The sequence below is a fragment of the Flavobacterium frigidum genome (genome assembly GCF_048286735.1).
Classification (GTDB): Bacteria; Bacteroidota; Bacteroidia; order Flavobacteriales; family Flavobacteriaceae; genus Flavobacterium.
The window spans coordinates 1-57,671 of record NZ_JBLVPU010000021.1 but is presented as its reverse complement, the minus strand read 5'-3'; the positions used below and the strand labels follow the sequence as shown (position 1 = coordinate 57,671).

51 protein-coding genes, 1 tRNA gene and 2 pseudogenes are annotated in these 57,671 nt (G+C 33.6%); 24 read left to right on the top strand and 30 right to left on the bottom strand.

Annotated features, from left to right (window positions below):
• Positions 1 to 200: 200 nt before the first annotated feature.
• Positions 201 to 653, top strand: a complete 453-nt coding sequence (locus ACNQGO_RS12575) for a DUF4442 domain-containing protein (protein WP_417985458.1) — start codon at positions 201 to 203, stop codon at positions 651 to 653.
• A gap of 126 nt (positions 654 to 779) precedes the next feature.
• On the opposite strand, the gene ACNQGO_RS12570 is transcribed toward ACNQGO_RS12575, so the two are convergent.
• Both ACNQGO_RS12570 and ACNQGO_RS12565 read right to left on the bottom strand, forming a co-directional pair.
• The gene (locus ACNQGO_RS12570; RefSeq protein ID WP_417948024.1) at positions 780 to 1,013 is read right to left on the bottom strand and encodes a hypothetical protein; all 234 of its coding nucleotides are present in this window, start codon (positions 1,011 to 1,013) and stop codon (positions 780 to 782) included.
• Positions 1,014 to 1,259: 246 nt separating this feature from the next.
• Positions 1,260 to 1,820, bottom strand: coding sequence for a DUF6642 family protein (locus tag ACNQGO_RS12565; RefSeq protein ID WP_417985457.1), 561 nt, complete (start codon positions 1,818 to 1,820; stop codon positions 1,260 to 1,262).
• A 739-nt stretch (positions 1,821 to 2,559) separates the two neighbouring features.
• On the opposite strand from ACNQGO_RS12565, the gene ACNQGO_RS12560 reads away from it, so the two are divergent.
• Positions 2,560 to 4,578: a M13 family metallopeptidase gene (locus ACNQGO_RS12560; RefSeq protein WP_417985456.1), complete on the top strand. Its 2,019-nt coding sequence runs from the start codon at positions 2,560 to 2,562 to the stop codon at positions 4,576 to 4,578.
• 708 nt (positions 4,579 to 5,286) lie between these two features.
• Here ACNQGO_RS12560 and ACNQGO_RS12555 read toward each other — a convergent pair.
• A tRNA-Met gene (locus ACNQGO_RS12555) sits at positions 5,287 to 5,360 on the bottom strand.
• Positions 5,361 to 5,515: 155 nt separating this feature from the next.
• Here ACNQGO_RS12555 and ACNQGO_RS12550 point away from each other — a divergent pair.
• Together ACNQGO_RS12550 and ACNQGO_RS12545 are read left to right on the top strand one after the other, a co-directional pair.
• Entirely contained in the window at positions 5,516 to 5,908 is a 393-nt protein-coding gene (locus ACNQGO_RS12550) for an START-like domain-containing protein (protein ID WP_417985455.1), read from the top strand.
• Between the two features lie 55 nt (positions 5,909 to 5,963).
• A complete protein-coding gene (locus tag ACNQGO_RS12545; RefSeq protein WP_417985454.1) occupies positions 5,964 to 6,803 on the top strand; it encodes an aminotransferase class IV in 840 nt (279 codons plus the stop codon).
• Here ACNQGO_RS12545 and ACNQGO_RS12540 read toward each other — a convergent pair.
• The 5 genes from ACNQGO_RS12540 to ACNQGO_RS12520 all read right to left on the bottom strand — a co-directional run bounded on the left by ACNQGO_RS12540 (position 6,800) and on the right by ACNQGO_RS12520 (position 11,370).
• A complete protein-coding gene (locus tag ACNQGO_RS12540; RefSeq protein ID WP_309760679.1) occupies positions 6,800 to 7,360 on the bottom strand; it encodes a YqgE/AlgH family protein in 561 nt (186 codons plus the stop codon). The two genes, ACNQGO_RS12545 and ACNQGO_RS12540, sit on opposite strands and share 4 nt — an antisense overlap.
• 117 nt (positions 7,361 to 7,477) lie before the next feature.
• Positions 7,478 to 7,750, bottom strand: a complete 273-nt coding sequence (locus tag ACNQGO_RS12535) for an HU family DNA-binding protein (protein ID WP_026706853.1) — start codon at positions 7,748 to 7,750, stop codon at positions 7,478 to 7,480.
• 179 nt (positions 7,751 to 7,929) lie between these two features.
• Positions 7,930 to 8,877, bottom strand: coding sequence for a methionyl-tRNA formyltransferase (gene fmt / locus ACNQGO_RS12530; RefSeq protein ID WP_417985453.1), 948 nt, complete (start codon positions 8,875 to 8,877; stop codon positions 7,930 to 7,932).
• Complete coding sequence (locus ACNQGO_RS12525) at positions 8,877 to 10,772, bottom strand: RecQ family ATP-dependent DNA helicase (protein WP_417985452.1); 1,896 nt, start codon at positions 10,770 to 10,772, stop codon at positions 8,877 to 8,879. Before ACNQGO_RS12525 ends, fmt begins: the two co-directional genes overlap by 1 nt.
• Before the next feature lie 58 nt (positions 10,773 to 10,830).
• Entirely contained in the window at positions 10,831 to 11,370 is a 540-nt protein-coding gene (locus ACNQGO_RS12520; protein ID WP_417985451.1) for an AAA family ATPase, read from the bottom strand.
• Between the two features lie 147 nt (positions 11,371 to 11,517).
• On the opposite strand from ACNQGO_RS12520, the gene ACNQGO_RS12515 reads away from it, so the two are divergent.
• The 4 genes from ACNQGO_RS12515 to ACNQGO_RS12500 all read left to right on the top strand — a co-directional run bounded on the left by ACNQGO_RS12515 (position 11,518) and on the right by ACNQGO_RS12500 (position 15,012).
• Positions 11,518 to 11,802 carry a DUF493 family protein gene (locus tag ACNQGO_RS12515; RefSeq protein ID WP_417971089.1) on the top strand — a complete coding sequence of 95 codons (285 nt, stop codon included), beginning with the start codon at positions 11,518 to 11,520 and terminating at the stop codon, positions 11,800 to 11,802.
• Positions 11,803 to 11,891: 89 nt separating this feature from the next.
• Complete coding sequence (locus ACNQGO_RS12510) at positions 11,892 to 12,617, top strand: DUF4290 domain-containing protein (protein ID WP_417944105.1); 726 nt, start codon at positions 11,892 to 11,894, stop codon at positions 12,615 to 12,617.
• 104 nt (positions 12,618 to 12,721) lie between these two features.
• Positions 12,722 to 14,032: a UDP-N-acetylglucosamine 1-carboxyvinyltransferase gene (gene murA, locus ACNQGO_RS12505; protein WP_417985450.1), complete on the top strand. Its 1,311-nt coding sequence runs from the start codon at positions 12,722 to 12,724 to the stop codon at positions 14,030 to 14,032.
• Positions 14,033 to 14,145: 113 nt separating this feature from the next.
• A complete protein-coding gene (locus tag ACNQGO_RS12500; protein WP_309760181.1) occupies positions 14,146 to 15,012 on the top strand; it encodes a cation diffusion facilitator family transporter in 867 nt (288 codons plus the stop codon).
• A 95-nt stretch (positions 15,013 to 15,107) separates the two neighbouring features.
• Here ACNQGO_RS12500 and ACNQGO_RS12495 read toward each other — a convergent pair whose 3' ends face one another.
• The 3 genes from ACNQGO_RS12495 to ACNQGO_RS12485 form a co-directional block, all read right to left on the bottom strand.
• Positions 15,108 to 17,594 carry a DUF5686 and carboxypeptidase regulatory-like domain-containing protein gene (locus tag ACNQGO_RS12495; protein WP_417985449.1) on the bottom strand — a complete coding sequence of 829 codons (2,487 nt, stop codon included), beginning with the start codon at positions 17,592 to 17,594 and terminating at the stop codon, positions 15,108 to 15,110.
• 90 nt (positions 17,595 to 17,684) lie between these two features.
• A complete protein-coding gene (gene aroQ / locus ACNQGO_RS12490; protein ID WP_417985448.1) occupies positions 17,685 to 18,098 on the bottom strand; it encodes a type II 3-dehydroquinate dehydratase in 414 nt (137 codons plus the stop codon).
• A gap of 72 nt (positions 18,099 to 18,170) precedes the next feature.
• Complete coding sequence (locus ACNQGO_RS12485) at positions 18,171 to 18,734, bottom strand: porin family protein (protein ID WP_417985447.1); 564 nt, start codon at positions 18,732 to 18,734, stop codon at positions 18,171 to 18,173.
• A 665-nt stretch (positions 18,735 to 19,399) separates the two neighbouring features.
• Here ACNQGO_RS12485 and ACNQGO_RS12480 point away from each other — a divergent pair.
• The 4 genes from ACNQGO_RS12480 to xerD all read left to right on the top strand — a co-directional run bounded on the left by ACNQGO_RS12480 (position 19,400) and on the right by xerD (position 22,504).
• Positions 19,400 to 19,972 carry a porin family protein gene (locus ACNQGO_RS12480; protein WP_417985446.1) on the top strand — a complete coding sequence of 191 codons (573 nt, stop codon included), beginning with the start codon at positions 19,400 to 19,402 and terminating at the stop codon, positions 19,970 to 19,972.
• 151 nt (positions 19,973 to 20,123) lie between these two features.
• Complete coding sequence (locus tag ACNQGO_RS12475; RefSeq protein ID WP_417985445.1) at positions 20,124 to 20,741, top strand: porin family protein; 618 nt, start codon at positions 20,124 to 20,126, stop codon at positions 20,739 to 20,741.
• A 188-nt stretch (positions 20,742 to 20,929) separates the two neighbouring features.
• Entirely contained in the window at positions 20,930 to 21,523 is a 594-nt protein-coding gene (locus ACNQGO_RS12470) for a hypothetical protein (RefSeq protein ID WP_417985444.1), read from the top strand.
• A 75-nt stretch (positions 21,524 to 21,598) separates the two neighbouring features.
• Entirely contained in the window at positions 21,599 to 22,504 is a 906-nt protein-coding gene (gene xerD, locus ACNQGO_RS12465; RefSeq protein WP_417985466.1) for a site-specific tyrosine recombinase XerD, read from the top strand.
• 79 nt (positions 22,505 to 22,583) lie between these two features.
• On the opposite strand, the gene rny is transcribed toward xerD, so the two are convergent.
• The 3 genes from rny to ACNQGO_RS12445 all read right to left on the bottom strand — a co-directional run bounded on the left by rny (position 22,584) and on the right by ACNQGO_RS12445 (position 24,948).
• Positions 22,584 to 24,149 (bottom strand): ribonuclease Y, encoded by a 1,566-nt coding sequence (gene rny / locus ACNQGO_RS12460; RefSeq protein ID WP_417985443.1) that lies wholly within the window; start codon positions 24,147 to 24,149, stop codon positions 22,584 to 22,586.
• 206 nt (positions 24,150 to 24,355) lie between these two features.
• Positions 24,356 to 24,649, bottom strand: a complete 294-nt coding sequence (locus ACNQGO_RS12450) for a cell division protein ZapA (RefSeq protein WP_309760337.1) — start codon at positions 24,647 to 24,649, stop codon at positions 24,356 to 24,358.
• An 8-nt stretch (positions 24,650 to 24,657) separates the two neighbouring features.
• Positions 24,658 to 24,948, bottom strand: coding sequence for a hypothetical protein (locus tag ACNQGO_RS12445; RefSeq protein WP_417971099.1), 291 nt, complete (start codon positions 24,946 to 24,948; stop codon positions 24,658 to 24,660).
• A gap of 174 nt (positions 24,949 to 25,122) precedes the next feature.
• On the opposite strand from ACNQGO_RS12445, the gene ACNQGO_RS12440 reads away from it, so the two are divergent.
• The 3 genes from ACNQGO_RS12440 (at position 25,123) to ACNQGO_RS12430 (ending at position 30,135) form a co-directional block, all read left to right on the top strand.
• Complete coding sequence (locus ACNQGO_RS12440; protein WP_417985442.1) at positions 25,123 to 26,817, top strand: M23 family metallopeptidase; 1,695 nt, start codon at positions 25,123 to 25,125, stop codon at positions 26,815 to 26,817.
• A 14-nt stretch (positions 26,818 to 26,831) separates the two neighbouring features.
• Positions 26,832 to 29,303 carry a TonB-dependent receptor gene (locus ACNQGO_RS12435; RefSeq protein ID WP_417985441.1) on the top strand — a complete coding sequence of 824 codons (2,472 nt, stop codon included), beginning with the start codon at positions 26,832 to 26,834 and terminating at the stop codon, positions 29,301 to 29,303.
• Positions 29,304 to 29,412: 109 nt separating this feature from the next.
• Positions 29,413 to 30,135 (top strand): hypothetical protein, encoded by a 723-nt coding sequence (locus ACNQGO_RS12430; protein WP_417944117.1) that lies wholly within the window; start codon positions 29,413 to 29,415, stop codon positions 30,133 to 30,135.
• A gap of 132 nt (positions 30,136 to 30,267) precedes the next feature.
• On the opposite strand, the gene ACNQGO_RS12425 is transcribed toward ACNQGO_RS12430, so the two are convergent.
• From ACNQGO_RS12425 to ACNQGO_RS12395, 7 genes are all read right to left on the bottom strand, one after another.
• The gene (locus ACNQGO_RS12425) at positions 30,268 to 31,029 is read right to left on the bottom strand and encodes a DUF3667 domain-containing protein (RefSeq protein ID WP_417985440.1); all 762 of its coding nucleotides are present in this window, start codon (positions 31,027 to 31,029) and stop codon (positions 30,268 to 30,270) included.
• Positions 31,030 to 31,630: 601 nt separating this feature from the next.
• Entirely contained in the window at positions 31,631 to 32,461 is an 831-nt protein-coding gene (locus ACNQGO_RS12420) for a helix-turn-helix domain-containing protein (RefSeq protein WP_417947916.1), read from the bottom strand.
• 56 nt (positions 32,462 to 32,517) lie between these two features.
• On the bottom strand, positions 32,518 to 33,219 hold the full coding sequence (locus tag ACNQGO_RS12415) for a hypothetical protein (protein ID WP_417944121.1): 702 nt from the start codon (positions 33,217 to 33,219) through the stop codon (positions 32,518 to 32,520).
• Between the two features lie 46 nt (positions 33,220 to 33,265).
• Positions 33,266 to 35,095: an ABC transporter ATP-binding protein gene (locus tag ACNQGO_RS12410; protein ID WP_417985439.1), complete on the bottom strand. Its 1,830-nt coding sequence runs from the start codon at positions 35,093 to 35,095 to the stop codon at positions 33,266 to 33,268.
• Positions 35,095 to 36,822, bottom strand: a complete 1,728-nt coding sequence (locus ACNQGO_RS12405; RefSeq protein WP_417985438.1) for a phospho-sugar mutase — start codon at positions 36,820 to 36,822, stop codon at positions 35,095 to 35,097. Before ACNQGO_RS12405 ends, ACNQGO_RS12410 begins: the two co-directional genes overlap by 1 nt.
• 163 nt (positions 36,823 to 36,985) lie before the next feature.
• Positions 36,986 to 37,945 (bottom strand): glycosyltransferase family 2 protein, encoded by a 960-nt coding sequence (locus tag ACNQGO_RS12400; RefSeq protein WP_417985437.1) that lies wholly within the window; start codon positions 37,943 to 37,945, stop codon positions 36,986 to 36,988.
• 6 nt (positions 37,946 to 37,951) lie between these two features.
• On the bottom strand, positions 37,952 to 38,482 hold the full coding sequence (locus tag ACNQGO_RS12395; protein ID WP_417944128.1) for a DUF4199 domain-containing protein: 531 nt from the start codon (positions 38,480 to 38,482) through the stop codon (positions 37,952 to 37,954).
• A 240-nt stretch (positions 38,483 to 38,722) separates the two neighbouring features.
• On the opposite strand from ACNQGO_RS12395, the gene ACNQGO_RS12390 reads away from it, so the two are divergent.
• From ACNQGO_RS12390 to ACNQGO_RS12375, 4 genes are all read left to right on the top strand, one after another.
• Positions 38,723 to 38,974 carry a type B 50S ribosomal protein L31 gene (locus ACNQGO_RS12390; RefSeq protein WP_066077760.1) on the top strand — a complete coding sequence of 84 codons (252 nt, stop codon included), beginning with the start codon at positions 38,723 to 38,725 and terminating at the stop codon, positions 38,972 to 38,974.
• A 270-nt stretch (positions 38,975 to 39,244) separates the two neighbouring features.
• Positions 39,245 to 40,420 (top strand): GlmU family protein, encoded by a 1,176-nt coding sequence (locus ACNQGO_RS12385; protein ID WP_417985436.1) that lies wholly within the window; start codon positions 39,245 to 39,247, stop codon positions 40,418 to 40,420.
• A 271-nt stretch (positions 40,421 to 40,691) separates the two neighbouring features.
• A complete protein-coding gene (locus ACNQGO_RS12380) occupies positions 40,692 to 41,501 on the top strand; it encodes an alpha/beta hydrolase (RefSeq protein WP_417985435.1) in 810 nt (269 codons plus the stop codon).
• 357 nt (positions 41,502 to 41,858) lie between these two features.
• Complete coding sequence (locus ACNQGO_RS12375) at positions 41,859 to 43,493, top strand: ABC-F family ATP-binding cassette domain-containing protein (protein WP_417985434.1); 1,635 nt, start codon at positions 41,859 to 41,861, stop codon at positions 43,491 to 43,493.
• 57 nt (positions 43,494 to 43,550) lie between these two features.
• Here the strand turns inward: ACNQGO_RS12375 and ACNQGO_RS12370 are convergent, their stop codons facing one another.
• Both ACNQGO_RS12370 and ACNQGO_RS12365 read right to left on the bottom strand, forming a co-directional pair.
• Positions 43,551 to 43,835, bottom strand: a complete 285-nt coding sequence (locus tag ACNQGO_RS12370; RefSeq protein WP_417985433.1) for a GNAT family N-acetyltransferase — start codon at positions 43,833 to 43,835, stop codon at positions 43,551 to 43,553.
• 16 nt (positions 43,836 to 43,851) lie between these two features.
• Positions 43,852 to 44,568 (bottom strand): pirin family protein, encoded by a 717-nt coding sequence (locus ACNQGO_RS12365; RefSeq protein ID WP_417985432.1) that lies wholly within the window; start codon positions 44,566 to 44,568, stop codon positions 43,852 to 43,854.
• 118 nt (positions 44,569 to 44,686) lie between these two features.
• On the opposite strand from ACNQGO_RS12365, the gene ACNQGO_RS12360 reads away from it, so the two are divergent.
• Positions 44,687 to 45,352, top strand: a complete 666-nt coding sequence (locus ACNQGO_RS12360) for an alpha/beta hydrolase (protein ID WP_417985431.1) — start codon at positions 44,687 to 44,689, stop codon at positions 45,350 to 45,352.
• Between the two features lie 177 nt (positions 45,353 to 45,529).
• Here the strand turns inward: ACNQGO_RS12360 and ACNQGO_RS12355 are convergent, their stop codons facing one another.
• Together ACNQGO_RS12355 and ACNQGO_RS12350 are read right to left on the bottom strand one after the other, a co-directional pair.
• Positions 45,530 to 46,213: a TlpA family protein disulfide reductase gene (locus tag ACNQGO_RS12355; protein ID WP_417971123.1), complete on the bottom strand. Its 684-nt coding sequence runs from the start codon at positions 46,211 to 46,213 to the stop codon at positions 45,530 to 45,532.
• Positions 46,214 to 46,362: 149 nt separating this feature from the next.
• Entirely contained in the window at positions 46,363 to 46,878 is a 516-nt protein-coding gene (locus tag ACNQGO_RS12350; RefSeq protein WP_417944136.1) for a DUF2892 domain-containing protein, read from the bottom strand.
• 164 nt (positions 46,879 to 47,042) lie between these two features.
• Here ACNQGO_RS12350 and rpmH point away from each other — a divergent pair, with 164 nt between their 5' ends.
• Complete coding sequence (rpmH, locus tag ACNQGO_RS12345) at positions 47,043 to 47,204, top strand: 50S ribosomal protein L34 (RefSeq protein WP_007136275.1); 162 nt, start codon at positions 47,043 to 47,045, stop codon at positions 47,202 to 47,204.
• 152 nt (positions 47,205 to 47,356) lie between these two features.
• Positions 47,357 to 50,209, top strand: a complete 2,853-nt coding sequence (gene carB, locus ACNQGO_RS12340) for a carbamoyl-phosphate synthase large subunit (RefSeq protein ID WP_417985430.1) — start codon at positions 47,357 to 47,359, stop codon at positions 50,207 to 50,209.
• 131 nt (positions 50,210 to 50,340) lie between these two features.
• Here carB and ACNQGO_RS12335 read toward each other — a convergent pair whose 3' ends face one another.
• The 3 genes from ACNQGO_RS12335 to ACNQGO_RS12325 form a co-directional block, all read right to left on the bottom strand.
• Positions 50,341 to 52,770, bottom strand: coding sequence for a zinc-dependent metalloprotease (locus ACNQGO_RS12335; RefSeq protein WP_417985429.1), 2,430 nt, complete (start codon positions 52,768 to 52,770; stop codon positions 50,341 to 50,343).
• Positions 52,771 to 52,998: 228 nt separating this feature from the next.
• Positions 52,999 to 53,412: a type II toxin-antitoxin system VapC family toxin gene (locus ACNQGO_RS12330; RefSeq protein ID WP_417985428.1), complete on the bottom strand. Its 414-nt coding sequence runs from the start codon at positions 53,410 to 53,412 to the stop codon at positions 52,999 to 53,001.
• Positions 53,409 to 53,657 (bottom strand): DUF6364 family protein, encoded by a 249-nt coding sequence (locus ACNQGO_RS12325; protein ID WP_417985427.1) that lies wholly within the window; start codon positions 53,655 to 53,657, stop codon positions 53,409 to 53,411. Before ACNQGO_RS12325 ends, ACNQGO_RS12330 begins: the two co-directional genes overlap by 4 nt.
• A 179-nt stretch (positions 53,658 to 53,836) precedes the next feature.
• Here ACNQGO_RS12325 and ACNQGO_RS12320 point away from each other — a divergent pair.
• Positions 53,837 to 54,296, top strand: a pseudogene (locus ACNQGO_RS12320) (transposase); the annotation flags it as partial.
• A 311-nt stretch (positions 54,297 to 54,607) separates the two neighbouring features.
• Here ACNQGO_RS12320 and fic read toward each other — a convergent pair.
• The gene (gene fic / locus ACNQGO_RS12315; protein WP_417947467.1) at positions 54,608 to 55,159 is read right to left on the bottom strand and encodes a protein adenylyltransferase Fic; all 552 of its coding nucleotides are present in this window, start codon (positions 55,157 to 55,159) and stop codon (positions 54,608 to 54,610) included.
• 224 nt (positions 55,160 to 55,383) lie between these two features.
• On the opposite strand from fic, the pseudogene ACNQGO_RS12310 reads away from it, so the two are divergent.
• Positions 55,384 to 55,909, top strand: a pseudogene (locus tag ACNQGO_RS12310) (transposase); the annotation flags it as partial.
• 228 nt (positions 55,910 to 56,137) lie between these two features.
• On the opposite strand, the gene ACNQGO_RS12305 reads toward ACNQGO_RS12310, so the two are convergent.
• Positions 56,138 to 57,508 carry a S41 family peptidase gene (locus ACNQGO_RS12305; RefSeq protein ID WP_417985426.1) on the bottom strand — a complete coding sequence of 457 codons (1,371 nt, stop codon included), beginning with the start codon at positions 57,506 to 57,508 and terminating at the stop codon, positions 56,138 to 56,140.
• Positions 57,509 to 57,671: the final 163 nt, after the last annotated feature.

Genomic DNA, 57,671 nt, shown 5'->3' with positions numbered 1-57,671 from the left:
ATCTAAAAGACAGTATCTTGTTTCGCATAGTACCTAATATTAACAAAAAATTAACAAAATAATGTATTAGGCGTGCATAGTATTTTTTTGTACATTAGCAAAAATCCTTGTGATTATGGAGTACGCCAAGATGCAAACTCTCAAAAAGCAGGTATGAATGGCGTCACCTTATTTTTATCAAAAACTTATATTTACTACCTATGAAACTAACAGCATCAAAACTCAATAAATTTCTCTTTTTTAAATTGCCGTCAGCGTTTATCTGTGGTGTGCGCGTCACGACTATTAATGAAAAAAAATGTGTGGTATCCGTAAAACACCGATGGATCAATCAAAACCCATTCAATTCTATGTATTTTGCTGTTCAAGCAATGGCGGCAGAACTGGCTACAGGTGCTTTAGTAATGTTTCAGATTCAAAAAAGTGGTAGAAAAATATCGATGCTTGTTGCTAACAACAAAGGGAATTTTTCAAAAAAAGCAACCGGAAGAATTACTTTTACTTGCAATGATGGGCATTTAATCGAGAAAGCTATTCAAGAAACTTTAGCTACCGGTGAAGGGCAAACCTTCTGGATGAAGTCTATTGGTACTGATGAAAAAGGGATTCAAGTATCAGAGATGGATTTTGAATGGAGCGTTCGCGCTAAATAGAGCCCAGCATAGATTAGTACAATCTAGCTTTACAAGACATTATTACAAATGCATATTGCTAAATATCGAAAAACACCGCTAAAATCTGCGGTGTTTTTTTTTGGATATAATTAAAATATTTGATTTTTAACATTTTTTAGAAGAAGCCTTTGTCATGGCAGCATCACATTTTTTCCCTTCAGCTTTGCATTTCACTTGGCACTTTTCTAACATTTCAGCACTCATCGCTTTAGATTTGGAATCTTTTTTTGAACAACAGGATTCCTTTTTAGTTCTTTCTTGTGGATTTGCCTTGTTTTCTTGAGCACTTCCAACTATTGTTATAAAGGCAATGGCTAATACAGTTACTATTTTTTTCATTTTCATTTTTTTTAGATATTGTTAGCTTATGATTGTGTCTATTTTATTATTTCAAATATAATTAAAAATAGTACATTTTAATATTAAGTTCAGTAGTCCCAAAATAATTTTATTATCAGAGCTCAAAATACTTTTTGACATATATTAATTAATGAATCAGCATTTAGTTCAGTATTAATAAACTAGATACTTTACAAGCTACACCTGAACGTGATTATAATGGGCTCGTAGAGTTTAAGAATAAATTTAGTGATATAATCTAAAATCAAGCAGTTTGCAGCGTTCGTATTGCTTTTCAAATAATTCATTAACTATTGCTACTGGATCATCTAGTTCTTCAAATAAACTAAAAAATAGCGTATCCAAGTAGCTGCTTGTTAATGTTGTAAAGGCTGTACCGTATCCAGAAATAGCCCGTGCTCCGGTAACATCCAGGAAATATTGAGCCTCATCGTTGCTCAAGTTTAAATCCTTTGAATTTGCAAAATGTAAAATTTTCCCTTTCATTTTTCCTTCAAAAATTTCTGCTATTTCTTCCAAATTATAATAATATCCATTGAGGCAAATAGTATTTGCTTCGCCTTGCATTACAAAGTAGATTATTTCATAATTTTTGAAATTATGATCGTCGTAAAGCAATGTATTTAAACTTTCCTCTAAACTCTCAATAGTATCGCATGTCTTATAAATGCTAGTGATTCCCTGCTTAAAAGCTAATTGTTCTAAGTTTTTTACAACTTCGCTAGTTGTTTCAGTTTCAATATCAGCAACGGCCTCAAGGCAAAAAATAAAAGTATCTGAATCCATGGAGTATAATTTATGAAGATGAACAATGATCTGTAAAGTGGAACACATTTAATTTGAACTTAATAAATCTGAGCATTCCAAATTAGCATTAGTATTCTAGTAATTGTTTTTTATTCTATGATCATTTAATGTCCATCGTTTAACTTTTCAATTTACAAAAATACTTCAGAAACGAATTCGCAGGTAGTTTTTATTCTAATTAATTGTTAACTATTAGATTTCGATAATCTAATTTTAAAGTTGCGTTAGTCAATTATTAATTTAGATAATTACTTTAATAATTTCACAGTTAGGATTATCAAATCAAACTGGAGAGTCATGTGTTGAGAAATAACTTTAATGCTCAATCCATTCGAAATAATTTAATTAGTAAATTCTGTAAAAGGATTTAATCCCGAATTATAGGTATAACTGGCAACTAATTAATAGAAAATCAACCCATAGAAGAATTTACTTTTCCTTATTGATTAAACGTGGTTGCTAAAAACCGAAATAAAATTTTGCTTTTATAATATACAGTATTGTATCAGGTAATTTTTTTCTTTAGAGTAGCAAAAGATTCAAATGGATAAAATTTTTAATACCTTAGTTAAGAACATAATTTCAAATAAATATAATCTCTCATTAAATTCTATAAAAAGACAATTGGTATTTTATTAGTGTAACAAATTACTAAAAAAGGAACTAATCACTCAGAAAGTTAAGAAAATATAAAAAATCAACTACTAAACCTTAAACAATGAAAAACCTAAAAATTTCTGTTGTTGCTGCAGTCGTCCTTTTGGCTTCGTGCAATAAAAAAGAAGAATTAATTTCAGGAGTTACCAAAAAAAACATGGATACGCTTGTAAATCCTGGTGACAACTTTGATGCCTATGTAAACGGAACTTGGGTTAAAAACAATAAAATTCCAGCTGATAAAACTTCCTACGGTGCTTTTGATGTCTTGTATGATCAATCTCAAAAAGATGTAAAAGCGATTATCGAAGAAGCATCAAAAGGTACTTTTTCCGAAGGTTCAGACGAACAGAAAATTGGCGATTACTACAGCTCTTTCATGAATAGAAAAGATCGCGATGCCAAAGGAATTGCGCCAATTCAACCAGAATTGAAAAATATTGATGCTATTGCAAATTATTCGGATTTGGCAGCTTATTTTGGAAAATCAAACAGATCAGGTGTTTCAATGCCTTTCTCTGTTGTCGTTACCGAAGATTTTAAAAACCCAAAACAGTACACTTTAATGACTTGGCAAGGCGGATTAGGTCTTCCTGAAAGAGAATACTATTTGCAAGCCGATGCCAAAATGGTAGAAACGCGTGCGAAATATGTAGCACATATAGAAAAAATGTTGCAGTTGATTGGACTTCCAAATGCAGCTGAAAGTGCTACTAAAATTATGGCTTTGGAAACCGTATTGGCAACCAACCACATGAAAAAAGAGGAAACCAGAAACACGGCAAAACTGTATAACAAATACAATGTAGCCGATTTAAAAAAGTTAATGGCCGATTTCGATTGGAATGCAATGCTTAAAAATGCAGGTATCGATAAAGAAAAAACAATCGTAATTTCTCAGGTGGAATATACCAAAAGCTTAAATAATATTATCAAAAATACACCAATAGATACTTGGAAAACCTACCTAAAATGGAGTTTGATAAACAACACTGCTAATTATTTAACTACGGCTTTAGACAAACAAAATTTTGACTTTTATGGAAAAACACTTTACGGTACAGAAGCTCAGGAAGAAGATTGGAAAAGAGGCGTAAATTCTGTAAACGGTGGCTTGGGAGAAATAGTAGGTAAAGTATATGTAAAAAAGCATTTCTCGCCAGAAGCGAAAGAACGCATGACCGGAATGGTGAAAAATCTATTGAAAGCTTATGCTGAAAGTATCAAGAAGCTAGATTGGATGAGTGAAAACACCAAGAAAGAAGCACTTGCCAAAGTAGATAAATTCATGATTAAAATTGGTTATCCAGACAAATGGAGAGATTATTCAGCTTTAAAAGTGGCCAAAAATGACTTGTTTGGAAATACAGAAAGAGCTAGAGAATTTGAATACAACAGAATGCTAAACAAGTTAGGGAAATCTGTTGATAGGGCAGAGTGGGGAATGACACCTCAAACGGTAAACGCCTATTACAATCCTACCTTAAACGAAATTGTATTTCCAGCAGCTATTTTGCAACCACCTTTCTTTAATTTAAAAGCAGAAGATGCAGTGAATTATGGCGGAATTGGAGCGGTAATTGGTCATGAAATTGGCCATGGTTTTGACGATCAAGGAAGTACTTTTGATGGTGAAGGTGTTATGAGAAACTGGTGGACACCACAAGATTTAACATCTTTTAAAGCCAAAACAAAATCTTTAGTAGATCAATACAGCGCTTTCAAGGTTTTTCCCGATTTAAATCTTAACGGAGAGTTTACCCTTGGCGAAAACATTGGAGATTTGGGAGGATTGAGTATTGCAATTAAAGCCTACAAATTAAGCCTTAACGGCAAAGAGGCACCAGTAATGGATGGTTACACTGGAATTCAGAGAGTGTTTTTAGGTTGGGGACAAGTATGGCTAGACAAAAGCCGTGAAAAAGCAATACGCAATCAAATTGCTTCCGATCCACATTCGCCAGCTAAATTCAGAATTAATGCTGTAGTACGCAACGTCCCAGAATTTTATGAAGCATTTAAAATTAAACCAACAGATTCACTTTATTTAGCAACTGATAAACGTGTTAAAATTTGGTAGACGATTTCATATCAAACGAAAGCTCAGCAGTAATGTTGGGCTTTTTTGTTTTAAAATACATTCTGGCAAGTTTTATTTTAATTGTAATTAAATTAGAACTAAACTCATAATTCATTGTTTATTTCTTAATTAAAATAGTAAGGTTCCGTCTTCTTGATCCAACAGAAATAGCTTTATGGTTAGTTCGAGTGTGATACTCTCACCAGCGTCTAAGACCTATTGTTCGCACTAGTATTTAGATTTATTTTTGAATAATCATTGAATTTAAATAAACATTCAAACTAACAACGAAAACCATTAGCGCCGTTGAAATAATAGTTATCTATTCTTAGAAGAGCGAAAATCAAAACTATTTTCGTAGCATAAGAGATAAAACTATTCCTAAAAACTCGTTGTAGTTAAAATTTGCAAAACAGAAAACTACTTCGAAATGATATTAGAATGACGAGTCAGCTTTCCTTTTTTAGGGTTTAAAAAAAATATTAAACATACCATTCTTTAAATGGTGAATCTTCTTGCTGTGTTTCGGATAGCTTACACCAAGCTTTTACATCTACATTTTCTATGTGAATATAAAGTCGTGACTAGTTAGATTTCGTAGGTAAATCTTGTAAGTAATCGTGTATGTTGTGTAAAGTTACTAAAAGTTTAGACATAAAAAAACGGATTAGTTTGCACTAATCCGTGATTTACTGGACATTAAGTCTGTAGCGAGACCGAGATTTGAACTCGGGACCTCAGGGTTATGAATCCTGCGCTCTAACCGACTGAGCTATCTCGCCATTATTCAAGGCCATTTACTATCCCTGAATGCGGGTGCAAATATAAAAATAATATTAATGCTTGCAAGCATATTTTTAATAAAAAAAAATATTTTTGAAAACGTTTTTTTTTCGGAGTTATATTCTATATATTTCGAAAAAATTAAATGTAGCTCATGGAACAAAAAGTACGTTACGAAATCGAGTTTCCCATAAATTCTTCTCCTCAATTATTATATCAATACATATCAACTCCATCGGGTTTATCTGAGTGGTTTGCTGATAATGTGAATTCTCGAGGTGAATTTTTTACTTTTATTTGGAATGACTCTCAAGAAAAAGCAAGACTTTCCTCAAAGAAAACCGGAGAAAAAGTAAAATTTAAATGGGTTGATGAGCAAAGCAAAGACACAGAATACTTTTTTGAATTGCATATTTTGGTAGATGAGCTTACCAAAGATGTATCGTTGATGGTAGTAGATTTTGCAGATAAAGATGAAGTTGATGAAGCAACATTGTTGTGGGAAAATCAAATTTCCGATCTTAAACATCTAATAGGTTCCGTATAGTAAAATCGTATTTTATACCTTATATTTGCCCTAAATAAAATTTAGGGCTTTTTTTATGATTAATTTTAATGGAACTATTATATCCGAAGATGCTACTGTATTAACAAAGAACCGAGCTTTTCTATACGGTGATGCTGTTTTTGAAACAGTTAAAATCATTAACAACAAGATACTTTTTCTAGAAGATCATTATTTTAGGCTAATGTCTGCCATGCGAGTAGTACGAATGGAAATCCCAATGAATTTTACAATGGAATTTCTTGAAGAGCAAATACTTTCTATAGCTGAAAATAATCAAGTAATTGATTCTGCTCGTGCCCGAATTACTGTCTATAGAAATGACGGTGGGTATTATTTGCCTCAAAATAACTCAGTTTCGTATCTTATTCATGCAGTTGATTTAGAAAATAAAGCATACACAATTGAAAACAAAAGGTATGAAGTAGATTTGTATAAAGATTTTTATATCACAAAGCAACTGCTCTCCTCTGTCAAAACAACCAATAAAATAATAAACATAACGGGAAGCATTTATGCCAATGAAAATGGATTGGATAATTGTTTGTTACTAAACGATAGTAAAAATGTTGTTGAAGCCTTACAAGGAAATATCTTTATGCTACAAGGCAATAAACTTATAACACCACCAATTTCCGAGGGATGTTTGAATGGTGTAATGAGACGACAAATCCTAGGTTTAGCAAAAAAAATCGAGAATATAGAGGTTGTAGAAGGCGTTATTTCTCCTTTTGATCTTCAAAAAGCAGATGAATTGTTCATTACAAATGTTATAAAAGGAATTCAGCCCATAACACAATACCGAAAAAAAGAATTCAGTACATATATGGCTGTGAAATTAGTAGACAAACTAAACGAAATGATAGGTGTTTCTTAGTTTAAATACGGATTTTCTGGAGCGTTAGACCAAATAAGGTATTCTCCACCCAATTCTAAAATTTGCTCTTTCCAAAAATGTGTTGCGGATTTTCCAATAATTTTATTTTCGTAACTGTTTGAGGTTATAATCCAAGAGTTGCTTTCCATTTCATTCTCTAACTGGTTTTCATCCCAGCCAGTATATCCAAGAAAGAATCTTATGTTATCATTGCTAATAGCACCTTTGTTAATTAATTCCTTGGTAGACTCAAAATCACCTCCCCAGTAGATACCATTAGAGATTTCAATACTGTTAGGAATCAATTCGGGAATATTATGAATAAAATATAGATTATCCTGCTCTACCGGGCCGCCATTGTATATTTTAAATCGCGCCGCTATATCTGGGATTAAGTCGTGAATAGTATACTTTAAGGGTTTGTTAATTATAAAACCAACAGAACCTTCAGTATTATAATCAGCTAATAAAATTACCGATCTGTTGAATGATAGATCCCCAATTATAGTAGGCTCTGCAATAAGCAAATTTCCTTTCTTTAGTTTATCTGTAATCATCGGAATGTATTTTTTACTAAATTTATGTTTTTTATTATAATATAGCAAAATAAAATCGTTTAAAAGCATAAAAAAACCTTCCAGATGGAAGGTTTTGATTATACTAGTGTAACTAAATTAGTTTACTGCGCCTTCTAATTCTGCACCTGCTTTAAATTTCACTACATTTTTTGCTGCAATTTGTATAGTTTTTCCTGTTTGAGGATTTCTTCCGTCTCTTGCAGCTCTAGCTGAAACTGACCATGATCCAAAACCTACTAGAGATACTCTACCACCTTTTTTCAAAGTTTCGCCTACATTACCTAAAAACGATTCCAAAGCTAATTTTGCAGCAGCTTTAGTTATTCCTGCATCAGCAGCGATAGCATCGATTAATTCTGATTTGTTCATAATAATTAGTTATTAATTGTTGGTTAAAAATATTGTTAATACACAAATTTAATGGGAAATACGTTCCTTGCAAGACTTTTGCTCATTTTTAGCCTGTTTTGTTGATAACTTATTTTTTTTGTTAACAAGCTAGTCTGTATGTCGTGTTAAAATCGACAAACTACCCGTTTTTATTGATGTTAGTGAGCTTTTGCTTCCTCTGAAAATACAATCCCATTAAGCAGTTCTGATGCGTTCATCTTTTTTTTGCCTGGAAATTGCAAGCTTACTATTTGAATAAATCCGTTTTCTACCGCAATCTTCATCTCCTTTTTGGTGCAAATTAGACTTCCTATCTTGAAATCATGATCTTCTAAAACAATTATAGCCTCGTATATCTTAACATTCCATTCTTCGTTTTTATCTTGAATAAAACACCAAGCAGCAGGATACGGACTCAAACCTCGAATCAAATTATTTATTTCTAGAGCTGGTTTGGTCCAGTCTATTTTACAATTCTCTTTGTTTAACTTGTATGCCGTTTTAATATGGGCCGTATCTGTTTGAATAATTGTTGAAACGGTTCCTTTTTCAATCATTTCCAAGGAAGCAATGACAGTTTTACTTCCCAGATCCATCAATCGGTCGTGCAGTTGTCCTGCATTTTCGGTTTCTTCAATCGGAGTTTCAGAACTTAAGATCATGGCACCAGTATCAATTTTATCATCAATAAAAAAAGTAGTAACACCGGTTTTAGTTTCACCATTTATGATTGCCCAATTGATAGGTGCAGCTCCACGATAATTGGGTAGGAGTGAAGCGTGAAGGTTGAAAGTTCCTAATGATGGCATTTCCCATACTACTTTTGGTAACATTCTAAATGCAACTATGACTTGTAAATTAGCATTCAACGATTTTAATTCCGATAAAAAAGTCTCGTCTTTAAGGTTTACTGGCTGTAATAAAGTAATATTATTTTCCAGCGCATACTCTTTTACAGCTGAATATTTTAATTTCTGTCCACGACCTGCAGGTTTGTCTGCGGCGGTAATTACGCCTACAACTTCGTGGTTGTTTTTTAGTATTGTATCTAATATCCCCACGGCAAATTCGGGTGTTCCCATAAAAACAATTCGTAATTTTTCCATTATAATTTTAAAGTGTATTTGTTATTTGGTTTAACCAAAATTGTGTTGTTTTCTAATAAATATTGAAGGGCTGCAATAACTTCTTCAGAGTTGTTTTTAGTCCTGTTTTGTATGTCTCTCGAATTTAAATTTTCTGATTGTAATAAAGTAACGATTGCTGATGCAAGCGATGTATTGTCTTTTTGCTTGTTTTTTTTGGTAATGCAATAGGAACAAATTCCACAATCGACATCTGTTTTTTCACCAAAATAATGCAAGATAAGCTTGTTTTTGCATGCCTTTTTATCTGAAACATAATTCAAAACAGATTGAAGTTGTTCCTTTTTTAATTGATTTTGATTTTCTAAATATTTTGAAACCCGACTAATCGTTCTCTCATCTTCTCGAACTTCATTAAAAATTAATGTAGAATCATTATTTTTTGATTGGTAATTGATAATCTCTTTTGTTTTTAATTTCTGCAAGACTGTTTGTATTTCTGTTTCATTATGATTTGATTTTTTTGCAATTAATGGCAAGTTGAATGCGGTTTGCATTTCATAAATTCCAGGATACGTGCGCAATATTGCCAAAATAATTTCTTCATCATTCGGATTCAAACTCATGTACCGAATCACTTCTTTGGAAGGAATAAGAAATTGCATTGAGATTTTTTCAGAAAATTCTTGGGACAAATTAATAATTCCTTGTCTGTCCAGAAACTGCATGGCATTGTAGGTTTTTAAAGTTGGAAACCCATATTTTAAACAAAAATGATGCAAATTGAAGGTGAACTGCTCGTTGATGCCTTCTCCGTATGCAATTTGAAAGTAGTTGCAAAGCTTGACATACATGAGGTTCAAAAACTTTTTGTCAGGAAGAATATTTATAAATTGGTTTTCAGCTTGAATAATATCTGAAGGACTTGTTAATAAAACAGCAAATGCTTTTTCGCCATTTCGCCCTGCTCGACCAGCTTCTTGGTAATAATTTTCTAAATTTTCTGGCAGTTGAATGTGAATTACAGTCTTTACATTGGCTTTGTCAATTCCCATTCCGAAAGCATTGGTTGCTACAATAACTGTTGCGGCTTCATTCATCCACAATTGCATGTTCTTATCTTTTTCTTTAGATGAAAGTCCACCATGATAATAGGTCGCTTTAATTCCTAACGAATTTAATTGCCCCGAAATATCCAGACAGGATTTTCTGTTGCGAACATAAATGATAGAAGATTCTGGGTTTTTCTTTAAAATTTGTTCGATTCTAAAAAGTTTATCTTCTACTTCAAAAACCATGTAGGCGATGTTTTCTCTTGCAAATGATTTCTCAAAAACGTTCACATCCTGCAATCCCAGTTCAGCGATGATATCTTCTTTAACTTTTGGAGTTGCGGTGGCTGTTAATGCAAGGAAAGGTATTTTTGGGAAATGTTTTTTTAGTATTGAAATCTTCAAATAAGCGGGTCGAAAATCGTGTCCCCATTGCGATACACAATGCGCCTCGTCAATAGTGATTAAGTTGATTGGAAGATTTTTGATGCGGTCTAAAATCCAGTCTGATTGTAAACGTTCTGGTGATAAATAAAGAAATTTATAATTTCCGAATTGGCAATTGTCCAATAAATCAATCATTTCTTCAGATCGGATACCGCCCGTTAAGGCAATGGCTTTTATGTTCCGCTTTTGCAAATTAGCCACTTGGTCTTTCATTAATGCAACTAAGGGCGAAATTACCAGACAAATACCATCATTCATCAAGGCTGGAATCTGGAAACATATAGATTTCCCACCTCCTGTTGGCATCAAAGCAAAGGTGTCTTGACCACTTAAAACGGAATCAATAATTTCCTTTTGCAGCGACCTGAATTTGTCGTGTTTCCAATATTTTTGAAGAATAGCTAACGCTTCTTGCATAGATTACAGATTTCAATTCGTAGAAAACATCCCAAATTGTAAATTCTAAACTTGAAAATTATTTAGAAATTTCATCTAAGATAAAAAGAATTCTGTTATCTAGGGTATCTCTAGGAACTTCTATAAGTTCGTAACCATAACCTTGATAGGTTTCTATAAGGTGATTGTAGATTAGTTTGGCTTGTTCGAAATTTTCATACCGTTCGTGATCGCTAATGTATATTTCTTCCCAAGGTGGTAAAATGAAAATTTTTGAGTAGGTGTGTTCGCGACAAGCACGATCAAAAGACGCTGGATAGCTATCGCCAATGTAGTGCATGTAAGCCAAAACATCTGGAATTCCACGGTCAATAAATACAACTTCATGTGGCTCTTTATATGCGTTTTGAAACTGTTTTTTTCGGCCTTCTAGAAGTAACTCGCTGAAAAGAAGCGGTTTTTCAAGAAACAATTGATCGATTCCTTGCTTTTTTGCCTCTGCAGTTACTTCCCGAGAAATTTCGGGATAACAACAATGTCCTTTGGCTATCAATCCATCAATGATAGTTGTTTTACCTGTTCCTGGACCGCCAATGATAACTATGATTTCTTTCTGCACTTTTAAAAAATAAGCGGCAAAATTACTTAAACTTATTGGGATTTGAAAAAATGATTGCGTTTAAAATAGTATTAGATAAAAAATCATAATTCATAATTCATAATTCACGTATGAAACAGTATATTTGCCTTTATTTTTAAACTGAAAATGGACAAGAATACTCAAGAATTTTATGATAGATTAAAAGTAGAGTTAGATCTGAGCAATACATGGCCTGCTACGTACTTATTCAAATTTATCGTACCTAGCGAAAATGATAATATTGATCGTGTTCAATTGGCTTTTGACTGTATGGGAGCGGTAATCAAAACAACAAAATCCAAAACGGGTAAATTTACCAGTATTTCTATAGATGTAACTATGAAAGATGCACAAGAAATAGTTGATAAATACCAAGAAGTAGCTACCATTAAGGGAATTATCTCACTTTAGTTTCAAAACTACATTTTGATGTTTGTACAAACGAATGATATTATATCTTCGAAATGGTGCTCATTAAGATCAAAAATATACATTCGAATATGAATTCAAAATATATCAAAGAAAACTCGAACGATGTTGTGCATCATTTGGAGTATAATGCAGAACGGTCTCATTTAATTATTCCAGAATATGGACGTCATTTGCAAAAACTAATTGATCAAGCAACCAAAATTGAAGATGATTTAGAACGCAACAAAGCGGCAAAATACATTATTCAAGTTATGGGTAGTTTGAACCCACATTTGCGTGATGTTCCAGATTTTCAGCACAAATTATGGGATCAGATATTTATAATGTCTGATTTTAAATTAGTAGCTGATTCTCCTTATCCAATTCCATCTCGTGAAGTGTTGCAATTGAAACCGGATGTATTAAGTTATCCTCAAAATTTTCCAAAATACCGGTATTATGGGAACAACATTAAATATATGATTGATGTTGCCAATAAGTGGGACGAGGGTGAAATGAAAAGCGCATTGGTAAAAGTGATTGCCAATCACATGAAGAAATCCTATTTAAGCTGGAATAAAGATACCGTGAAAGATGATGTTATTTTCGAACATTTATATGAATTGTCAGGCGGGAAGTTGAATTTACTTCAAAGTACCGAAGAGCTTTTAAATACTACTGACTTATTACGAACAAACAAACGAGTTTCTAATAAAATAGCACCTGCAGGTCCTCCAAAAATTCAAAGTAATAAGAATACCAAAATGGGGAAACCAAATCCGATTCACAAAAACCAAAATAGAAAACCGCTTTAGGTTTGTTATGAATTAGGAGTTTTTAGTTTTGAATTTTCAACCTAACTTTTAACTCGTATTTTATAACGCTCAATCAATAATTTATAACTCATAACTGTAAAAAAATGGGAATTTTTAAAATAGAAGGCGGCATAAGTCTTAGGGGAGAAATCACGCCACAAGGAGCTAAAAATGAAGCATTACAAATTTTATGTGCTGTTCTTTTAACTCCAGAAAAAGTGATTATCAATAACATTCCTGATATTATTGATATCAATAAACTAATAACACTTTTAGGAAATTTAGGCGTTAAAATCCAAAAAACGGGACCTGGCTCTTATACTTTCCAAGCTGATGAAGTCAACATACAGTATTTAGAAACCGAAGCTTTCAAGAAAGAAGGCGGTTCTCTTCGAGGATCCATAATGATTGTTGGACCACTTTTGGCACGATTTGGTAAAGGTTACATTCCGAAACCAGGTGGTGATAAAATTGGCCGTAGAAGATTAGATACTCACTTTGAAGGATTTATCAATCTAGGTGCAAAATTTCGTTACAACAGAGAAGATCATTTTTACGGTGTAGAAGCACCTAAAGGTTTGAAAGGTGCCGATATGTTGCTCGATGAAGCATCAGTGACAGGAACTGCTAATATCGTTATGGCCGCAGTTTTAGCCAAAGGAAGAACAACAGTTTATAATGCTGCTTGCGAACCTTATTTGCAACAACTCTGTAAAATGCTAAACTCCATGGGAGCAAACATAACAGGCGTTGGATCTAATCTATTAACTATTGAAGGTGTTGAAAGTTTAGGTGGTTGCGAGCATAGAATTCTTCCAGATATGATCGAAATTGGAAGTTGGATAGGTCTTGCTGCAATGACTAAATCAGAAATTACAATAAAAGATGTGAGTTGGGATAATTTAGGAGTTATACCTAGTACTTTTAGAAAACTGGGAATTACTTTGGAACGTCGTGGTGATGATATTTACATTCCTGCTCACCTAGATGGGTATGAGGTAAAAACAGATATAGACGGTTCTATACTTACTATTGCAGATGCTCCTTGGCCTGGATTTACACCAGATTTATTGAGTATTGTTCTCGTTGTAGCTACGCAAGCAAAAGGCGACGTGCTGATTCACCAAAAAATGTTTGAAAGCAGATTATTTTTTGTAGATAAATTAATTGATATGGGTGCCAAAATTATGTTGTGTGATCCACATCGTGCCGTTGTTATGGGACACGATTTCAAATCACAATTGAAAGCAACAACAATGTCTTCACCAGATATTCGTGCGGGAATCTCATTATTAATCGCCGCACTTTCAGCAAAAGGAACAAGTACGATCCAAAACATTGAACAAATTGATAGAGGGTACGAACGTATTGACGAACGATTGAGAGCAATAGGTGCCAGTATCGTGAGAGCATAAATAAATTAAGAATTTCATAAAATCGTTTTAGTAAACAAGATACAATTTGAATGCAACCATTCAAGACGGTTTACTAAAACGATTTTTGTTTTAGTTCATCTAACAAAAACAAAATGTCAAGCGAACAAACAGCGATTAAAGCCACTTATTTTAGTATCATAGGCAATACGTCTTTGGCAATTATTAAAGGATTTGCCGGTTTCTTCGGAAATTCCTATGCTTTAATAGCAGATGCAATCGAGTCGACTGCTGATATTTTTGCTTCATTTTTAGTGTTGTTTGGCATCAAATATTCGAATAAACCAGCAGATGAAAATCATCCGTACGGTCACGGTAGGGCAGAACCTCTAATTACCTTTTTGGTTGTGGGTTTCTTAATCACTTCTGCTACTATTATCGCTTATGAAAGTGTCATCAATATTAGAACGCCACATGAACTACCTAAACCTTGGACATTACTTGTTTTAGGTGCCATTATTATATGGAAAGAGTATTCTTTTCGAGTAGTACTTAAAAGAAGTATTCAAACCAATAGTTCCTCACTTAGAGCCGATGCTTGGCACCATCGCAGCGATGCAATTACATCAGTAGCCGCATTTTTGGGAATTTCAATTGCCTTGATCCTTGGCAATGGTTATGAATCTGCAGATGATTGGGCAGCACTTTTTGCATCAGGATTCATATTCTATAACAGTTATCTTATTTTTAGACCTGCATTGGGCGAAATAATGGATGAGCATTTGTACGATGATTTGATAGCAGAAATCCGACTCATTTCACTTCAAGTTGACGGGATTATAGATACTGAAAAGTGTTTTATTCGAAAAGCAGGAATGCAATACCATGTAGATTTACACGCAATTGTAGATTCGAATAATACCGTAAAAGAAGGACATGATTTAGCTCATAAACTAAAAGACACGTTACGAGAACAAATTCCAGAATTGGGACATGTATTGATTCATGTAGAACCAAATTAATACCATAATTTAAATTATTTATAAAATTAAAAAAGGCACATGAAAATTATTTCTCGTGCCTTTTTTTTGTTGAAAAACTATTTGGGGCTATTGATTTACTCTAAAATATTCAAGAATTTAAGTCCAAAAACTACACCGTCTCCTTGAAATCCATTTTGGTAGGAACGCACATAATCAATACGCAACAACTTAAATTTTCCAAAACCTAAATTATCCAAACCAACAGATAATTCTGTATATGGTTTATTGCCTGGGGTTGAAAGTGCATGCCCACCAAGAATTAAAGTTGATTTTAATTTATTCAAAAGCGGAATTTTATTCATAACATAACCCTCGTCATTGTATTCAGAATGCGCTTCAAAATATCGGTTGTTGGTGCTGTTGGAATAATAAGGCAATAAATTAAAGACATTTAGATAACGTGCACTTTGTCCGATGTGCGTTTGGTTGCCGTTAAAATGTTTATAATCCATAAATGCGATATTTTCAGCATTCAAAAATTTTCCAGCTTTCAAGTTCATGCCAAGTGTACCCTTATTTTCTAATTTTAAATCGTACGTTAATTGTGCATTTATATGGTCAAATTCGTATTTTTTCTCACTTGCTGCTACTGCTTTTTCATAATTTAAAAATAGAGTAGGATACTTTTCATTTCGAATGTTGAATTTACCATCCGGACGAGAAGCGTATTTATTTCCAAAATTAATTCTTGCATTCAGAGTCATCTTTACCAAATGATGCTTTTCAAAAGCGGAAGAGGTAAAGTCATTTGGTGTCAGTGGATTGTTCGAAGTATACAAATCTTCCTTATTGAAATAGGAGAAATCAGTAGTATTAAATAATGGTTTGCGTTGTTGATATGATATTCTTCCACCAAGGTTTACCCCATTTGCGACATTCTGATTGTATCCAATGGCTGCCGATTCTAAATTATACAACTTCATAAAATTGTTCTTAAAAGACAAAGAACTTATGGAGTTGATAATTTTACTGATGGGTTCACTTTGGTTAAACTGTTGTACGGAACTACCTCCAGTAGCAAATAAGGTAGCGTAATTTTGATTGTTGAATCGATGTATAATCGTTCCCATTATACGCAAACGATCTTCAGCAAAACCATAATTTAGTTTGGTACTGATGGAAGTATAAATTCCTTTTGTTTCTTGGTTTTTTCTATTGGTGTATCGAAACCCAGTGTCAAAATTATACCCTTGTACGGTATTAAAACTCAAAGAACCAAGATTGAATAGTCCATCGTAACTAAAGGTATTTTTTGTCGTACTATTATTATAAGTATAACCCGTAATCAACTTTAATAGTCTGAATTTGTTCCCTTTTGCATCAATTGAATCCAAATATTTTTTTGAGTTTCTAACTTTATAAATGCTGTCTTTCTTAATATAGTCTGTGCTTTCTTCGATAGTTAAGGGAATAGGTCTGTTGCTATTCCAGAAAGTACTGTCCTTTTTATTTGAATTGATTTCAACGCTCGTGATTTCATTGGTAAAGGTTTTTTTTGCAAAAGCATCTACAAATTCGTAATTACTGTACACATAAGTGTATTTTCCTGTGAATTTTATTCCAAAAGCGCCAGCGGTAATATCAAGACTTTGTGTGTTTTTAGCCCAGATTTTATTGTTTTTGTTGTAACCGAAGTTTTGTTTTAAGGTCATAACATCTACAAATTCTTCTTTCATTCGGTAGCCTTTAATGTCTAAATCAACAGCATATATAGCCCAAGAATCCTCTACAATATAAATGTACCCTTCAAAAACGGGTTCGCTATCTCTAGTGGCAGTCACTTTTATTTTGTTGATCATTTGATTGTTAGCATCGTAAAAAGTATTTTCGAGCTTGTATTTATAATAATTGAAGGCATTAGAAGCGATCGGAGAAATCATTTGCACGCCAAAATCAACGGTGTTGTCATATAAATCATAAAAGGAAGATCGAGCTGTATTGTAACTGTAGCCATTGTCACGTCCGCTAACTTTTGAGGCGGTGACCACTTCTTTTAGATTATTGGGTTTTTCAAAAGTAATTTTAGAAAATGTTTCAGATAAAGAAATAATACCTGTTCCAGTAGAATCTAATGAGCCGTTTAAATCTCCAATTTTTTGACCTAATATCTTTTTTGGTGCATTTTTTAGTTTGAAAATCCCTCGAGAATAAAAGTCGGCATGGAAGCGAGCTGTTTTTTTAGTATTTTCTTTTCGGCTTGCAATTGCATTTTTTATGATAGCTATTGCAGGATTAATTTTAGGATTAATCACAACTTCGTTCAAAGAAAAGCTTTCTTCGATCATTTTAACATCAAATGTATAAGGTAATTTATCAGTTTGAACCGCTATTTTTTGTGTTTTGAATCCTAAAAACTGAAAGACAACTGTTTGTTTTTCAGTTTTTTTTAGGTTTAATTCGTATTTACCCATCTCATTGGAGGTCGTTCCGTTATACGTGTCTTCTTGAAAGACAGTAACAAAAGGCAATGGATTCCCTTTATCGTCAGAAATGGTTCCTTTTATTTGAGCATAGTTGGTTACTGAGACCAAAAAAATTAAAAGCAGGTAGTATTTTTTCATGAAAGTTTTTTCTTTCGCAAAAATAGAGGAAGTTTAAAAAGAGGGTATTAATTATATGTTAAACATTCAGTCAAGATATTTTTATTGCAATTAAAGGAAAGATTGAAGGGCTAATTCATAACTTTTTAAACCAAATCCCAGAATAACTCCTTTTGCATGACTAGAGATATAGGATTGGTGTCTGAAACTTTCGCGGGCGTAGGTGTTCGAAATGTGCACTTCAACAACAGGAGTTGTAATGGCTTTAACAGCATCACCTATCCCGATTGAGGTGTGTGTATAGGCACCGGCATTGAGAATAATGCCATCGTACCTAAAACCAAATTCTTGAATTTTATCAATAAGTTCTCCTTCTATATTGCTTTGGAAATAGATTAATTCTAAGTCCATATATTTTATTTGCAAAGAGATAAAGTATTCTTCAAAAGTTTGAATGCCGTAAATTTCTGGTTCGCGTTTCCCTAGTAAATTGAGGTTAGGACCATTGATAATGATTATTTTCATGTTTCTATTTTTGTAAAAATAAAAAAACCGTTCCAAATTACGGAACGGTTTCTTGAAAAATAAAGGTTTTATTTAAAATTTGAATCCAGCTGAAACTTGAACTACTGAATTTTTAACTGTTGCATCGCGAGTAGCTTCGGTTAATCCGGCTACATAGCGACCTTGTAAAAAGAAATTTTTTGTAATATTAAAACTTAATCCACCTGCAACTCCAAACTCAAAATTCTCAGATTCTTTAAAATCCACATTTTTTCGTTCGCTTAATAGGAAAGAAGCTTGAGGACCAAAATCTAAACTTATAAATTTGTTTAAGCTTACTTTAGCAAGAACCGGAATAGATAAATAACCCAATTCGTTATTAAATTCTTCTACTGCATTTTTATAGGTTGCACCTTGTGTAGAATATAGCAATTCGGGTTGTATGGCAAAACCGTCAGTCAATTTTACCTCCGCAAGTAAACCTACATGATAGCTGGTAATAGCTTCACTTTCATAATTGGTGCTATTTACAGTTATATCACTACCATTTTGGTTGGCATAGTTTAAACCACCTTTGATTCCAAATTTTACTAATTGTGCTTGCATATCTATCGATGCTGCAAGAAGTACTACTGCGACTAGAATGATTTTTTTCATAATTTTTTTTATTGTTATTAATTAAATTTAGGACTATGTCAGAACTATTTTTTTTAAAAAATATTGTATAATCCTACTTGAAAAAGTTATTTGCAAAAATCAGTCCAATGTGTACCTGATATGATAGCAATTGTTGATTTTTAGTATTAAATTTAAAAAAGTATCCGAATTTAAACATTTAAATGCTAAATATCAAACAGTTACTTTCTTAGTGTACTTTCAAGTTTTAAGGTTGATTTAAGTGCTATTTATGACGGTATGACTTTGGTTTGGAGTTTTCAACGTAAAATATGGTTTACTTCTCAATTGTTTTTTGAATCTTTTACAAATAAAACATAATGCTAGGTTAAAAGTACACATTTGAATTCCTAATTGCTAAGAAAGGTAGTAGTGAATTGAAAGACTTTTCATCTTGTGTATTATACTTTTTCATTATTTTTTATAAGAATAGTCTTGTGAAATAATTTATTTTGAAACTTTGTTTGTCTCACTAAATTCAGTTAGAAGACTTTTTTTAACACATTGAAATATAGTATTTTATGATTTTTTTATCTATAAATTTTTAAACGTTGTGAGATTTAATGTATTTTTTTTACAAAAAAATTTTATTTTAGGTATGATTTAATTTACATTTGCGCCATTAAAACAAACAAACAAACAAAAACATGAAAAAAATTATTTTAACAGTTTCGGCTGTATTTGCTTTTGGATTTGCTAGCGCGCAAGAAACTAAATTTGGTGTTAAAGGAGGATTAAACCTTGCGAACTTTTCTGGAGATATTGAAGATAATTCTTCAAAAGCAGGTTTCCATTTGGGAGGTTTTGTAGAATTTAAAGTTTCGGATAAGTTTGCTATTCAACCTGAATTATTGTTCTCTACTCAAGGTACAAAATTTGACGTGGATGGCGACGATTTAAAATTTAATCTTTCTTATTTGAATATTCCAGTTATGGCTAAATATTATGTAGCTGATGCTTTTAGTCTTGAGGCAGGACCGCAAATTGGTTTTTTAACAAGTGCCAAAGCAGCTGTAGGTTCTGAAGATGAAGATGTTAAAGACAGTTTTGAATCAATTGATTTTGGTTTTAATTTTGGAGCTGGATATAATTTCACAGAAAATTTATCTGCTGGATTAAGATACAACCTTGGTTTGTCAAATATCGCTAAAACAGAAGCTGGAGATAATACTAAACTTTCAAACAATGTATTTTCTTTGTCATTAGGATATAAATTCTAATATTTCTAGAAATAGATTTCTAAACCTCCCAAATCGGGAGGTTTTTTTGTTAATTGTAGAATCTAAATATGTTAATAACTTATATCAGGTAAGAAGTATATTACTTTGTATTTATTTATTTTTACGCTTAAACTAATAATCAAACAAAAAAATGAAAAAAATTATTTTAACAGTTGCGGCTGTTTTTGCTTTTGGATTTGCTAATGCGCAAGAAACTAAATTTGGTGTTAAAGGAGGTTTAAATCTAGCAACTTTTTCTGGAGATACTGATGGTTTAGATCTAAAGTCTAAGGCAGGTTTAAATGTTGGTGGTTTTGTAGAGGTTAAGTTATCTGATAAACTTGCTCTACAACCAGAATTATTGTTTTCTATGCAAGGAACTAATATTGATGAATTTGAATTTAGTGATGGTAATCAAACTTTTGTAGTTGATGCAAGCATTAAGATGTCATACATTAATGTTCCAATTATGTTGAAATATTATGCCGCTGAAAAGTTCAATTTAGAGGTGGGTCCACAAGTAGGATTTTTATTGAGTGCAAAGACAGTTGCGAAAGCAAATGGTAACGAAGCTGAAGACGATGTAAAAGATAGTTTTGAGTCTGTTGATTTTGGTTTAAATTTTGGTTTGGGTTATGATTTTACTAAAAATATAGCTGCAGGCGCAAGGTATAATGTAGGGTTGGCAAATATTGGTAAGACAGAACCGGGTGATGATTCAAAAATCACAAACTCAGTTTTTTCTCTTTCTTTAGCTTACAAATTCTAATATTTCTATAAATTGATTTCTAAATCTCCCGAAATCGGGAGGTTTTTTGTTTAATGTCGTACCTAAAATATGTTAATAACTTATCTAAGGTAAGAAGTATATTACTTTGTATTTATTTATTTTTACGCTCATATTAACAAACAAACAAACAAACAAACAAACAAACAAACAAACAAACAAAAAAAAAAATGAAAAAAATTATTTTGACAGCTGTTGCTGTATTTGCTTTTGCTAATGGATATTCTCAAAAAGAGGGTGGATTTAGAGTTGGGTTAGATTTAGGATATACCGTACCTTCTAATGGAGGTGGAGGAATTTTATTCTCTATTGAACCTAAGTACAACATTAAAGACAATATGAATGTGGGTTTACGCATTGGTGCTGCTGCTATGGTGCGTGATATTCAAGGAGAAGGGGAAACTCAGAGTGCTAAAGTTTCGGCTAATGGTTCTTACGTAGGGACTTATGACTACTATTTTAACAAAGGTGGGAAGTCTTTTGTCCCTTATATTGGTGGCGGTGCAGGATATTATTCAATAGCTAACGTTGAGGTCGATAGCAATACATCAAATGGTGATGTTGCTTTAGATGCAAGTGGCAAAATGGGTGGATTACTTCGAGGTGGATTTGAATGGGGTAAATTTAGAATGGGATTAGAGTACAACCTAGTACCAAAATCTACTTTGCAAGATATTAATGGTAATAGTCAAGGGACTATATCTAATTCTTATTTAGGAATTCACTTAGGATTTTTTATTGGTGGAGGAAAATGGGGTAACTAATTTTATCTATATTATTTTATAAACCACGTCTATGGCGTGGTTTTTTTATGCTTTAAAATGCGTTACTTTGTAGTTATGAATTGGATTTCCTGTATAAAAAATTATCAATCTTATTTGAAAATCGAACGGGGTTTGTCAAAAAACACTATCGAAAATTATACTTTTGATGTGGAACGCTTGCTTCTTTTTTTGAATGAAAATGAAATTGTCGTTTCTCCTTTAAAAATTGGAGAGGAGACTTTGCAGCAATTCATTTATAGTGTAGCAAAAGAGGTCAATGCCCGATCTCAAGCTAGAATTATTTCAGGACTCAAAAGTTTTTTTAGCTATCTGATTTTTGAAGATTATCGAAAAGACAATCCTTTAGAATTAATTGAAACTCCTAAAACAGGTCGTAAACTTCCAGACACTTTATCGGTTATCGAAATTGATGCACTTATTGACGCCATTGATTTGAGTACTAAAGAAGGAGAGCGCAATCGTGCCATGCTTGAAACTCTTTATGGTTGCGGATTAAGGGTTTCTGAACTTGTGGCTCTAAAAATTTCAGATTTATTCTTTGAAGAAGGATTTATAAAAGTAACAGGGAAGGGGAACAAGCAACGTTTTGTTCCAATAAGTGAGGTGACTCAAAATTACATTCAAACCTACAGAGATACTATTCGAGTACATGTTATCATTCAAAAAGGCTATGAAGATACGCTCTTTTTAAACAGACGTGGAAAACAGCTCACGCGAGCCATGATTTTTACTATAATCAAAGATTTAGCGGTCAAAATCAATTTGCACAAAACCATAAGTCCACATACATTACGGCATTCTTTTGCAACCCATCTTTTAGAGAATGGAGCCGATTTGCGTGCAATACAATTAATGTTGGGACATGAATCTATCACGACAACCGAAATATACCTTCATCTAGATCGTACCTTTCTAACGGAGGTTTTACATGCTTATCACCCCAGAAAAAAGGCATTGTAGAATCCCAGAAAGTATTTTAAAAAAAAGATGTATTGATTTTTACATCAATACATCTTTTCTATTTATTTTAGAAAGCTATTTATTTAGCAATGTTCACCGCTCTTGTTTCACGAATTACCGTTACTTTAACTTGTCCTGGATAGGTCATTTCCGTTTGTATTTTTTGTGAGATATCAAATGATAAGTTAGCAGCATTTTCATCCGAAACTTTTTCACTCTCTACAATCACACGAAGTTCTCTACCCGCTTGAATTGCGTAAGCATTTTTCACACCACTAAATCCGTAAGCTACTTCTTCAAGATCTTTTAGACGTTGAATGTAAGAATCTAGTACTTGTCGTCGTGCTCCTGGTCTTGCTCCTGATATAGCATCACAAACTTGTATAATTGGCGATAATAATGATTTCATTTCTATCTCATCGTGGTGCGCTCCAATGGCATTACAAACCTCTTCTTTTTCACCATATTTCTCTGCCCATTGCATTCCTAATAAAGCGTGAGGTAAGTCACTTTCGGCATCTGGAACTTTACCAATATCGTGTAATAAACCTGCTCTTTTAGCCAGTTTTACGTTCAAGCCAAGTTCAGCTGCCATGATTCCACATAGTTTTGAAACTTCACGGGAGTGTTGCAATAAATTCTGTCCGTAAGAAGAACGGTATTTCATTCGTCCTACTACTTTAATCAATTCTGGATGTAATCCGTGAATTCCTAAATCGATAACGGTACGTTTACCAACTTCTATAATTTCATCATCAATTTGTTTAGCAGTTTTTGCAACTACTTCCTCAATACGAGCAGGGTGAATTCTACCGTCAGTTACCAATTTGTGTAGCGCTAGACGTGCAATCTCTCTACGTACAGGATCAAAACAAGAAAGGATAATTGCTTCTGGTGTGTCATCTACAATGATTTCAACTCCAGTAGCCGCTTCAAGTGCACGGATATTTCTACCTTCACGACCAATGATTCTTCCTTTTACATCATCCGATTCAATGTTGAATACGGATACACAGTTTTCTACTGCTTCTTCTGTACCTACTCTTTGAATCGTATTGATAATGATTTTCTTCGCTTCTTGTTGGGCTGTTAACTTTGCCTCTTCAATAGTATCTTGAATATGAGACATTGCTTTACTCTTAGCTTCTGCTTTCAATCCTTCTACCAACTGCTCTTTTGCTTCTTCAGCTGATAAACCAGATATTACTTCTAATTGTTGCAACTGGCTTTTATGCAATTTGTCAACTTCAGTTTGTTTTTTGTCTAGATTTTCAATTTTAGTGGTGTATTCTAAAGTTTTAGATTCAAAATCATCATTTACTTTCTTAGCTTTCGATAATTCATTAGAAATTTGAGATTCTTTATCGCGAACTCTTTTTTCTATTTCAGCTACTTTTTTATCACGAGTTAAAATAACTTGTTCGTGTTCCGATTTTAATTCAATAAATTTTTCTTTCGCTTGAAGAATTTTATCCTTCTTTATATTTTCAGCTTCAAGATTTGCATCTTTCAATATAGATGCTGCTTCTTTTTTTGCGTTTTTGATTAAGTTTGAAATATTACTTTTTTCTATCAGTTTTGCAATACCAAAACCTCCCGCAATACCTATAATTCCTGAAATAATGATCGTTACTATGTTGTCCATGTTTGTTAAAATTTATATATAAAAAAGCCTACATTAGAGGGATTGAATAAACTCGAAAAGACAAGTTTTGAGCTAACTCGTTGTTCAAGCTTCCAAACTGAATTGGCTTGCTATAGTAACGATGATTTGCTCATTCTAAATTGTTAGTGTTGAGTTTACCAAATATGAACTAATGTAGGCAGTATCTTAGTTTTTGTAAAGAACGTTTATTTGTCGAGATATTGGTCTAAAATTAAATTGATTTTTTTAATTCTTTCGATGGTTTCTTCTCCATCAATTGCATTATCAATTTGTTTTTGTTCTGTTTGTGAGGCAAATTGCAAAGCACACATTGCTAGTACATCTTGCTTGTCGCGAACGGCATAATTTTCTTCAAATTGCTTGATCATCTTATCAATTTTTTTAGAAGCGCTTCTAAGGCCTTCTTCCTGAGCGAAATCTACTGTAAGTGGATACACTCGGTCTGCAATTGATATTTTAATTTTAAGCTTTTCGTCCATATCTTATATTAATCTGATAGCTGGGCTATGCAGTAATCAATTTCGCGAATTAATGAATTTATTTTAAGCTTCGTATCTCTTTTATTATCGTCACTGCCTAGTAATGTATTGGCAACTTTGAGTGTTTCATACTGCGTTTTTAAGGCTTCAATCTCCATGGATTGATTTTGTATTATCGATGCTGTTTTTATTAATTCGTTTTTTAAATCTTGATTATTTCTTTCTAAACTCTTCATTTTTGTAAAAAGTTTTTCAATCTTATCCTCAAGAGTATCAATAAATTCTGCAATTGCACTCATTATATATCCTATTCATTACATAATCATACAAAGTTAGTATTCCTTTTTAATTCTGCAATATTTTATTATTTTTTTTGCATTAAATTAATTAAGTAGCCGTTTTACAAAGGGTTACACTCTATTTTTTTTAGTGTTCTTTTGAATACTTTTTTTATCTTAGCAAAAATGTAAATGATGAAATTTTCCCTATTTTTTTTATTTTTAGGTGTGTCACTTTTTGCACAAGTGGATTATCCAAGAGATTACTTTAGGTCACCTTTAGATATTCCGATGCAGTTATCTGGAAATTTTGGAGAGTTGAGACCCAATCATTTTCATGCTGGTTTTGATTTAAAAACACAACAAAAAGAAGGGTTGCGTGTTTATGCAGTAGCTGATGGATATGTATCCAGAATTAAAATATCCACTTTTGGCAACGGGAAAACAATCTACATTAATCATCCTAATGGGTACACTTCGGTTTATGGACATTTAGAATCAGCCAATGGCGCCATCGAACAATTCATTAAAAAGACCCACTATAAAGAGCAGTCCTTTGAAATTGAAATGTTTTTTAAGCCTGATGAATTGCTGATAAAAAAAGGAGAAGTTATCGCCTTTTCCGGAAATACTGGAGCTTCTGAAGGGCCACATTTGCATTTTGAATTTCGGGATACGAAAACAGAATTTGTAATTAATCCGATGCTTTTTGGATATGATGCATTTGTAAAAGATACTAAAAAACCAATAATTTCTGGTCTTTATGTATACCCTTTAGACTCAAAAACATCAGTAAATCGTTCCAAAAGACCTGTATTGTTAAATGTTTCCTTGCAAAAAGACGGTACTTATTTGGCAGACAAAGTTGTGGCTAATGGTTCTATTGGTTTCGGTATTTCTACTTACGATATCGATGATGTTTCTTTTAATAATAATGGCGTGTTTAAAGTGCAATCTTTTTATAATGGGAAACCAAATTTTGGTTATGAATTTAAAACCTATTCGTTTGATGATATGCGATACATTAATGCGCTAATTGACTATTCTAAGTATAAAAAGACACAACAGCGTGTGCAGCAATTGTTTATGAAAACACCTTTTGATTTGAGTATTATACAAGCAGATGAAAATAAAGGGGTGTTGCAAGTATCCCCTAATCTCGCATCGCTGTATCGCATTGAGGTATCCGATTTTTTTGGAAATAAAAAAATAGTATCTATTCCCATCCATTATGATTTGTTACCCACAATAATTGCAACGGATGCACTCCCATCTAAATATTTCGTAAGGGCAAAAACAGATACTAATTTCGCTCTTGAAAATATGTCCGTTTTTATACCGGCAGGAACTTTTTATGAAGATTTCAACTTTAATTTTGATGTAAAAAACGACACTCTTTTTTTGTATGATGACACGGTTCCAGCACACACTAATTTTACAATTTCTATTGAAGACTCCAAGTCGACTGAAGCACAAAAAGAAAAAATGTTTATCGGTAGAATTGACGGTAAAAAAATAAATTACAATCCTACGTATAGAAAAGACAGTGTTTTCAATACCAAAGTTAAAATTTTAGGTAAATACGCTTTGGTTTCGGATACGGTTGCCCCAATCATTAGTTCAGTATTTCCTATTGATGGTAAATGGACTAGCGATCAAAAAACAATTCAGTTATCCATAGCTGATACTTTGTCAGGAATAAAATCATATACTGGCTATTTAAACGGCAAGTGGGTATTATTCGAATATGATAATAAAACTAGAAAACTAACGCATTATTTTAATGATGGTATTGTGGCAGAAGGTGCTAATGATTTAAAAGTGATCGTGGTCGATAACGTAGGAAATTCAACTACCTTTGAAAGTCGCTTTTTTAGAAGTCAAAAATAATTAAATCATACCCTTTGAGTCCGAAACAACGTATACCACTAGTCTTTTTTTTCTTTATTACTTTAATAATAACGGCACAAACAGCACGGATAAAAGGTGTTGTGTTAGATAAGAATAATCGTCCCGTTGAAAACGTGAATGTTTCGTATTCAAGTAGTGGTACCCAAACTAATAAAAATGGTTTTTACGATTTAAAAGTTCCTGCAAATCAAAATATTACTATCATTTTTACACACATCTCTTTAAAGAAAATAACTATTATTTTTTCTTTGGATTCTAATGAACAAAAAGAGTTTAATCCCGTGATGAGTGATCAAGAGGAGCAAATGGGTGAAGTGATTGTTACCGCAAATAACAAAAAGTTGGTGCAAGGAATCACTACGATTGAGCCCGAGGTGATTCGGAAAATTCCAGGAGCAAATGCAGGAATTGAAAATATTTTAAAAACCTTACCAGGCGTAAACTCTAATAATGAATTGAGTACCCAATATGCCGTGCGTGGTGGAAATTATGACGAGAATTTGGTTTATGTTAATGAAATCGAAGTGTATCGACCGTTTTTAGTTCGTTCGGGGCAACAAGAAGGACTGAGTTTTACCAATACAGATTTAGTTCAAAATGTTGATTTTTCTGCAGGAGGTTTTCAAGCAAAGTTTGGCGACAAATTATCATCAGTATTAGATATTACGTATAGAAAGCCGGTTCAATTTGGCGCAAGCCTCGAGGCCAGTTTTCTCGGCGGAAGTCTTTCAATTGATGCCGTTTCTAGAGATAAAAAATGGTCTGCAGTTACTGGAGTTCGATACCGCAACAACAGCCTTTTGGTAAATAGCCAGGAAACACAAACTAATTTTACGCCTTCCTTTGCGGATATTCAAACCAATATAAACTTTCAGGCTTCTGCAAAATGGCAATGGAGTTTTCTAGGAAATATTTCTCAAAATAAATACCGATACCAGCCATTAACGAGACAGACTAACTTTGGAACCATAGACAATCCTATGGCATTGACTGTTTTTTACGAAGGGCAAGAAAAGGATAAGTACGATACGTATTTTGGTGCTTTAAAAACAACTTTTAATGCCTCCGATAATTTCACATTAAAATTTATTGGTTCGATTTTTCATACTTTAGAACAAGAATATTTTGATATTTTCGCTCAATACCGTTTGGGCGAAGTAGATTCTAATATTGGTTCTGAAACTTTTGGCGATGTTGCTTTCACCAGAGGTATTGGATCACAGCTGAGTCATGCGAGAAATGATTTAGATGCTTTGATTGTAAACACAGAGATAAAAGGATTTCATGATTGGAAAGAAAACCAATTAGAATGGGGAATAAAATACACACGAGAATCTATACGTGATCGAATAATAGAGTGGGAGGTTATTGATTCCGCTGGTTTCTCTTTGAATCCACCAATTATTGATTTGCCAAGGAATGACCAGCCGTACACGCCTTACACAGGACCACTCGTTCCGTATCAAAATATACGTGCTACAAATTTTAACTCGATTAATAGATTTTCAGGTTATGCGCAATGGAGTTTGAAATCGAATATTGGTGCAAGTCAAGTATGGTATAATGCAGGAGTTCGTGCTCACAATTGGGAGGTGATAGGTGCATCTACAGCTACAAAATCTCAAATTACAGTCAGTCCTAGAGTACAGTTTGCTATTAAACCAGACTGGGAAAAGGAAATGGTTTTTAGAATTTCAGGTGGTTTGTACCATCAGCCGCCATTTTACAGGGAATTGAGAGATGCTACTGGAACGGTACAACCCAATATTAAAGCACAACAATCAGTACATTTTGTTTTGGGAAATGACTATAGTTTCAAAATGTGGAATCGTCCTTTTAAATTAGTTTCGGAGTTGTATTATAAATCTTTGACAGATGTAAATACGTATACGATTGATAATGTTCGCATACGCTTTGCAGCCAATAATGATGCAACTGCGTACGCACAAGGATTAGATGTACGCCTAAACGGAGAGTTTGTACCTGGAACTGAATCTTGGATTAGTTTTGGTTATTTGAAAACTGAAGAAAATAGTAATGACAGAGGATTTATTGCCAGACCTACGGATCAACGATTGAAATTTGGAATGCTTTTTCAAGACTATATGCCTAATATTCCTAGTATTAAACTATATCTGAACCTAGTTTACAACACTGGATTGCCTGGAGGTTCGCCATCGTATGCTGATCCATATTTGTACCAAAATAGATTGAATGATTACCGTCGCGTAGATGTGGGTTTTTCTAAGGTTTTTATTGATAACACTACAAAAAAAGAGAATAATACGGGTTGGTTTAAAAACTTTAAAGAGTTGGCATTAGGATTGGAAATTTTTAATCTTTTTGACAATCAAAACACCATTACCAATACATGGGTTCGGGATGTGTATTCTAAAAATCAATATGCAATTCCAAATTATATGACAACACGAGTTTTTAATGTTAAGCTTACTGCTAAGTTGTAAACGATATATTTAAAGCAAAGTTGTCCCAATTATAAATAGTTAAATCAAGTGGCTAATACCGTTACCATTTTTAAAAATGATTACATTTGAATATTAATAGTACAACAAAATGAAAAAACTACATATAACAATAGTAGGAATTGCAATTTTGCTTTTAGCCAGTTGCAAAGAGGAAGTTGAAAAACCCAAAGTGACCTACGATGAAACTAGCAAAGCAAGAGAGCTAGTTAAGGCGGATTCTACTCAAATACAAATTGCTGATTTGCCGCTGCAAATGGAAGGAACAGATTATTTAATTCATCCTGTTGGGGATTTAAGTATTCGGGAACGTGGCGTGAAGTCCAGATATGGTTCCTCTAGTGTAAATGATTTGAGTTTTACGATATCGAATTATGGTGAATTTGAAATCACGGGTTTCTTGCAAAATTTAAAATTTCAAAAAGTAGATTCCGATTCTATTAAAAAACTAACAGAAAAGCCCGTTTTGATTCAAACAGCCACTTATTTAAAGTCGGTTGCAAATAAAACCAATAATCAGATTATGGTGTACACGATGGTGGACATGGATACCAATAAAGATGGAAAATTGGATACGAGTGATATTAAAGCATTGTACTTAAGCAAAATCAGCGGTGAAAAATTCACTAAAATATCATCTGATTTTCAGGAATTAATCGATTGGAAATTGATTGAATCTAATAACCGTTTGTACTATAGAACGGTTGAAGACACCAACAAAAACGGACAGTTTGATAAGAAAGACGTAGTAAATTACTACTTCATTGATTTGTCTAAAAAGGAATGGAAAATAATTGGCTACGAGCCAGTTTAATACGTCATATTCTAAATCAAAATATCGCTTTCCAAATCTGATTTTTCAATCGTGAAATCAAAACCTAGTCGTTTCATCAATGGGATGATCGGATTTTTTACCAATAATTTTGACTTTTACCAGCACGTTACGCTATTGTTTTGGCTTGAAATACTCTAATGATTCTGGACCAGCGATCATGGCAAAAACAACACCTCCAATGACCGAAAGTATCATTATAAGTATAAACAAAGTGCATAAGAAAGTAAGAGTTAAAAGCACACGGCCAACAATACTTTTTAGTGGCTTGATGGGATAAAATCCTTTGAAAAACCAAACCAAAATAAAAGGAACACTTAACATTGTCAGACTTGAGATCACTGTAAAGTAGTCCATATTATTTTTGAATACAAATAGTAAAGGACTAATTATCAATATGCTAAAAAGGGTGTAAACGCAGACGATATAAGCATTTATTACTACGTGTTCATAATAGTTATTTCCCCATTTTCTAAACGCAAGTTTGGTTGTTAAGGCAAAAACGGGTACAAGCAGTAACATTAAAATTGAATTGTAACTTTTAAGAAAGGTCATTACGTCATTCATGTAAGCAGAGGTGAGGTTCTCCTTGGCATAAAAAGCAGTCATGATTTTTTCGAAACCAATTATTTTTACAGAGATAAATGTAGAGATACCACTTAATACAAATACTAATAGAATTGGTTTATAGTGAATGACTCTATTGCCGTCGATAAATGCTCTGGCTGTTTCCCCTGGATTCTTGATAATGTTTTTTACAGAGTATAAAAAACCTTTGTTAGTGTGTAAAAAAGTATATTGAATTTCATCCCAAATATATTTTCTATCTATTTTTTTAAATTTTTTCTGACCACAATTATCGCAGAAGTTATTCAAAATTAGGGTGCTACAGTTTAGGCAGTTTTGGTCCATCGATTGTAAGGTGAATTAAAGTTGTCTTGATTTCATTTCTTTTTTTAGCATCACGAAATTAACAAGTAAGGGTAGTAATGTTGTAGGTAAAAGGAAAATTGGTACCATTATAACAACTGTATTATCTTGGAGCCCCTTTGTTATATGCAAGTAGAAAATAAAAGTAATTACAAATAAGTAGATAACAGAGAAACCTATTGTGACCCCCTTAAATAATTTACTTTTGTTTAAGAGCTCTTTATCTGATAATTCTTGATAGGAGTTTTTTTTCATTTTTTTGTTTCTGTTTTCTTTTTCAAAATATGGATTTATTTCATTTATTAGAAATCGATCAGTTTGTATTGCATTATTTTTTACAGCCAGATATACCAGCATCTATTTTGTTGGGCTACTTATAATACTGAATCAAAAATATTTTAGGTATTTAAAGGCCTAAAAAAATAAATTGAATAGTACGTTAACCAGGGTCGCTACTATTTTTACAATTATCTTTATCATCATTGCTCCAGATTAGTGTTAGTAAAAATAGGAATAAAGCACAGTAGAAAATTGTAAAAATGGAATGTCAAGTAAAGACCCAATTGATTGTCCCTTTCTCCAGTTGAGAAACTTTTTTAAAGAAATTTTTCGGGGTCAATCCAGTAAGTGATTTAAAATCTTTGGTGAGATGTGATTGATCGTAAAAAAGTAAATCATATCCCATTGTCGCAAGATTTTCTTTAGGAGTCTTTTCGAGATTTAATTTTAGTGCCGTTCTAAAACGTTGTAATTTTTTAAACATTGAAGGCGATTTGCATAAGTGCATTTCAAATTGTTTAGTTAGATTCTGACGTGAAGTATTGTATTTAAGGGCTAATTTGGTAATCGATAAATCTTGGTGGGTGTTTTTTAAATCATCAACAATTTGATGTAAATAAGGGTGCTGAAAGCCAATTAATTTAGACAACCAAAATGCTTCAAGTAATTCACATTTTTTTTCAAAATTTGTTTCGGGTAAAATGTCAATAAAAATCGAACCAATATCACTGAAAGATATAAAGTCGGAAAAAAAGGCGTTGGTGTAAGTTCGTAAAGGTTGTGTTAAAAACGCATTTAATCCTAAAGGTTTAAAGGCTATTGTTATTTCTGAAATATTGCCAGAATAAGTTAATCGAATTGGTTTTTTATAATGACAGATCAAGTTGCACAGTATTGGGTATCCTGGTTTTTCTTGGATATTCACGCTATTTTCTGCATAAGCAAATTGAGTATTTTGTACGATTGACAAAAAAGTAAAGTTGTTCGGAAAGGTGTAGTAGGTAATAGGGGCCTCATTTTCGCTATGGCTAAGAAAGTAATATCCTTCAATATAGTTTTGAAGAATAGGACTTTTCGGTTTGCAAAATTTCGTAGTCATACATCATTTAAAATTAATGATAAATGTAAAAAATATCAAGGGATATTTATTTATTCTTAAATCAAAATATCGCTTTCCAAATCTGATTTTTCAATGGTGAAATCAAATCCCAGTTGTTTTACTAACTGAATAACCAAATTTTTATACCAGTTTTCAGATTTGGGATGAATGTATATTTTTTCGATTAATACGTTAATATCAACATTGATTTTTAAACCTTCGTTGATTTTTACTGTACTGTCGCCAATATCAGTCAGGATGCGTACTTCACCTTCGTATTGAAAACTTTTCCGTTTGAATAGAAAAGGAAAAAATAAATCGTCAAACGGAATGTGTTCTTTTTTGTAGTCGATATAATTTACTTCGCCGATATATTGATTGAAATTTGTTTCTGGTGCCAATGCTTCCTGCAAACGTCCAATTGTGGATTGAATTGCCAAGCCTTCGCTATTTTGCGTAAAGATCTGCCACATGGCAAAAGATTCGTATTCATTGATGTGCCAGCTACTAATGGCTACTTTCTCCCGATGTATTTTATAGTATTTTAAAAAGTCGGGATTATCAATCGATAGTTTTTTAATCTCCTCAAAAGTAGGTTCGCTAAAAGTACCTTCATACTGATCTTCGAATTTATCAGATCGTGACATGAATAGTTTTTGCGATAGCAATAAATCCAAAAACTTAGACAAATCAAGGTATTTCCAAACCACGGTGTTGGGATCAGTAGGAAGTTTAATAGCTGAATTGTTGATGTACATTTTATAGCTGTTAACTTTTAAAAAAAATCAATTCCTGTTTTTAAAACTACTCAAGCGATTGCAAGCTTACTAGTTTGTTGTAAACACCTTGAAGCGCAATCAGTTCTTCATGATTGCCTTGCTCTACAATTTTTCCTTTTTTCATTACCACAATCACATCTGCTTTTTGAATGGTTGAGAGTCGGTGTGCGATCACAATTGAAGTTCTGTTTTGCATCATGTTTTCTAAAGCGACCTGAACAAATTTCTCACTTTCTGTATCCAATGCGGATGTGGCTTCATCTAGAATCATAATCGGAGGATTTTTCAAGACCGCCCGCGCAATAGATAAACGCTGTTTTTGTCCACCAGAAAGTTTGTTTCCGCTATCGCCAATGTTGGTATAAATGCCTTTTGGTAAATCTTTTACAAACTCAAATGCATTTGCAATTTTTAGAGCTTCAATAATTTCCTCATCAGTTGCATCCGGTTTCCCCAATGAAATATTCGCTTTTATGGTATCGTTAAACAAGATACTGTCCTGTGTTACCAAACCCATTAATCCGCGAAGCGAGTTTAAATGGAGGTCTTTAATGTTTATACCATCAATAGTAATCGTTCCTTCATGTACATCATAAAAACGGGTCAGCAAATTGGCAATCGTACTTTTTCCACTACCGGATTGTCCCACTAGCGCTACTGTTTGGCCTTTTTTAACTTTAAGTGAAAAGTCTTTTAAAACGTTTTCATCCTCGTACTTAAAGTTGATGTTTGAAATAGTAATATCTGATTCAAATGAATGTTTTTGAATAGCATTTTCCTTTGATGTAATTTCGTTTTCTACATCTAATACTTCAAAAACACGTTCTGCAGCGGCCAATCCATTTTTCACTGAATACGATGCTTTTGAAATCGCTTTCGCCGGAGTAAGGATGTTAAACGCTAATGTCAAATAGACAATAAAAGAAGCGCCATCTAATGTTTTGTCATTTAAAACTAAAAGGCCTCCGTAAAAAAGTAAAATGGCAATAGTAGTTACACCCAGAAATTCGCTTAATGGAGTAGCCAAGTTGTTTCGGCTTCCTATACTGTTCGTTAAATTCAATAATCGCGTCACTGAATCGTTAAATCTACTTTTAAAAGAAGGCTCAGCATTATAACTTTTTATAACTTTCAGACCGCCTAACGTTTCCTCTACAACTGATATGAGTGATCCACTTTCTTTTTGGGCTTCCAGTGATTGTGCTCTTAAATTCTTCGCTAATTTTGAAATAATATATCCCGAAATCGGCATGAATATCAAGACAAATAAAGTTAATTTAGTACTGATGGCAAACATCATTCCTAAAGCAAAAATGATAGTTAAAGGCTCTTTTACCACTAATTCTAGAATAGAGAAAAAAGAATTTTGAACCTCATTGACATCACCTAACATGCGCGCCATCATATCTCCTTTTCGTTTTTCCGAATAGTATGAAATGGGCAACTCAATAATTTTATCATACATCGACTGTCTCAAATCTTTCAAAACGCCGTTTTTAAGATGCATGATATGATAGGAAGCCAAATAATTGAATAAATTTTTAATAAAAAATGTGGTAATAACCATTGCTACAACAAAAAGTAAAACGATTTCAGTACTTTCTCCTGCTGATAAACTTGAAATTTTGAAATTCAAATAATCAATTACGTATTCTTTAATACTTCCTATTCCTGCGTATACAGGCTGAGACAATACTTTTTCTGTTTTGCCAAAAAGTACCTGTAAAACCGGAAACAGTGTCAACATAGAAATTGTGCTAAACAACGCATACAATATGTTGTAAATCACATTCCACGTAATATGAGACTGATACGGTTTAGTAAAAGGAAATAATTTTCTTAGGTTTGCATCCATTAGTTCAATTGCATTGCAGTAATTATGTTTTTGATCTTGTTGTCTAGATCAGCTTCTACTTCGTCAAAATCTTCAACAGCGTTTAATTCTGTATTTACACTAATATAGAATTTTATCTTTGGTTCGGTCCCACTGGGTCTGGCGCAAATTTTAGATCCATCTTCAGTGTAATAAATCAACACATTCGATTTTGGTATAACCATCTCAGATTCGCTTCCGTCTAGCAAGTTTTTTGCGATAGAGGATTGATAATCTTCGAGCATAATGACACGCTGTCCGTTGATTTCTTTCAATGGATTTTCTCTCATGTCAATCATCATCTGATTGATTTCTTGCAATCCGTCCATTCCTTTTTTGGTCAATGAAACTAAATGTTCTTTGTAAAATCCGTTATCAACATAAAGCTTTAGTAGTTCTTTATAAACGGAGCTTCCTTTCGCTTTGGCTTGAGCCGCTAATTCGCAAATCAATAAAGTAGCCGCTACAGCATCTTTATCACGCACTGCATCGCCAACCATGTATCCAAAACTTTCTTCACCACCACCTATAAATTCAAGCTCGGGAAAATCTTTGATCATCTTGGCAATCCATTTAAACCCAGTCAAACCTACTTTACATTCTACACCGTAATTAGTAGCCAATTCCATCATCATAGGTGTTGACACAATGGTCGAGCCTACAAATTGTTTTCCGTTAATTTTTCCCGGTTTTTTCCATTCTTCAAGTAGGAAAGCAGTCATCAAAATCATAGTTTGATTGCCGTTCAATAAAACCATTTTACCATCATTATTGCGAACTGCAACTCCCAGTCGGTCGCAATCAGGATCGGTACCTACCACAATATCTGCATTTGTTTTATCTGCTAATGCTAGTGCCATCGTTAAGGCTTCTGGCTCTTCAGGGTTCGGAGACTTTACCGTAGGGAAATCACCATTTGGCACGCGCTGTTCTTCTACAATATGTACTTGTGAATAACCCGCTTGCGATAAAGTATCGGGGACTAATTTTATAGAAGTACCGTGCAAAGAGGTAAAAACTATATTCAGTTCTTTTTTGGCGTCAGCCGAAGTACCAAAACTTGCGTTTTCAATAGTCGATTTGATAAAAGCTTCATCAACTGCTGTATCGATATAATGAATTAAATCTTCATTAGCCGTAAACTTGATCTGATCGTAATTTAAATTCTCAATTACATCAATAATACCTTTATCTTCTGGTGGTACAATTTGCCCACCATCTTGCCAGTATACTTTATATCCGTTATACTCTGGCGGATTATGCGAAGCCGTAAGTACAATACCGCATTGACAACCTAAATGTTTTACAGCAAAAGACAACTCGGGCGTAGGTCTCATTTCCGAAAATAAGAATACTTCAATGCCGTTTGCCGAAAAAACATCTGCTACTACTTTCGCTAAGGTATCACTATTATGACGGCAATCATACGCAATTGCTGCTTTCAATGGTTGGTTAGGAAATGCACTGTGCATGTAATCCGAAAGTCCTTGCGTACTTTTTCCAAGCGTGTATTTATTAATGCGATTGTTTCCCACACCCATAATACCGCGCATTCCTCCGGTTCCAAATTCTAGATTTTTATAAAACCGCTCTTCCAAGTCTTTGGGAGAAGTCGTCATAATATCTTTTATCGCCTCTTGAGTAGCGGTGTCAAATGTTGGGGTGAACCACTCATTCACGGCATCCAATATGTTTTGTTTGATTTCCATACTTTAATTTTTAGTTTCTAAATTAAGTGTAGTTACAGTTATTTTTTAGGAGCTTTATCCTGCTATTCGTTACAATCTTTTATTCGCCGCGGCGCATAAAAGGATTTCCTCTGCTATCAGGGCTAGGTATCGTGCAATCGAGAACTTCTCGGTGAATATAAATTTATAAAAAATTAACTTCATTCGATACCTTATACCGCTCTTCATTATCTTTGGTTCGCAAAATGATTTCGCCAAGGAATCCAGCTAGAAATAATTGTGTTCCCAAAACCATTGTGGTCAAGGCAATGAAAAACCAAGGATTATTCGTTACCAAGCTGTAGCGCATATCATTATACATGTGGTATAATTTTGAAATACCTATATAACCAGCAAGCATAAATCCTATAATGAACATCAAGGATCCCATGGCACCAAAAAGGTGCATCGGTCTTTTTCCAAAACGAGAAAGGAACCAAATAGTAATTAAATCCAGAAAACCGTTTACAAAACGTTCCATTCCAAATTTAGTTTCACCATATTTTCGGGCCTGGTGCTGCACTACTTTTTCACCAATTTTTCCAAAACCAGCATTCTTAGCCAATACAGGAATGTAACGGTGCATTTCACCCGAAACTTCGATGTTTTTTACGACAATGTTTTTGTAGGCTTTCAAGCCACAATTGAAATCATTCAATTCCACACCAGATGTTTTTCGTGCCGCCCAATTAAATAATTTAGAAGGCAGATTTTTAGCAACAACAGAATCGTAACGTTTCTTTTTCCAACCCGAAACCAAATCGTACTTACCGTTAACAATCATATCATACAAACCCGGAATTTCCTCAGGACTGTCTTGCAAATCAGCATCCATAGTAATAATGACATCACCTTTAGCTTTAGCAAAACCAGCATGCAAGGCCTGCGATTTTCCAAAATTTTTCATGAAACGAACGCCCTTAACGTTAGGATTTTGTTGAGCAAATCCATCGATAATAGTCCATGAATTATCAGTACTGCCATCATCTAGAAAAATGATTTCGTAACTGTAACTATGAGATTGCATCACTTGTATGATCCAATTATAGAGTTCATTGAGTGATTCCTCTTCGTTAAGAAGCGGTATGAGGATAGATAGATTCATTAATTTTTATTCTTGTGTAGATTTACTTTTAAAGAATGCTGCCATTACTAATCCTAATATTGCGCAAAAAAAGAGGGCGAAAATGGAACCTTTCAATTGCTCTACAATTGAATAAGGATCCGTTTCTCTTAGTTTAGAAATAGTTTCGTTTAACGAAGACGCAGGAACTCCAAATTTTTCAGAAGTACTAATCAGATATTTTATAGTTAAGTCTAGAAGCGTTTCTTTTACAGAAGGATCAATAAAATTAAACAAAATGATTTTAAATGCAACAGAAATAAGCACTCCTATTGTTGCTGCAATAAAATAATTGGTGAAGGCATCTTTAAAAGAAAATATTCCATTTAACTCTTTCTTTGTTTTTGAAAGCATTATAATAGGTATGATTATGAAAACTGAAAAACTTAAAAGTGTAGTCCACCAAGCGATGAATAATTCAAGATCTACTGCATACATAAAAGCAGTTATTAATGATAGTATAGCTCCAATTATTACACCGTAGGTTATCCCATTCTTTTTAATAATTTCGTTGATCATTTTGATTGTTTTAGAATTAATCGACAAATATAGCAATTCCCAATATATTCGTAGCTAAAAATCGCTTTTTACGATTATATAAAAAAAATGAAACAAAGATTTGTTTATTGAAAAAATAGTGTAAATTTGCACACTCAAAATAAAAGTGTAAAACAAAAAGTTATATGTGATTTATACCTTTTCTGTTACAAGAAAAGCTTCAAAGTCCCTTATAATTAACAAATAAAAAAGATTAACAAGATGAAAAAAGGAATTCACCCAGAAAATTACAGATTAGTTGCATTTAAAGACATGTCAAACGACGAAGTTTTTATCACTAAATCTACTGCAGATACAAGAGAAACATTAACAGTTGATGGTGTTGAATACCCAGTTGTAAAAATGGAGATCTCTAGAACGTCTCACCCTTTTTACACAGGTAAATCTAAACTTATTGATACTGCAGGACGTATCGATAAATTTAAAACTAAATACGCTAAACACGCTAAATAATTTTAACTTGTTTTCAAGATACAGAAAGCCTCGCAATTTGCGGGGCTTTTTTATGCGCAAACAATTATTTTTTGCTTTGTTCTAATGTGCTTTGTTGCTATTGATTTTAGTTTTGCAACAACCTTAATACTCTTAATGCCTTAATGGTTCAAAAAAAAGTATAGCAGTTAATTTTTTAAACTTCCGTGTTTTCCCAAGAGAGTCTTTTATTTTTATTGCTATTCAAATCTTTGTAACTTTGAACCTTTATAAAATTTGAAACACGATACAATGAATTATATACTTTTTGACGGACCTGCAAGAAACGCTTTATTGCCTTTTACTTTCACACGCCCTGTTGCTGATATTTTAATTGGCATTATGACCATTCGTCAAAAATGGGAAATGCGTCTGGGTTCTACCACAACTACATTAACAGAAGAATATTTGTCAGAGAAATTTCCAATGGTTGAATTAGAGGTCAACGTGATGATCAATGCCTCTTTTTTGCCTAACGATGTTTTGGCCGAAATGGTAAGTAATTTAGAACCCAATCAAGCTATTTTTAAAGGCGAGGAAGTCATTGCTTTTTATACCAATGACGAGCAAGAAGAGGTAGATTTTGATACTTACGAAATTATAGAGTACAACGAAGATTGCTTGACAGTCCAACATACATGGGATATTTTCTCCAATAATGACGCAGCTATTCGCGAGGATTTTGAATTCTTGACTGAAGATAGAAGATCACAACCTATTCCTAAAAGCGTGAATGTCATTGCACCCGAAAATATATTTATTGAAGAAGGCGCCAAGTTAGAATTCGTTACTCTAAATGCATCAACGGGTCCAATATATATTGGGAAGGATGCTGAAATTATGGAAGGCTCTGTGATTAGAGGTCCATTTGCCTTGTGTGAACATGCACAAGTGAAAATGGCTTCAAAAGTATATGGAGCAACAACAGTGGGGCCACATTCTAGAATTGGTGGCGAAGTAAATAATTCTGTTCTATTTGGCTATTCTAATAAGGGACATGATGGATTTTTAGGAAATTCTGTTCTGGGCGAATGGTGTAATATTGGTGCAGACAGTAATAATTCGAACCTCAAAAATAATTATGAAGAGGTCAAATTGTGGAGTTACGAAACCGAAGGTTTTGCCAAAACTGGACTTCAGTTTTGTGGCTTGATGATGGGAGATCACAGCAAGTGCGGCATTAATACCATGTTTAATACTGGTACGGTAGTAGGCGTGAGCGCTAATATTTTTGGTAGTGGATTCCCGCGTAATTTTGTTCCGAGTTTTTCGTGGGGAGGAGCTTCGGGTTTTACGACTTACATCACTAAAAAAGCTTTTGAAACCACTCGATTGGTAATGAGTCGAAGAAACGTTGACTTTGACGAAAGAGAAGCAGCGATTTTAGAACACGTTTTTGAGGAAACAAAGAAGTGGAGAAAAGAATAAATGCTTCATTTTTAAAATATAAAAAGTCATTAATCAACCGCCAATTCGCTAATTATAAAAGATGCTTATTGGCGATTTTTCTATAGGAGTAGTAATAATTAGCAATTGGCTAATATGGTTTCAATTTGATTTCGGAAAATTTATTTAAACTGATTAAATCTTTGATCTCTTAGAAAATGGTTTAAGATTATTGTTTATATTTAAGTTTACTAAATTTATTTTTTGTTCACTATTAATTATTTTTTGCGTTTCTTAATTTAAATATAATTACATGAAAACAATCAAATTTGTTTTGGTTACACTTTTTGTTTTTTTAGGATTTATTTATGCACTGATATTATTGTATGTTTATTTTTATCAAGGAGAAATGATTTTTAATGCTTCAAAACTTCCGAGCGATTATAAATTTGAATTTGAAGGGGATTTTGAAGAACTTTCTATTCCATCATATGATAATGTAAAGTTACACGGAATTTTGTTCAAGATTAAAAAACCAAAGGGGTTACTGTTTTATTTACATGGAAATTCGGGAGCCTTAGATACATGGGGAAATATCGCAAGTATATATAATGATTTAGGATATGATATTTTTATTTTAGATTATAGAGGATTCGGGAAAAGTGAAGGAGTAGTTGAAAATGAGGCGCAGGTTAACAATGATGTTTTGTTTGCATATCAAAAATTATTGTCAAAGTACAAAGAAGATAAAATAACTGTCATAGGCTATTCAATAGGGACTGGACCAGCAACCTATTTGTCATCACGATCAAATCCTAAAAGTTTGATATTGCAAGCGCCATATTATAATTTTTTGGAATATTCAGAAACCAGAGTTCCATTTGTTCCTGATTTTTTAAAGAAATTTAAATTTGAAACCAATATATTTATAACAAAAGTTAAAGCACCTATTTATATTTTTCACGGAGATATAGACAACATAATTCCAATGTATAACTCTGTAGAATTGAGTAAAATGCTAAAATCAAATGATCACTTTTATATTTTGAAAAACCAAGGTCATATAGGTATGAGTGAGAATCAAGAATATCTTTCGGACCTGAACAACGTACTATCTAAGTAATGTAAACAATAAAGTAAAGTTATTTTATCCTAAAAAATAAAAAAAAATTAATGTTAAAACATATTTTGGAAGTACTAATAAAATAGGGTTTATATCTCTTAACGTGGAGTGTTTTTTTTTATAATCCATTTTAGTAGTAAATAGATATAACAATTTATTGGTTGTATCGTAACATTGAATTTATTCAAAAAAATTCCGCCAATTCGCTAATTTTAAATTCGTGAATTAGCGGTTTTTAGTTTTTGGCATAAAAAATTAATAATTGCTCAATTCCTTATTTAAGCTATCTTTGCACTTTCAAAAAAAATCTTGCTAAGAGTCTAGAAGTCTAAGCATTCTAAAAATCTAAAAATCTGAATGATTACAGTTAACGATATTTTCGTACAATTTGGTGGAACAACGCTTTTTAGTGACGTTTCTTTTGCCATAAATGAAAATGATAAAATTGCCCTTATGGGTAAAAATGGAGCAGGAAAATCGACTCTTCTTAAGATAATTGCTGGACAAAGCAAGCCGTCAACTGGTAATATCTCGGCGCCAAAAGATGCGATAGTAGCTTATTTGCCTCAGCATTTATTGGCTACTGATGGCGCAACGGTTATGGAAGAAACCTCAAAAGCGTTTGGTGAAATCTTTGGTATGAAAGCCGAAATAGACGAAATCAATGAGCAATTAACGATTCGTACCGATTATGAAAGTGATGCCTACATGAAATTGATCGAACGCGTTTCTGACCTGAGTGAGAAATTTTATGCGATTGAAGAAGTAAATTACGAAGCCGAAGTAGAGAAAATTCTACTGGGTCTAGGATTTGTTAGGGAAGACTTTAACCGCCAAACTACAGAATTTTCTGGAGGTTGGAGAATGCGAATTGAACTCGCTAAAATCCTATTACAAAAACCAGATTTAATTTTGCTAGATGAGCCTACCAACCACATGGATATCGAAAGTATTCAATGGTTAGAGGATTTTTTGATTAATTCAGCCAAGGCAGTCGTGGTTATTTCACACGATAGAGCTTTTGTAGATAATATTACCAATCGGACTATTGAAGTAACGATGGGACGTATTTATGATTATAAAGCCAAATATTCTCATTATTTAGAATTAAGAAAAGACAGAAGAGTACACCAGCAAAAAGCGTATGACGAGCAACAACGCATGATTGCGGATAACCGGACTTTTATTGACCGTTTTAAAGGTACATTTTCAAAAACCGATGCCGTGCAATCGCGTGTAAAAATGCTGGAAAAATTAGTTATAGTGCAGGTTGACGAAGTAGATACATCAGCATTGAAATTAAAATTTCCACCAGCAGCACGTTCTGGACAATATCCAGTAATCGTGAAAGATTTGTCAAAATCATACGGAGATCATGTCGTTTTCAAAGATGCCAATATTGTTATTGAAAGAGGTGAAAAAGTCGCTTTCGTGGGGAAAAATGGTGAAGGAAAATCTACGATGATCAAAGCCATTATGAAAGAAATTGAAATTAATGGCGGAAGTTTAGAAATTGGGCACAACGCACAAATTGGTTATTTTGCGCAAAACCAAGCTTCGTTGTTAGATGAAAATGCTACTATTTTTGAAACCATAGACGATATTGCTGTTGGTGATGTGCGAACAAAAATCAAAGATATTTTAGGTGCTTTTATGTTTCAAGGAGACGATGTTACCAAGAAGGTAAAAGTACTTTCTGGTGGAGAAAAAACCCGTTTGGCAATGATAAAATTATTGCTCGAGCCAGTTAATGTATTGATTCTAGATGAGCCATCGAATCACCTTGATATGAAAACCAAAGACATTATCAAAGATGCTTTACGTGATTTTGATGGAACTTTAATTTTAGTTTCTCACGATAGGGATTTCCTTGACGGATTGGCGACTAAAGTTTTTGAATTTGGAAATAAACGAGTTGTAGAGCATTTTGAAGACATCACTGGTTTCTTGGCTCACAAGAAAATGGAAAACATGCGAGAGATTGAAAAGTAATTCTAGTAAATTAATAATAAATAAAAACGGCTGTGTTTTCAAAGACACAGCCGTTTTTTATAGGCGGATTCCTGGTGGAAGTAATTCTTTGTAAACCGGGTTTTTCTTAAAAAAGACTACTATTTTGGGCAAAATAGGTACTACTTTTAATTTTCGTTCTATTGCAATTTCCATTATGTTTTTTAAAAAATCAGTAAGGAATTCCTCGTCTTCGTAGCCATCTGGAGCGTGTATTTTGGTGAGGAATATTTTCTTTTCTTGAAAGGAGTATTCCACCGTAACTAATCCTTGTACGGTTGTGGTTTCAAATTGTCTTGAAAAAGCATTATCTTTAATTTCCATGGGAATTGTATTGCTACTACTGCATTGGTACTTCGACCAAAAGTATTTTTGATTGGGAATTGATGCTGATGTCAAAGGCATCAAAATTGGTTATTCCCATGGCATCTCTTGCCTTTAAAATTTGATTATTAACCGTTATTTCGCCTTCGATTAAAAATAAATAAACACCGTTATTAGGAATTTGAACCTGATATGTTGTGTTGCTATTGGCGTCAAATATTCCTATGTGAAAAAAAGTTTTTTGGTAGACCCAAAGCGCGTTACCATCATTTTGATCCTTTGGTGAAACAACGTTAACAAAGGTATTGATTTGATTTTCAATATCAAATGATTTCTGGTCGTATCTGGGTGCAACTTCCTCAGTGTCAGGAAAAACCCATAATTGCAGTGTTTTTGCATGGTCAGTAGCACTAGCATTCATTTCAGAATGTTCTACGCCGCTTCCTGCACTCATGACTTGCACTTCGCCAAAACGAATAATGCCTTCATTTCCCATACTGTCTTTGTGCATCAAACCGCCTTCGAGTGGTATGGTAATAATCTCCATATTGGCATGACCGTGGGTTCCAAAACCAGCTCCGGCTGCAATGGTATCGTCATTTAAAACGCGCAATTTTCCGAATTGTAAACGCTCTGGATTGAAATAATTGCCAAAAGAAAAGGAAAAATTAGCTTTAAGCCAACCGAAATCAGCTGTGCCTCTGGTATTGGCTTTGAATAATTGTGTAGTCATAAAGTAGTGCTAATATAAAGTTGATAATAGTCGAAGTTCAGATAAAAAAATTAATTTTATACCATACAAAATTCACTATAAAAAAGCGTAAAGTTGTTATAAAATCGTTAAAACAGTTATGAGTAAAATTCCCGTTTATTTTATGCCAGGATTGGCAGCCAGCGCTTTGATTTTTGAACGAATTGCACTTCCAAAAGATACATTTGAAATCTATTTATTAGAATGGGAAATTCCGTTAGATAATGAATCCTTGACTCATTATGCTAAGCGAATTTCCGAGAAAATTAAACATGAAAATCCAGTCTTAATTGGCGTTTCGTTTGGAGGTATTCTGGTTCAAGAAATGTCAAAACATCTTAATGCTCGCAAAGTACTTATTATTTCGAGTGTCAAAAGTAATCTAGAATTCCCTCTAAGATTGAAACTTGCCAAAACAACTAAAGCTTATAAACTTATTCCGATGAGTTTGATTTTGAATATAGAGTCTTTGGCTAAATTTTCCTTTGGCGAAAAAGTAAACCAACGCCTTAAGTTATATGAAAAGTTTTTGTCTGTTCGGGATATTAGGTATCTCAATTGGGCTGTAGAGCAAGTTGTTTTATGGGATAGAACTGTAATTGATGAAAGTGTAATTCACATTCACGGCGATATGGATGATGTTTTTCCGATTAAAAATATTAAGGATTGTATCGTAGTCAAGGGAGGCACTCATATTATGATTTTAAATAAATACAAATGGTTAAACGAGAATTTACCGCGTATAATCAGTACGGGCAGTGTTTAGTATGGGTTGTTTAGTGAGAAGATACTATTTGTGCAACTATTTTTCAGTTCATCACTAATAGAATTACAAGTGCTTGTTCATTGTTGGCGTATTGATTGTTGCATTTTGCTATAAAAGGGAGTGTTGTAGAATAGCTTTTTTTTTATAACTGCACTGTAGACAGTAACAGAATCAGGATTAAGGCTTGTCAATTAAACTTAATTTGGTATTTATGGGTCTAATAATTCCTTCAAAAAGAGTGTAGCTAAAAGCAAATGCCGCATCCTTAGAAATTTTAATTTTATTCTGATTTTTGATTCGGTTGATATTGACTACTTTTTTATTTTCGTCTATTAAATATGCGGCAGGTAATCCTACTGTGTGTTTTAAAATGGCCACGATTTTAAAGTCATTTCTGTAGGCCTCATTCGCGTAGCAAATTTTAATTTTAGAGTTGAACTGATTTACCGTTTTCTTCAAATTCTCCCGCTTATCCCAAAATACAACAACAATTTGTAAATCATTAGCGTATTTGTTGGCAAGTTCATTCAAAGCAGGAGCATCTCCTTTATTGCGTACGCACCAACTGGCGTAGGTGACTAATAAAATTGTTTTTTTTATTTTGTTTAAGATGACTTTTTTAGATTTATATCCTTTTATAGTAAAATCATCAAACCGAGTGCCGTTAAGTTTGTATTGAACTAGTGAATCAAATAATCGCTTTCCTTCTTCAAAGTCCTTATTCTCAAAGGCTGAAGTACTTGCTAGGCGATAAGGTTTAATATTTAGTTTTACAGCATCAGAAAAGTAGACAATGCTGTCTTGCGCATAAATGCTGGTAGTACACAAGAAAAATAGTATTATATGTAATTTTATCTGCATAATTTTTACTATATGGCATAAATTTATCTTTATTTATCAACCAATATCAATAAAATCGTTAAACAGTAAAAAAAAACGACGAAAAGCATATTTCATAAAAAAACCACCTACAATTGTAAGTGGTTTAAAATTAATTTGTTCAACAGGTGTTAAATTTTCTTCATTTGTTCTTTCATCATCACAATTTGTTCTTTCAACATATTTTGCTTGTCTAATTTTTTAGCTTCGTTTAATAAGGTGGTAGCTTCTAGCTTTCTTCTGCGTGTCATTGCTACACCTGCGAGGTTTAATTTGGCTACAGCCAAATCCATATCCATAGATAATCCTAGTTCAATTGCTTTTTTGAAGTATTTCTCTGCTTGGTTGATGTTGGTTTGTGAAAGCATGATGCCGTGCAGGTAATTAAAGTATCCTTGTTGTTTTTGAACCAAAGCGGTTTCTGGATTTTTGATGTAAGCCAGCCATTTTTTAGCTCCTTCGAAATCTTGTTTTCTTAGTTTTAGAAATGCAAGTAAAATGAATTCATTTTTAAAGTATAGAAAAATGGGTATAGCACTCAATACTATTAGGAAAATTCCATTACCAATATTACTTTCTGTAAATTGCCAAATGCCAGTAGCGATAATAAGTCCGGCGATAATAAGTTTAATATTTCTGTGAAACATAGCAGGTTTATTTTAAGATCGCAAATATAGTAAAATGAATTGAAAATAATTTTACAAAAGGGCTTGTGAGAAAAAAAAGTCTTTGTATATTTGCACTCGGTTTTAGAATAACTGTTATTCAAAATTAAGAAGACATATAAATAAGATTTTAAAGATAAAAAGCAATGAGCAAAAGAACGTTTCAACCATCGAAAAGAAAAAGAAGAAATAAGCACGGATTTATGGACAGAATGGCTTCTGCAAATGGAAGAAAAGTTCTTGCGCGTAGAAGAGCAAAAGGAAGACATAAATTGACTGTTTCTTGTGAACCAAGACACAAAAAATAATGTTTGTATAAACATAAATAAGGCGTTACTTTTTTTAGTATCGCCTTTTTTTATACCTAGTCGGTAAAAAAAGACACCAGATTTTAAGTTAAAAGAACTGATTGCAGTAACTTTAATCTTTTCAAAAAAACAACTACACAACACACTACAAAATGCCAAAAGACAATTCCATAAAATCCGTTTTGATAATAGGCTCAGGACCTATAGTAATTGGTCAAGCCTGTGAATTTGATTATGCAGGATCACAATCTGCTCGTTCTATTCGTGAAGAGGGAATAGAGGTGATCTTAATCAACTCGAACCCAGCTACTATTATGACTGATCCCTCTATGGCAGATCACATCTACTTGAAGCCGTTGACAACCAAATCAATCATTGAAATCCTAAAAGCCCATCCTCAAATTGATGCGGTTTTACCAACAATGGGCGGACAAACGGCTTTGAACTTGTGTCTTGAAGCTGATGAAAAAGGAATTTGGGCTGATTTTGGTGTAAAAATGATTGGTGTTGATGTTAATGCCATTAACATTACAGAAGACAGAGAACAGTTTAAGCAATTGTTAAAAAAAATAAATGTTCCATCGGCACCTGCTGAAATTTGTACGTCCTACCTGAGAGGGAAAGAGATTGCGCAGGAATTTGGTTTCCCGTTAGTGATTCGTCCTTCGTTTACATTAGGAGGAACGGGAGCGGCGATTGTGTATAAAAAAGAAGATTTCGATGAGCTTTTGACTCGCGGTCTTGAGGCGTCGCCCATTCATGAAGTTCTGATTGATAAAGCTTTGATGGGCTGGAAAGAATACGAATTGGAATTATTGAGGGATAAGAATGATAACGTAGTGATTATTTGTTCGATCGAAAATATGGACCCAATGGGGATTCACACTGGAGATTCGATTACGGTTGCGCCGGCAATGACTTTATCGGATACCACATTCCAAAGAATGCGTGATTATGCTATTTTAATGATGCGAAGCATAGGGAATTTTGCTGGAGGATGTAACGTGCAGTTTGCCGTTTCGCCAGATGAAAAAGAAGATATTGTAGCCATTGAGATCAATCCTCGTGTATCGCGTTCCTCAGCATTAGCATCAAAAGCAACAGGTTATCCTATTGCGAAAATTGCGTCTAAACTTGCTTTGGGATACAATTTGGATGAATTGCAAAACCAAATTACTAAGTCAACATCAGCTTTATTCGAACCAACATTGGATTATGTAATTGTAAAAATACCACGTTGGAACTTTGATAAATTTGAAGGAGCTGACCGAACATTAGGACTTCAAATGAAATCTGTAGGCGAAGTAATGGGAATTGGACGTTCGTTCCAAGAAGCTTTGCACAAAGCGACTCAATCACTTGAAATAAAAAGAAATGGGTTAGGAGCTGACGGAAAAGGCTACACCAATTATGAACAAATTATAGAGAAACTTACCTACGCCAGTTGGGACCGTGTTTTTGTGATTTATGATGCTATCGCATTGGGAATTCCATTGAGCCGCATTCATGAAATTACAAAAATAGATATGTGGTTCTTGAAACAATATGAAGAGCTTTATACATTAGAAAAGGAAATTTCTAACTTTAAAGTTGAAACTTTGCCAAGAGAATTGTTACTAGAAGCGAAACAAAAAGGTTTTGCCGACAGACAAATTGCGCACATGATGGGTTGTTTAGAAAGCCAAGTGCATACGTTGCGAACTACAATGAACATTAATCGTGTATTCAAACTGGTTGATACTTGCGCAGCGGAGTTCAAAGCAAAAACACCATATTACTATTCGACATTTGAAGCCGAAATAGAAAAAGCAGATGGAACGCGTTACGTTGACAACGAAAGTATCGTTACAGATAAAAAGAAAATAATTGTACTTGGCTCAGGGCCAAATAGAATTGGACAAGGAATAGAATTTGATTATTCCTGTGTGCATGGTGTACTTGCCGCCAAAGAATGTGGTTACGAGACCATCATGATCAATTGTAATCCAGAAACGGTTTCTACCGATTTTGATACTGCTGATAAATTGTATTTTGAACCAGTTTTCTGGGAGCATATTTATGATATTATTCAGCATGAAAAACCAGAAGGCGTTATCGTTCAATTGGGCGGGCAAACTGCTTTGAAACTAGCGGAGAAATTATCAAAATACGGAATCAAAATCATTGGTACTAGTTTTGACGCATTGGATTTGGCCGAGGACAGAGGTCGTTTTTCGGAACTTTTAACGGAGTTGAACATCCCATTTCCACAATTTGGAATTGCAGAAACAGCTGATGAAGCTGCTGCTCTTGCAGATACGTTAGACTTTCCATTACTGATTCGTCCTTCGTATGTGTTGGGTGGTCAGGGAATGAAAATTGTAATCAACAAACAAGAACTGGAGGAGCATGTAATCAATTTATTGAAAACGATTCCAGGAAATAAATTGCTATTAGACCATTATTTAGATGGCGCGATTGAAGCGGAAGCCGATGCTATTTGCGACGGAGAAAATGTGTACATCATAGGAATTATGGAGCACATCGAGCCTTGCGGTGTGCACTCTGGAGATAGTAACGCTACTTTACCACCTTTTAACTTAGGGGAATTTGTGATGCAGCAGATAAAAGACCATACTAAGAAAATAGCTTTGGCATTGCGAACCGTTGGTTTAATCAACATCCAGTTTGCGATAAAACATGATATCGTTTATATCATTGAAGCTAATCCTAGAGCGTCTCGTACAGTTCCGTTTATTGCAAAAGCGTACGGCGAACCGTATGTGAACTATGCTACTAAAGTCATGCTGGGTCATAACAAAGTAACCGACTTCACTTTTAACCCACAATTGAAAGGATTTGCCATCAAACAACCGGTTTTCTCGTTTAGTAAGTTCCATAATGTGAATAAAGCATTAGGACCAGAGATGAAATCAACAGGAGAAAGTATCTTGTTTATTGATGACTTAAAAGACGATCAATTCTACGAATTATACTCCAGAAGAAAAATGTATTTGAGTAAATAAAGGCTTGAATTATAAGTTGAAAAAGTTCCATTTTGAACATGTCCCAAATAGTGTCTAACTTTTTGGGGCATGTTCAAATCGCGGAACTTTTAAATATTAAATAGAACAAAAAAATCTCGAAAACAGTAATTTTATTCTACTCCGCAACCTATTGGGGAACCTGGCGGCGGTACTTGGTCCAAAGTCGGTTTTGCTTTTTCCGGAGACTTCATTCTTTCCAAGAGGAGCAATAAATGCCCCTTGTATGAAGTGTCTGTTGTGGTTTTTAATTGTGCCGTTGCATAAGTTTTTAAATCATCTATAGCTTTAAGTAATTCAGCTTTGGTAGCAAAAGAGGCTTCATCGTTTATCGAAGTTGCCAGTATATACGTGAGCAGAAGTTGTTCGTTTTGCTGCTGAATTAGCTTTTGAAATCCTTTCAAGCGTGATGCTTTCCATGTTTTGCTGCTAAGCACACTGATCATATCATCGATACCCAAGCCATTATTTTCTACTTGGAATTCTACTAATCTATTCAAACGGCTAGTGTTAAATAAAAAGGACAATGGAATATCGGCTGCGGCTTCGGCTGCTGCCAGCGGATCAAATGAAAGACCGGTTCTGCGATTAAATAATTCTCTGTTATAATCAGAGCCTGCAGGTCGCGGAGGAATTAATTTTAGTATATTTTCAGATATTTCCAATACTTTTGGATCTATACAGTCGGTGATTGCATTCAATGCATTAAGTTGATCTTCCTTAGTAACGGCGCGCATTATCATTTGTCCGTCTCCCTTTACGGCATAGGAATAATACAAGCCACCAACTACTTTAGAAACAGCTTCTATTTGGTAGCGATGAAATAAATAAATGGGAACCAATACATCCTCCAGCATTGCCATTGATGTGCCTTTGCGAATGTTGTTTTGTCCAAATTGCGATAACGCTTTTGCTCGAACCTTCATTACGGTTTTTAGCTCCGTTACAGGGTCTTTGCCATTATCCCAAAGATGAGCATTTGGATGCATACCACCAGGATCCCGGGCGTCTCTATCTGAGATAAAAGTAAGCCCATTTTTTGAGGCATCGGTCAGCAGTTTATCAAGAGCTGCAGTTTCATTTGTTTCTTGTGGAAATTGTTCATAACCGTATTGGATGCTTAATTTGTCCCAATCACCAATTTCGTTAGTATATGCAGTACTGAGGTCTATTTCATTTTTACTGTTTAAGGTTACCATTGGTGGCGGATAATCCATTACACTTGCTCGGTCCTGTGCGCTCGAAATATAATTGTGCATTAGTCCCAATGTGTGACCTATTTCATGAGCTGCCAGCTGTTTTAGGCGTTGTAGGGCCATTTGCAGCATTTTATTATCGGCGGGTAAATCACCATTTTCAAAAGGCGCGAGCAGTCCTTGTGCAATTAGATAATCTTGGCGTACACGCAACGACCCTAAGGATACATTTCCCTTGATAATTTCACCGGTGCGTGGGTCAACAACGGAATTGCCAAAACTCCAACCTCTAGTAGCACGATGCACCCAGTTGATCACGTTATAGCGAAGGTCCATAGGATCTGCATCTTCGGGTAAAATTTTGACCTGAAACGCATTTATAAAGCCGGCTGCTTCAAAGGCTTGATTCCACCAGCTGGCACCTTCCATTAAAGCACTTCGTATCGGTTCAGGGGTGCCATTATCCAAATAATAAATGATAGGTTTTACGGCTTCGCTTTTTGCAGCAGTTGGATCTTTCTTTTGTAAACGATGCCGAATAATATAATTTTTTTGAATAGGTTCGGTTACTGGCGTACTATAATCAAAATAGGAATTGGTGTTGTATGGAGAACGAGCATCATGTACTCTTGTCTTAAAATTATTGTCCGGCAATTGTACAAAAGAATGGTGCATTCGCAATGTAATTGCTTCGGGTGCAGGTGTAACAGTATTTACATAATTGCCTGTTTTGCCATCTTTATTTACAAAAGTAACAGTCGTTTCTAACTCGGTATTAAGAGGAAAATTTTTAGTTCGTTGCAAATACATTGCACTTCGCGTAGGATCAATACTGTAACTGCCTTGTTTGGTGTTTTGCAAAGTGGTGGAAACTTGTAATGCATCACGCAATAAAAAATCAGTTGCATCCACTAACACGCTTCCATTACTTTCGGCTGAGACAATAAATCCCCATATTGTTGATTGGGCAAAAGATTGTTCTACAGCTCTTTTTTCAGCAAGGTCTCCACTAACAGCGCGGTAGGAATAATTAGGTTGAATCATTAAAATTTTATTCCCTATCCGATTAAATTTGACTATGTATGTTGTCCCTAAAATACCTCTGTCTAAACTTACTTCATTTGCGCCTAAGCCTGCTGGCAATGATGTTTGGTAAAGAATTTCTTCATCAAGTTTGTCTATTTGCAACCATATTTTTCCCGTACTCTCTTCCCAATAGAAATTAAAGAAACCAGTGTAAGGTCTCATGTTTTTTGTTTTTTCTAAAAGAGGAACGATGGTTTGCGCTTTTGCAAAAAATGGAAGTAAGAAAAGTATCAAAAGAAAGCGTTTCAAATGTATTTTCATAGTGATATGGGTTTGGTTTGTTATTATTTCCTCTAAAAAATTCTGTAACGATCTGAACGATACGTTACCGTTACTACATTGGGTTTGGAACTAAATTAAGTTTTATTTTCGGATTTGCCACTCGAGCGATAGTGAACAGGTTAAGCAAATTTTCTAAATACAAAATCAATTTTCTAGTAAGTCAAATATCCAAATTGCTTGTAGCGTGTATTAGTGGCAGTAGTCGCTTTATATAATGCTACTTAAATATTCCTCAGCGGTCATAATTGGAATAGTAGAGTGCTTAAAGTCTTTTCCGTTTCTGGTTATAATTATTGAGCAGTTAGATTGTAAAGCGCAAAAATATTGAACAGCATCTTCAAAATCTTTAAAACTCGAATTCAACGCTTTGTCAATTGTTTCCTCATTGACCTCACAAACTTCACAGATTATTTTAAACTTTCGAAGTTTATTCAAAACAGATTTGGATGTTTCATATTTGTTCAAAACGTAACCTATTGTCGTGAATGAAAGAGGTGAGACAATTAGAGTAAGCTTTTTTTGGTCTGCCAACGTAGCAACCTTAGCAATTGAATCAAAAAAAGGAACTCTTTCTCCCAACAAATCTAATATTACGTTGGTATCTAAAAATATCCTGCTCATTTGTGTTTTTGTTCTAAATAATCAGCACGATCTTTTTTATAATCATAATCAGCAGGAACTTTAATTCCTGATGAAAGACTTTTTACAAACGGCGAAATTTGTATGTCATTATTTGTTTTATCTGAAGTCAAAGAATTAAGGTAGTTTTCTATAATTCGAGATAAGCTTAATTTTTTTTCAGACGCATAATGTTTAGCTTTTTTAATTATTTCTTGGTCAAGCTTTAATGTGAGTTTAGTATTCATAACGTAAAATATTTATACGTACAAATATATAAATTTAGGACGGAATAAGTGTTGATTTCGATTTTTTTTGCGAATACTACCAACGTCAGTCTGTAAAAAAACTTCCGTTTTTTATACTCAAATATAGCAAAAAACCGGTATTAAAAGAAGATTTTTCGTATTTATTAGTATTCAAATGAGTTGTATTTGCAAAAAAACCTTTTGGAAGTCCTAAATCGGTGGTGGAATACTTAGGAAGATACACTCATAAAATTGCCATTACCAGCCAGAGAATCAAAAGCATCGACGGGCAAAATGTGACTTTTGTTTGCAAGGATTATCGAGTAGCGGGAGCTAAAAAAAAATTACACTTATGTATCTGGAGTTTATTCGGCGGTTTGCGTTGCATATTTTGCCTAAACGTTTTACTTCGTCAGTTCGCTCTATGGGCTCGGGTGTGAAGATCCGTCATTACGATTTTTTGAGCAGCATCCCGTAAAAACGGGACGTCAAAAATTGAAGCTTTTACAAGAGAAACTCAAAGTAAAAGTGCTAGAAAAAGTAGAAAAAAAGAGCTTTATGCCTAAATGTCCGTGTTGTATCCTCCGTGGCGGACAGGCGGGCAATTTACTTGTGATAATGGTTTTTGACCAGCGTGGTATCTTGATGGTAGCCAAAACACTATTCCCTGTAAAAGCTAAATTATGGGTAAGGTCATTTGTGCTTAATCCCGAAACTTCGGGAAAGGAAAACACTCAAAAAAAACAAATTAAAACTACTTCAAAAAAAAAGAGGATACTAGATCCTCTTGAAATTCTCTCTCTAAATTTTACGATAACTCCATAAGTGTTGACGGCCTATAATCGGTTTTACCGTAAAAACAATACTAGCTGTTCAATGCACGTTTCATTGTTCGGGTTGCAGCCGCAACAAAACCTTATCTGTTACCAGAAGACGCTTTTCCTAAAAATTTATTCTTCCTCTTTTTCGTAGCCTTCATAATAATATGACTGTTCAATTCCCTTGAAGATAATTTCTCTATCGTTAACTTCGTTAGATAGATTTTCTTGTAATAAAGTCCGTAATTCCAAATCATTAATAGGACTTCTTTCTATTGATTGTAAATAAAGAGTTTTGTCAACAAGTTGCCAATTTACAACTTTCTTAAGTCTGTTTTTTAAAATCATATCTAGCCAAATTCTCATAGATCTTCCGTTACCTTCCATAAAAGGATGAGCAATATTCATCTCGACATATTTAGCAATAATTTCTTGAAAATTGTTTTCTGGCATTTGCTCGATCTTCACTAAAATTTCAATTAGATATAAAGCGTTTGCAAATCTAAAACCGCCTTTTGAAATATTGAGTTTTCTTATTTCTCCAGCAAAATCATATAAACCATAAAATAGATAGCGGTGTATCTCTCTGAGGCCTTTTGTATTTCCGATTTCTATTTTGTCAATATCGTTCGATTCAAACAATCGATATGCGTTTTCTAAACTATTCTTGTCAATGTTTTTCATATAGATTTAGCTCCAATGTAAGTCTATTACAAAAATACTTTAAATGGATGAAATTATTATAGAAATGATAAAATTTTCTTATTTGTAGGGGTTTACAACGTGCGTTTTTGCGCTTTCTGGTAATGTTCGTCAGTCTGTGGAAAATCTTCCGTTTTATTATGCTCTAATATAGCAAAAAATTGGTATTAAAAGGAGATTTTTCGTATATATTAGTATTCAAATGAGTTGTATTTGCAAAGAAACCTTTTGGAAGTATAAAGTCAGTGGTGGCATATCTAGTAGGTTACACCCATAAAAATCCCATTAGCTACCAGAGAATCAAAAGCATTGAGGGGCAAAATGTGACTTTTGTTTTCAAGGATTACCGGGTAGCGGGAGCTAAAAAATAAATTACACTTATGCATCTGGAGTTTATTCGGCGGTTTGCGTTGCATATTTTGCCTAAACGTTTTACTTCGTCAGTTCGCCCTATGGACTCGGGTGTGAAAATATGGCATTATGGTTTTTTGAGCAGTATCCCGCAAAAACGGGACAGGCTCTGGAAGCGTCAAAAATTGAAGCTTTTACAGGAAAAGCTTAAGGTAAAAGTGTTAAAAAAAAGTAGAAAAGAAGCCTTTTTTGCCTAAATGTCCGTGTTGTAAAATGGGCAATTTACATCGGATAGCGGTTTTTGACCAGCGTGGTCCACCTCCCGAAGCGTCGGGATGGTATCTTGGCGGTGGCCAAAACACTATTCCCTATAAAAGCTAATTTTGTGGGTAAGGGCATGTATGCCTAATCCCGAAACTTTGGCACAGGAAAACACGTAAAAACCATCTTGATTTTACCCCACAAAAAAAGAGGCACACTTGCCTCTTGAAATTCTCTCTCTAAACTTTACGATAACTCCATAGTTCCTGCCAATGACCGGTTCCGTTCAACCGGAGTTTCATTGTTCGTGCTGCGCACGCAACGAAACTCTAGCTGTTGGCAGAAGTATTAATTTTTTATTAGTTCGTTAATTACTTTTTCCAATGCTTCCTCCGATTTTGTTTCTATGTCAGGCAAAACCCCATTTTGTTCAATTCTATATCCATCAGAAGTGTAATAATCAGCAGTTGGTATGTACATGTAAAAATTATTAAGCAAACTAAATTTTTCCGCATTTAGCATGGCTCCAGCGGTTTTTGTGCCGACAATGGTTGCTCGTTTTTGAGTTTTTAATTCATATACCAATGGTTCACAAGTACTTGCTGTTTTTGTATTTGTTAATATAAAAAGGTTTCCTTTATAATTAATATCGTTTGGAATTACCTTAAGATACAAACCTTCTTTATTGTGAATGCCATTAATAATCAATTCGTAATTTGATTTACTAAAAAAATCAAATTGATCGTACTGCGTTAAACTAGGTATTTTATTGTTTTTATTAAACCATTTCTGAGTTAAAAATAACCCTCCATTTATTGGTTTTGCAAATACATAATTTGCAAATGTCATTCCAGATTCTACTGTTCCCCCAGAATTATCTCTTAAATCGACTATAAGATTTTTGTAGTTTTTGGAAATAACTATTTTAAAAATACTATCCATTTCGGATGATGAACCATCAAAAGAGTTGATTTTTAAATATCCTGTGCTAATAGATTTTTCTTCAAAAGCAACACAGTTCTTTTTTGTTATATTATTTTCGTCCTTAGATAATGATTTAAGAAGGGCAAAATGTGATGTTTTCAATTTATTGCCGAAATAATAGAATGCACTTACCATTTCTAAATCATCGTGAATATCTGGAATAATTTCATTCATATTCTCAATAAATTTTTTCCATTCATTTTCTTCAAGTAAAGATTTTCTATAAATTTTATCTCTTGTTTTATTTATTGCTTCTGCAAATAATTTAGAATAATCTTCAAGTGGTAATTTAACATTTTTTCTGCTACCGATAACATTTCCAATTGTTTTAAGATTTTTTTTACTTAACGCAATATTAATGCTATCTTTTATAATTTCTCCAATAAAATTGTAGTTCCCCATCGACGATACCAAAACACCTTTAAGTTTAACTACATCATCTTCTTCAGTAAATTCACCTTTTTCAACCCGTATAAGCGAACCATTTTTAAAATTGCTCATTCCTCGCATCAGTGGTGCTTTTGCTTTTCCTAGTAGCAATTTGTCGGCATCTTTTCTCGAAAATGCTTTGTAGGTATTGGCCTCACTCTCAATTTCTAAAATAGTTGTAACCACACCAATGTCTGGTAATGATAAATTTACAAGCCATTTACCATTAATTTTGTTGTTCCCTTTTATTTGAGCATTCAAATTAAAGCAACTTAAAATTAGTAAGAGTAAAAATATTTTTTTCATTTTTATTGATTTTAGATAAGTTTTCTGTTTTTCAAATATTACTGCCAACGTCAGTTCGTCTAAAAACCTCCAAACAAACTGTATTTTGTTACTCATGGAGTAAATATATGTTATTTAAACTACATTTAAACTTCGTTCTATTAAAACTCGCTTTATGATTATT

What these genes read in the sequence shown, in the direction of transcription:
- ACNQGO_RS12575 (WP_417985458.1), top strand. Translation starts at nt 201, where the DNA reads ATGAAACTAACAGCATCAAAACTCAATAAATTTCTCTTTTTTAAATTG.
- ACNQGO_RS12570 (WP_417948024.1), bottom strand. Translation starts at nt 1,013, where the DNA reads ATGAAAAAAATAGTAACTGTATTAGCCATTGCCTTTATAACAATAGTT.
- ACNQGO_RS12565 (WP_417985457.1), bottom strand. Translation starts at nt 1,820, where the DNA reads ATGGATTCAGATACTTTTATTTTTTGCCTTGAGGCCGTTGCTGATATT.
- ACNQGO_RS12560 (WP_417985456.1), top strand. Translation starts at nt 2,560, where the DNA reads ATGAAAAACCTAAAAATTTCTGTTGTTGCTGCAGTCGTCCTTTTGGCT.
- ACNQGO_RS12550 (WP_417985455.1), top strand. Translation starts at nt 5,516, where the DNA reads ATGGAACAAAAAGTACGTTACGAAATCGAGTTTCCCATAAATTCTTCT.
- ACNQGO_RS12545 (WP_417985454.1), top strand. Translation starts at nt 5,964, where the DNA reads ATGATTAATTTTAATGGAACTATTATATCCGAAGATGCTACTGTATTA.
- ACNQGO_RS12540 (WP_309760679.1), bottom strand. Translation starts at nt 7,360, where the DNA reads ATGATTACAGATAAACTAAAGAAAGGAAATTTGCTTATTGCAGAGCCT.
- ACNQGO_RS12535 (WP_026706853.1), bottom strand. Translation starts at nt 7,750, where the DNA reads ATGAACAAATCAGAATTAATCGATGCTATCGCTGCTGATGCAGGAATA.
- fmt (WP_417985453.1), bottom strand. Translation starts at nt 8,877, where the DNA reads ATGGAAAAATTACGAATTGTTTTTATGGGAACACCCGAATTTGCCGTG.
- ACNQGO_RS12525 (WP_417985452.1), bottom strand. Translation starts at nt 10,772, where the DNA reads ATGCAAGAAGCGTTAGCTATTCTTCAAAAATATTGGAAACACGACAAA.
- ACNQGO_RS12515 (WP_417971089.1), top strand. Translation starts at nt 11,518, where the DNA reads ATGGACAAGAATACTCAAGAATTTTATGATAGATTAAAAGTAGAGTTA.
- ACNQGO_RS12510 (WP_417944105.1), top strand. Translation starts at nt 11,892, where the DNA reads ATGAATTCAAAATATATCAAAGAAAACTCGAACGATGTTGTGCATCAT.
- murA (WP_417985450.1), top strand. Translation starts at nt 12,722, where the DNA reads ATGGGAATTTTTAAAATAGAAGGCGGCATAAGTCTTAGGGGAGAAATC.
- ACNQGO_RS12500 (WP_309760181.1), top strand. Translation starts at nt 14,146, where the DNA reads ATGTCAAGCGAACAAACAGCGATTAAAGCCACTTATTTTAGTATCATA.
- ACNQGO_RS12495 (WP_417985449.1), bottom strand. Translation starts at nt 17,594, where the DNA reads ATGAAAAAATACTACCTGCTTTTAATTTTTTTGGTCTCAGTAACCAAC.
- aroQ (WP_417985448.1), bottom strand. Translation starts at nt 18,098, where the DNA reads ATGAAAATAATCATTATCAATGGTCCTAACCTCAATTTACTAGGGAAA.
- ACNQGO_RS12485 (WP_417985447.1), bottom strand. Translation starts at nt 18,734, where the DNA reads ATGAAAAAAATCATTCTAGTCGCAGTAGTACTTCTTGCAGCATCGATA.
- ACNQGO_RS12480 (WP_417985446.1), top strand. Translation starts at nt 19,400, where the DNA reads ATGAAAAAAATTATTTTAACAGTTTCGGCTGTATTTGCTTTTGGATTT.
- ACNQGO_RS12475 (WP_417985445.1), top strand. Translation starts at nt 20,124, where the DNA reads ATGAAAAAAATTATTTTAACAGTTGCGGCTGTTTTTGCTTTTGGATTT.
- ACNQGO_RS12470 (WP_417985444.1), top strand. Translation starts at nt 20,930, where the DNA reads ATGAAAAAAATTATTTTGACAGCTGTTGCTGTATTTGCTTTTGCTAAT.
- xerD (WP_417985466.1), top strand. Translation starts at nt 21,599, where the DNA reads ATGAATTGGATTTCCTGTATAAAAAATTATCAATCTTATTTGAAAATC.
- rny (WP_417985443.1), bottom strand. Translation starts at nt 24,149, where the DNA reads ATGGACAACATAGTAACGATCATTATTTCAGGAATTATAGGTATTGCG.
- ACNQGO_RS12450 (WP_309760337.1), bottom strand. Translation starts at nt 24,649, where the DNA reads ATGGACGAAAAGCTTAAAATTAAAATATCAATTGCAGACCGAGTGTAT.
- ACNQGO_RS12445 (WP_417971099.1), bottom strand. Translation starts at nt 24,948, where the DNA reads ATGAGTGCAATTGCAGAATTTATTGATACTCTTGAGGATAAGATTGAA.
- ACNQGO_RS12440 (WP_417985442.1), top strand. Translation starts at nt 25,123, where the DNA reads ATGAAATTTTCCCTATTTTTTTTATTTTTAGGTGTGTCACTTTTTGCA.
- ACNQGO_RS12430 (WP_417944117.1), top strand. Translation starts at nt 29,413, where the DNA reads ATGAAAAAACTACATATAACAATAGTAGGAATTGCAATTTTGCTTTTA.
- ACNQGO_RS12420 (WP_417947916.1), bottom strand. Translation starts at nt 32,461, where the DNA reads ATGACTACGAAATTTTGCAAACCGAAAAGTCCTATTCTTCAAAACTAT.
- ACNQGO_RS12415 (WP_417944121.1), bottom strand. Translation starts at nt 33,219, where the DNA reads ATGTACATCAACAATTCAGCTATTAAACTTCCTACTGATCCCAACACC.
- ACNQGO_RS12410 (WP_417985439.1), bottom strand. Translation starts at nt 35,095, where the DNA reads ATGGATGCAAACCTAAGAAAATTATTTCCTTTTACTAAACCGTATCAG.
- ACNQGO_RS12405 (WP_417985438.1), bottom strand. Translation starts at nt 36,822, where the DNA reads ATGGAAATCAAACAAAACATATTGGATGCCGTGAATGAGTGGTTCACC.
- ACNQGO_RS12400 (WP_417985437.1), bottom strand. Translation starts at nt 37,945, where the DNA reads ATGAATCTATCTATCCTCATACCGCTTCTTAACGAAGAGGAATCACTC.
- ACNQGO_RS12395 (WP_417944128.1), bottom strand. Translation starts at nt 38,482, where the DNA reads ATGATCAACGAAATTATTAAAAAGAATGGGATAACCTACGGTGTAATA.
- ACNQGO_RS12390 (WP_066077760.1), top strand. Translation starts at nt 38,723, where the DNA reads ATGAAAAAAGGAATTCACCCAGAAAATTACAGATTAGTTGCATTTAAA.
- ACNQGO_RS12385 (WP_417985436.1), top strand. Translation starts at nt 39,245, where the DNA reads ATGAATTATATACTTTTTGACGGACCTGCAAGAAACGCTTTATTGCCT.
- ACNQGO_RS12380 (WP_417985435.1), top strand. Translation starts at nt 40,692, where the DNA reads ATGAAAACAATCAAATTTGTTTTGGTTACACTTTTTGTTTTTTTAGGA.
- ACNQGO_RS12375 (WP_417985434.1), top strand. Translation starts at nt 41,859, where the DNA reads ATGATTACAGTTAACGATATTTTCGTACAATTTGGTGGAACAACGCTT.
- ACNQGO_RS12370 (WP_417985433.1), bottom strand. Translation starts at nt 43,835, where the DNA reads ATGGAAATTAAAGATAATGCTTTTTCAAGACAATTTGAAACCACAACC.
- ACNQGO_RS12365 (WP_417985432.1), bottom strand. Translation starts at nt 44,568, where the DNA reads ATGACTACACAATTATTCAAAGCCAATACCAGAGGCACAGCTGATTTC.
- ACNQGO_RS12360 (WP_417985431.1), top strand. Translation starts at nt 44,687, where the DNA reads ATGAGTAAAATTCCCGTTTATTTTATGCCAGGATTGGCAGCCAGCGCT.
- ACNQGO_RS12355 (WP_417971123.1), bottom strand. Translation starts at nt 46,213, where the DNA reads ATGCAGATAAAATTACATATAATACTATTTTTCTTGTGTACTACCAGC.
- ACNQGO_RS12350 (WP_417944136.1), bottom strand. Translation starts at nt 46,878, where the DNA reads ATGTTTCACAGAAATATTAAACTTATTATCGCCGGACTTATTATCGCT.
- rpmH (WP_007136275.1), top strand. Translation starts at nt 47,043, where the DNA reads ATGAGCAAAAGAACGTTTCAACCATCGAAAAGAAAAAGAAGAAATAAG.
- carB (WP_417985430.1), top strand. Translation starts at nt 47,357, where the DNA reads ATGCCAAAAGACAATTCCATAAAATCCGTTTTGATAATAGGCTCAGGA.
- ACNQGO_RS12335 (WP_417985429.1), bottom strand. Translation starts at nt 52,770, where the DNA reads ATGAAAATACATTTGAAACGCTTTCTTTTGATACTTTTCTTACTTCCA.
- ACNQGO_RS12330 (WP_417985428.1), bottom strand. Translation starts at nt 53,412, where the DNA reads ATGAGCAGGATATTTTTAGATACCAACGTAATATTAGATTTGTTGGGA.
- ACNQGO_RS12325 (WP_417985427.1), bottom strand. Translation starts at nt 53,657, where the DNA reads ATGAATACTAAACTCACATTAAAGCTTGACCAAGAAATAATTAAAAAA.
- fic (WP_417947467.1), bottom strand. Translation starts at nt 55,159, where the DNA reads ATGAAAAACATTGACAAGAATAGTTTAGAAAACGCATATCGATTGTTT.
- ACNQGO_RS12305 (WP_417985426.1), bottom strand. Translation starts at nt 57,508, where the DNA reads ATGAAAAAAATATTTTTACTCTTACTAATTTTAAGTTGCTTTAATTTG.